At 72.4% G+C, this 57,041-nt stretch carries 49 protein-coding genes and 1 pseudogene (1 of these 50 only partly in view); 29 read left to right on the top strand and 21 right to left on the bottom strand.

Annotation, left to right across the window (positions count from 1 at the left end; genetic code table 11):
- The first annotated feature begins 121 nt into the window (after positions 1 to 121).
- From DDW44_RS29275 to DDW44_RS33095, 4 genes and pseudogenes are all read left to right on the top strand, one after another.
- Positions 122 to 1,495 carry a GAF domain-containing protein gene (locus DDW44_RS29275; protein ID WP_244224145.1) on the top strand — a complete coding sequence of 458 codons (1,374 nt, stop codon included), beginning with the start codon at positions 122 to 124 and terminating at the stop codon, positions 1,493 to 1,495.
- Positions 1,496 to 2,010: 515 nt separating this feature from the next.
- The gene (locus tag DDW44_RS29270) at positions 2,011 to 3,795 is read left to right on the top strand and encodes a VanW family protein (protein ID WP_108908364.1); all 1,785 of its coding nucleotides are present in this window, start codon (positions 2,011 to 2,013) and stop codon (positions 3,793 to 3,795) included.
- Positions 3,796 to 4,026: 231 nt separating this feature from the next.
- Positions 4,027 to 5,550, top strand: a complete 1,524-nt coding sequence (gene exaC / locus DDW44_RS29265) for an acetaldehyde dehydrogenase ExaC (protein ID WP_108908363.1) — start codon at positions 4,027 to 4,029, stop codon at positions 5,548 to 5,550.
- A 107-nt stretch (positions 5,551 to 5,657) separates the two neighbouring features.
- Positions 5,658 to 5,950, top strand: a pseudogene (locus tag DDW44_RS33095) (IS630 family transposase); the annotation flags it as partial.
- Between the two features lie 18 nt (positions 5,951 to 5,968).
- Here the strand turns inward: DDW44_RS33095 and DDW44_RS32265 are convergent.
- The 11 genes from DDW44_RS32265 to DDW44_RS29205 form a co-directional block, all read right to left on the bottom strand.
- The gene (locus tag DDW44_RS32265) at positions 5,969 to 6,223 is read right to left on the bottom strand and encodes a hypothetical protein (protein WP_134406969.1); all 255 of its coding nucleotides are present in this window, start codon (positions 6,221 to 6,223) and stop codon (positions 5,969 to 5,971) included.
- Positions 6,224 to 6,553: 330 nt separating this feature from the next.
- Positions 6,554 to 7,369 (bottom strand): ABC transporter ATP-binding protein, encoded by an 816-nt coding sequence (locus DDW44_RS29250; RefSeq protein WP_108908361.1) that lies wholly within the window; start codon positions 7,367 to 7,369, stop codon positions 6,554 to 6,556.
- On the bottom strand, positions 7,369 to 8,397 hold the full coding sequence (locus tag DDW44_RS29245; protein WP_017948650.1) for a FecCD family ABC transporter permease: 1,029 nt from the start codon (positions 8,395 to 8,397) through the stop codon (positions 7,369 to 7,371). Before DDW44_RS29245 ends, DDW44_RS29250 begins: the two co-directional genes overlap by 1 nt.
- An 80-nt stretch (positions 8,398 to 8,477) precedes the next feature.
- Positions 8,478 to 9,497 (bottom strand): ABC transporter substrate-binding protein, encoded by a 1,020-nt coding sequence (locus DDW44_RS29240; protein ID WP_108908360.1) that lies wholly within the window; start codon positions 9,495 to 9,497, stop codon positions 8,478 to 8,480.
- A 138-nt stretch (positions 9,498 to 9,635) separates the two neighbouring features.
- Positions 9,636 to 10,619 (bottom strand): PLP-dependent cysteine synthase family protein, encoded by a 984-nt coding sequence (locus tag DDW44_RS29235; protein ID WP_108908359.1) that lies wholly within the window; start codon positions 10,617 to 10,619, stop codon positions 9,636 to 9,638.
- On the bottom strand, positions 10,616 to 11,758 hold the full coding sequence (hisC, locus tag DDW44_RS29230) for a histidinol-phosphate transaminase (RefSeq protein ID WP_108908358.1): 1,143 nt from the start codon (positions 11,756 to 11,758) through the stop codon (positions 10,616 to 10,618). Before hisC ends, DDW44_RS29235 begins: the two co-directional genes overlap by 4 nt.
- Positions 11,755 to 13,200, bottom strand: a complete 1,446-nt coding sequence (locus DDW44_RS29225; RefSeq protein WP_108908357.1) for an MATE family efflux transporter — start codon at positions 13,198 to 13,200, stop codon at positions 11,755 to 11,757. The genes hisC and DDW44_RS29225 overlap by 4 nt, the downstream gene beginning before the upstream one ends.
- Positions 13,197 to 14,177, bottom strand: a complete 981-nt coding sequence (locus DDW44_RS29220) for an ornithine cyclodeaminase (RefSeq protein WP_027732691.1) — start codon at positions 14,175 to 14,177, stop codon at positions 13,197 to 13,199. The genes DDW44_RS29225 and DDW44_RS29220 overlap by 4 nt, the downstream gene beginning before the upstream one ends.
- Positions 14,178 to 14,362: 185 nt before the next feature.
- Positions 14,363 to 15,760, bottom strand: a complete 1,398-nt coding sequence (locus DDW44_RS29215; RefSeq protein ID WP_244224144.1) for an alanine racemase — start codon at positions 15,758 to 15,760, stop codon at positions 14,363 to 14,365.
- A 547-nt stretch (positions 15,761 to 16,307) separates the two neighbouring features.
- Positions 16,308 to 17,246 (bottom strand): haloalkane dehalogenase, encoded by a 939-nt coding sequence (locus DDW44_RS29210; protein ID WP_108908355.1) that lies wholly within the window; start codon positions 17,244 to 17,246, stop codon positions 16,308 to 16,310.
- A 284-nt stretch (positions 17,247 to 17,530) separates the two neighbouring features.
- Positions 17,531 to 18,472 (bottom strand): AraC family transcriptional regulator, encoded by a 942-nt coding sequence (locus tag DDW44_RS29205; RefSeq protein ID WP_018890523.1) that lies wholly within the window; start codon positions 18,470 to 18,472, stop codon positions 17,531 to 17,533.
- Positions 18,473 to 18,772: 300 nt separating this feature from the next.
- Between DDW44_RS29205 and DDW44_RS29200 the strand changes: the two genes are divergently transcribed.
- The 5 genes from DDW44_RS29200 to DDW44_RS29180 are packed head-to-tail and all read left to right on the top strand — an operon-like array spanning position 18,773 to position 22,910.
- Positions 18,773 to 20,188, top strand: coding sequence for an ATP-binding protein (locus tag DDW44_RS29200; RefSeq protein WP_108908354.1), 1,416 nt, complete (start codon positions 18,773 to 18,775; stop codon positions 20,186 to 20,188).
- Positions 20,185 to 20,598 (top strand): roadblock/LC7 domain-containing protein, encoded by a 414-nt coding sequence (locus DDW44_RS29195; RefSeq protein WP_017948640.1) that lies wholly within the window; start codon positions 20,185 to 20,187, stop codon positions 20,596 to 20,598. Before DDW44_RS29200 ends, DDW44_RS29195 begins: the two co-directional genes overlap by 4 nt.
- The gene (locus DDW44_RS29190; RefSeq protein WP_027732697.1) at positions 20,595 to 20,957 is read left to right on the top strand and encodes a DUF742 domain-containing protein; all 363 of its coding nucleotides are present in this window, start codon (positions 20,595 to 20,597) and stop codon (positions 20,955 to 20,957) included. The genes DDW44_RS29195 and DDW44_RS29190 overlap by 4 nt, the downstream gene beginning before the upstream one ends.
- On the top strand, positions 20,935 to 21,537 hold the full coding sequence (locus tag DDW44_RS29185) for a GTP-binding protein (protein WP_017948638.1): 603 nt from the start codon (positions 20,935 to 20,937) through the stop codon (positions 21,535 to 21,537). Before DDW44_RS29190 ends, DDW44_RS29185 begins: the two co-directional genes overlap by 23 nt.
- Positions 21,534 to 22,910 carry a cytochrome P450 gene (locus DDW44_RS29180; RefSeq protein WP_108908353.1) on the top strand — a complete coding sequence of 459 codons (1,377 nt, stop codon included), beginning with the start codon at positions 21,534 to 21,536 and terminating at the stop codon, positions 22,908 to 22,910. The genes DDW44_RS29185 and DDW44_RS29180 overlap by 4 nt, the downstream gene beginning before the upstream one ends.
- Here the strand turns inward: DDW44_RS29180 and DDW44_RS29175 are convergent, their stop codons facing one another.
- Positions 22,911 to 24,089 carry a cytochrome P450 family protein gene (locus tag DDW44_RS29175; RefSeq protein WP_425275677.1) on the bottom strand — a complete coding sequence of 393 codons (1,179 nt, stop codon included), beginning with the start codon at positions 24,087 to 24,089 and terminating at the stop codon, positions 22,911 to 22,913. It lies immediately after the preceding gene.
- A 410-nt stretch (positions 24,090 to 24,499) separates the two neighbouring features.
- Positions 24,500 to 25,945 carry a glyceraldehyde-3-phosphate dehydrogenase gene (locus tag DDW44_RS29170; RefSeq protein ID WP_026281764.1) on the bottom strand — a complete coding sequence of 482 codons (1,446 nt, stop codon included), beginning with the start codon at positions 25,943 to 25,945 and terminating at the stop codon, positions 24,500 to 24,502.
- Between the two features lie 537 nt (positions 25,946 to 26,482).
- On the opposite strand from DDW44_RS29170, the gene DDW44_RS29165 reads away from it, so the two are divergent.
- From DDW44_RS29165 to ppk2, 3 genes are all read left to right on the top strand, one after another.
- Positions 26,483 to 26,968 (top strand): DUF5709 domain-containing protein, encoded by a 486-nt coding sequence (locus DDW44_RS29165; protein ID WP_425275676.1) that lies wholly within the window; start codon positions 26,483 to 26,485, stop codon positions 26,966 to 26,968.
- 163 nt (positions 26,969 to 27,131) lie between these two features.
- Positions 27,132 to 27,479 (top strand): ribosome maturation factor RimM, encoded by a 348-nt coding sequence (locus tag DDW44_RS29160; RefSeq protein WP_017948633.1) that lies wholly within the window; start codon positions 27,132 to 27,134, stop codon positions 27,477 to 27,479.
- A 117-nt stretch (positions 27,480 to 27,596) separates the two neighbouring features.
- Positions 27,597 to 28,718, top strand: a complete 1,122-nt coding sequence (ppk2, locus tag DDW44_RS29155; RefSeq protein ID WP_108908351.1) for a polyphosphate kinase 2 — start codon at positions 27,597 to 27,599, stop codon at positions 28,716 to 28,718.
- A 109-nt stretch (positions 28,719 to 28,827) separates the two neighbouring features.
- On the opposite strand, the gene DDW44_RS29150 is transcribed toward ppk2, so the two are convergent.
- Positions 28,828 to 29,964 (bottom strand): phospholipase D-like domain-containing protein, encoded by a 1,137-nt coding sequence (locus DDW44_RS29150; RefSeq protein WP_108908977.1) that lies wholly within the window; start codon positions 29,962 to 29,964, stop codon positions 28,828 to 28,830.
- A 745-nt stretch (positions 29,965 to 30,709) separates the two neighbouring features.
- Between DDW44_RS29150 and DDW44_RS29145 the strand changes: the two genes are divergently transcribed.
- Positions 30,710 to 31,807, top strand: a complete 1,098-nt coding sequence (locus DDW44_RS29145; RefSeq protein WP_108908350.1) for a glutamate--cysteine ligase 2 — start codon at positions 30,710 to 30,712, stop codon at positions 31,805 to 31,807.
- Between the two features lie 19 nt (positions 31,808 to 31,826).
- Here the strand turns inward: DDW44_RS29145 and DDW44_RS29140 are convergent, their stop codons facing one another.
- On the bottom strand, positions 31,827 to 32,018 hold the full coding sequence (locus DDW44_RS29140; protein ID WP_018890513.1) for a hypothetical protein: 192 nt from the start codon (positions 32,016 to 32,018) through the stop codon (positions 31,827 to 31,829).
- 458 nt (positions 32,019 to 32,476) lie between these two features.
- Between DDW44_RS29140 and DDW44_RS29135 the strand changes: the two genes are divergently transcribed.
- The 5 genes from DDW44_RS29135 (at position 32,477) to DDW44_RS29115 (ending at position 38,698) form a co-directional block, all read left to right on the top strand.
- Entirely contained in the window at positions 32,477 to 34,534 is a 2,058-nt protein-coding gene (locus DDW44_RS29135) for a galactose-binding domain-containing protein (RefSeq protein WP_425275708.1), read from the top strand.
- 104 nt (positions 34,535 to 34,638) lie between these two features.
- Complete coding sequence (locus tag DDW44_RS29130; RefSeq protein ID WP_017948627.1) at positions 34,639 to 35,262, top strand: TetR/AcrR family transcriptional regulator; 624 nt, start codon at positions 34,639 to 34,641, stop codon at positions 35,260 to 35,262.
- 143 nt (positions 35,263 to 35,405) lie between these two features.
- Positions 35,406 to 36,551, top strand: coding sequence for a sugar ABC transporter substrate-binding protein (locus DDW44_RS29125; protein WP_108908349.1), 1,146 nt, complete (start codon positions 35,406 to 35,408; stop codon positions 36,549 to 36,551).
- Positions 36,552 to 36,617: 66 nt separating this feature from the next.
- Positions 36,618 to 37,412 (top strand): ATP-binding cassette domain-containing protein, encoded by a 795-nt coding sequence (locus DDW44_RS29120; protein WP_037788385.1) that lies wholly within the window; start codon positions 36,618 to 36,620, stop codon positions 37,410 to 37,412.
- Complete coding sequence (locus tag DDW44_RS29115) at positions 37,409 to 38,698, top strand: sugar ABC transporter permease (protein WP_108908348.1); 1,290 nt, start codon at positions 37,409 to 37,411, stop codon at positions 38,696 to 38,698. Before DDW44_RS29120 ends, DDW44_RS29115 begins: the two co-directional genes overlap by 4 nt.
- 226 nt (positions 38,699 to 38,924) lie before the next feature.
- Here DDW44_RS29115 and DDW44_RS29110 read toward each other — a convergent pair whose 3' ends face one another.
- Positions 38,925 to 39,545: an L-threonylcarbamoyladenylate synthase gene (locus DDW44_RS29110; RefSeq protein WP_108908976.1), complete on the bottom strand. Its 621-nt coding sequence runs from the start codon at positions 39,543 to 39,545 to the stop codon at positions 38,925 to 38,927.
- A gap of 256 nt (positions 39,546 to 39,801) precedes the next feature.
- Between DDW44_RS29110 and pgm the strand changes: the two genes are divergently transcribed.
- The 10 genes from pgm (at position 39,802) to DDW44_RS29060 (ending at position 50,012) form a co-directional block, all read left to right on the top strand.
- On the top strand, positions 39,802 to 41,442 hold the full coding sequence (pgm, locus tag DDW44_RS29105) for a phosphoglucomutase (alpha-D-glucose-1,6-bisphosphate-dependent) (RefSeq protein ID WP_018890507.1): 1,641 nt from the start codon (positions 39,802 to 39,804) through the stop codon (positions 41,440 to 41,442).
- An 848-nt stretch (positions 41,443 to 42,290) separates the two neighbouring features.
- Entirely contained in the window at positions 42,291 to 42,629 is a 339-nt protein-coding gene (locus tag DDW44_RS29100; protein WP_017948621.1) for an antibiotic biosynthesis monooxygenase family protein, read from the top strand.
- Positions 42,626 to 43,513: an NAD(P)-dependent oxidoreductase gene (locus DDW44_RS29095; RefSeq protein ID WP_017948620.1), complete on the top strand. Its 888-nt coding sequence runs from the start codon at positions 42,626 to 42,628 to the stop codon at positions 43,511 to 43,513. Before DDW44_RS29100 ends, DDW44_RS29095 begins: the two co-directional genes overlap by 4 nt.
- Positions 43,510 to 44,547 carry an amidohydrolase family protein gene (locus DDW44_RS29090; protein ID WP_108908347.1) on the top strand — a complete coding sequence of 346 codons (1,038 nt, stop codon included), beginning with the start codon at positions 43,510 to 43,512 and terminating at the stop codon, positions 44,545 to 44,547. The genes DDW44_RS29095 and DDW44_RS29090 overlap by 4 nt, the downstream gene beginning before the upstream one ends.
- Entirely contained in the window at positions 44,544 to 45,782 is a 1,239-nt protein-coding gene (locus tag DDW44_RS29085; protein ID WP_108908346.1) for a cytochrome P450 family protein, read from the top strand. Before DDW44_RS29090 ends, DDW44_RS29085 begins: the two co-directional genes overlap by 4 nt.
- 110 nt (positions 45,783 to 45,892) lie before the next feature.
- Complete coding sequence (locus DDW44_RS29080; RefSeq protein WP_108908345.1) at positions 45,893 to 46,804, top strand: HAD-IIA family hydrolase; 912 nt, start codon at positions 45,893 to 45,895, stop codon at positions 46,802 to 46,804.
- Between the two features lie 176 nt (positions 46,805 to 46,980).
- Positions 46,981 to 48,000, top strand: coding sequence for an NAD-dependent epimerase/dehydratase family protein (locus DDW44_RS29075; protein WP_108908344.1), 1,020 nt, complete (start codon positions 46,981 to 46,983; stop codon positions 47,998 to 48,000).
- A gap of 34 nt (positions 48,001 to 48,034) precedes the next feature.
- Positions 48,035 to 48,526, top strand: a complete 492-nt coding sequence (locus DDW44_RS29070) for a hypothetical protein (RefSeq protein ID WP_108908343.1) — start codon at positions 48,035 to 48,037, stop codon at positions 48,524 to 48,526.
- A 121-nt stretch (positions 48,527 to 48,647) separates the two neighbouring features.
- The gene (locus DDW44_RS29065; RefSeq protein ID WP_026165400.1) at positions 48,648 to 49,016 is read left to right on the top strand and encodes a DUF779 domain-containing protein; all 369 of its coding nucleotides are present in this window, start codon (positions 48,648 to 48,650) and stop codon (positions 49,014 to 49,016) included.
- 207 nt (positions 49,017 to 49,223) lie between these two features.
- The gene (locus tag DDW44_RS29060; protein ID WP_108908342.1) at positions 49,224 to 50,012 is read left to right on the top strand and encodes a VOC family protein; all 789 of its coding nucleotides are present in this window, start codon (positions 49,224 to 49,226) and stop codon (positions 50,010 to 50,012) included.
- A 158-nt stretch (positions 50,013 to 50,170) separates the two neighbouring features.
- Here DDW44_RS29060 and DDW44_RS29055 read toward each other — a convergent pair whose 3' ends face one another.
- From DDW44_RS29055 to DDW44_RS29035, 5 genes are all read right to left on the bottom strand, one after another.
- Entirely contained in the window at positions 50,171 to 51,883 is a 1,713-nt protein-coding gene (locus DDW44_RS29055; protein ID WP_108908341.1) for a serine hydrolase, read from the bottom strand.
- A gap of 175 nt (positions 51,884 to 52,058) precedes the next feature.
- Entirely contained in the window at positions 52,059 to 52,253 is a 195-nt protein-coding gene (locus DDW44_RS29050; protein ID WP_017948612.1) for a hypothetical protein, read from the bottom strand.
- A 363-nt stretch (positions 52,254 to 52,616) separates the two neighbouring features.
- Complete coding sequence (locus tag DDW44_RS29045) at positions 52,617 to 53,702, bottom strand: acyl-CoA dehydrogenase family protein (RefSeq protein ID WP_108908340.1); 1,086 nt, start codon at positions 53,700 to 53,702, stop codon at positions 52,617 to 52,619.
- Positions 53,699 to 54,886 carry an acyl-CoA dehydrogenase family protein gene (locus tag DDW44_RS29040; RefSeq protein WP_017948610.1) on the bottom strand — a complete coding sequence of 396 codons (1,188 nt, stop codon included), beginning with the start codon at positions 54,884 to 54,886 and terminating at the stop codon, positions 53,699 to 53,701. The genes DDW44_RS29045 and DDW44_RS29040 overlap by 4 nt, the downstream gene beginning before the upstream one ends.
- A complete protein-coding gene (locus DDW44_RS29035; RefSeq protein WP_167455545.1) occupies positions 54,883 to 55,851 on the bottom strand; it encodes an NADPH:quinone oxidoreductase family protein in 969 nt (322 codons plus the stop codon). The genes DDW44_RS29040 and DDW44_RS29035 overlap by 4 nt, the downstream gene beginning before the upstream one ends.
- 373 nt (positions 55,852 to 56,224) lie before the next feature.
- Between DDW44_RS29035 and DDW44_RS29030 the strand changes: the two genes are divergently transcribed.
- Positions 56,225 to 57,041 carry the 5' portion of a hypothetical protein gene (locus DDW44_RS29030; protein WP_108908338.1) on the top strand. The gene runs 35 nt beyond the window's last position, so 817 of the gene's 852 nt are visible here — the first part of the coding sequence; it begins with the start codon at positions 56,225 to 56,227; its stop codon lies off the right edge, out of view.

Raw genomic sequence — 57,041 nt, 5'->3', positions numbered from 1 at the left:
GCGGCGGGCGGTCCGCAAAGGCTCGGGGCGTGACAGTGCGTATCCGCGCTGTGACCCTTGTCGAGGGCGCCCAGCCGCACGACGATGGGCACGGACGCGGACCGGGGACCGGGAGGCCGAGTTGACGGACCCATGGGTGGCACTGGAGCCCGGGGGCGATGCCGGGCGGCGTGCCGGTGCGCTGCGCCGGGCGCACGAGCGGTTCACCACGGCGGGCCGGGTGGAGGCGGATGTACGGCCCGTGGTGGCCGAGTCGTGGCGGCGCTGCGCGCGGGCCCGGGTCGCCCCGGAGGGCCGGGCGAGCGTGGAGCTCCGTGACGACGAACTGGCGGTGTACCGGGACGGGCATCCGCTGTCCCGGGTGATGCCCGTGATCCGGGAGCTGACCGGCGCGTACGCCGTCGACGGCGAGCACCTGGTCGCGGTGTGCGACGCGCAGGCGCGGCTGCTCTGGGTCGAGGGCCACCGCGGGACGCGGGAGCTGGCCGGGCGGATGAACTTCGTGGAGGGGGCCCGCTGGGCCGAGGCGGTGGCGGGGACGAACGCGCCGGGCACGGCCCTCACCGTCGACCGTCCGGTGCAGGTGTTCGCGGCGGAGCACTTCCAGCGCCCGGTACAGGACTGGACGTGCGCCGCGGCCCCGGTCCACGACCCGCACAGCGGCCGGCTGCTGGGCGCGGTCGACATCACCGGCGGGAACCGGCTGGCGCATCCCCACAGTCTGGCGTTCGTCGGCGCGGTGGCGCGGGCCGCCGAGTCGCAGCTGGCACTGCTGTCGCCCCGGCCCCCCGGAGGCACGGCGCGGCTGACGGCGCTGGGCCGGGACGAGGCACTGCTGGTCCTGGAGGGCCGCAGGGTGCGGCTGAGCCGGCGGCACAGCGAGATCGTCGTGGTGCTCGCCCACCGCCCCGAGGGGCTGAGCGGCGACGAGCTGCTGCTCGAGCTGTACGAGGACGAGCGCATCACCCCGGTCACGTTGCGGGCCGAGCTGTCCCGGCTGCGCGCAGTGCTCGGCCCCCGGCTGCTGGAGTCCCGTCCCTACCGGCTGGGCGCCTCCGTCGACGCCGACTTCGACACCGTGGGGCGCCGGCTCGCCTCGGGTGCCGTCGCTGCTGCCCTCGGCGAGTACACCGGGCCGCTGCTGCCCGCTTCCCGGGCGCCCGGCGTGGCGCGACTGCGCGAGCGGCTGCGGGACCAGCTGCGCACCGCGGTGATCGCCCGCGGCGACCCGGGCCTGCTGGCGGACTGGGCGTACAGCCCGTGGGGCGAGGACGACCTCGCCGTCTGGCGGGCCCTGGCCGCCGCCCTGCCCGAGCACCGCCGCCCCGCCGCGCAGGCACGGGCCCGGGCCCTGGACCGGGAGTACGGGAGGGCGGACGGGGCCGCCGCCCTCGGCCGGGAGTACGGGAACGGGGACGCGACCCTCGGCCGGGAGTACGGGAACGGGGGCGAGGGCGAGGGCGGGGCCCGAGCGCCCTTCGGGAACCCGTGGTGACGGGCCGGCGGCCGCTGCTGCGGGGGCTCCTTTGACCCTGACCGGCCGTGCGGGACACACCGCTCGGCCGCGTCCCGCTCGGCGGTGATCAGGCGGCCGGGGCGAGCGGGTACCGGGGTGCCCAGGGGATACGCCCGGCCCACCGAGCCGGATGACGTGACGCCCGGGGACCCGGCCCACCGAGCCGGATGACGTGGTGCCCGGGGGCCCGGCTCACCGAGCCGGATGACGTGGTGCCCGGGGACCTCGCGCCAGGCCGGGGGCCGGGGGCCGGCACGTCGTCCGGAGCGAAGGCGTCGCGATCGGCACGCCCCGCCGAACCCGCGGCCTGACCTGCGGTTTCCGCCCGTCTGCGGAGGTCCCGGAGCAGCCGGCGCCCGGTTCGTGAAAGCAGTCACATTTGGGTTACTTTTAGCCCGTTCTGGTGGATGGTGGAGATTCCGAAAACGTTCACCGGGCTGTACCGGCGGCCCGCCGGGGCGTCGTCACGGCCCGACCGACGCCGAGGGAGTCTCATGGCACGCGGAACCCGCGCATCCGGCAACCGGCGGTCCGTTCTGACCGTCGCGGGCGGAGCGGCCGTCCTTGCCGCAGGCGGTCTGTACGCGGCGGGACTGGCGGCCGGGGACGTCCCCGACGGCACCCGGGTGCGGGGGGTGGAGATCGGCGGCATGAGCCGGCCGGAAGCCCAGCGGACCCTGGACCGGGAACTGCCCGGTACGTTCGCCGCTCCGCTCACCCTCCGGATCGGCGACCGGGTCGAGGAGGCGGAGCCGGCCGCGCTCGGCCTGTCCGTCGACACGGCGGCGACCGCGGGCAGCGCCGTCAGCGACTCGCTCGACCCCGTCAGCGTCGTCGGGAGGCTCTTCAGCGCGGAGAATCGGGAGATCGAGCCCGTGATACGCGTCGACGAGCAGAAGAACCGGGCCGCGATCGCACGCCTGGCCGCGGCCGCCGAGCGGAAGGTGCGCGACGGCGCCATATCGTTCGAGAACGGCAGGGCGGCGGCCGTCACGCCGGTCACCGGCACGTCCCTGGTGAAGGACCGCGCCGAGGACGTTCTCCGGGACGGCTATGGGCGCGCGGACCGTTCGCCGGTCGTGATGCCGGTGAAGCAGACGGCTCCGCGCACGGACCGCGCCGAGACCGAGCGGGCCATGAACGACTTCGCCGTGCCCGCGATGTCCGGACCCGTCACGCTCACCCTCGACGGCAGGGCCGTGACCATCGGCCCGTCGGCCCTCGGCCGCCATCTGGCCATGACGCCGGGCGCCGGCGGACGGCTCGCCCCGTCCCTCGACGCCAAGGGGCTGCTCAACGACCCCGAGGTCTCGGCCCAGATGCGCGAAGTCGCGCAGAGCCCGCGCGACGCGGAACTCGGGCTCGACGGCGACCGGGTCGTCGTGACCCGGCAGGCCCGCGTCGGCCACCAGGTCGACGCGCGGGACTTCGGCAAGGCGGTGCTCCCCCTGCTGACCCGCGAGGGCGCGGCGCGCACCGGCGGGATCCCGGCGAAGGTCGTCCAGCCGGAGTTCACGGGCGAGTCCGCCCGGAGCCTCGGGATCAAGGAGAAGGTCTCCTCGTTCACCGTCGAGTTCCCCACCGCGCCCTACCGGGTCACCAACATCGCCCGGGCCGTGGAGCGCATCGACGGCTCCGTCGTCCTGCCGGGCAAGGAGTGGAGCTTCGACCGGACGGTCGGCGAGCGCACCAAGGAGAACGGCTTCGTCGACGGCATCATGATCAACGACGGCCAGTATGTGAAGTCCCCCGGCGGCGGCGTCTCGGCCGTCGCGACGACCATGTTCAACGCCGTGTTCTTCGCGGGCGTCAAGCCGGTGGAGTACGGGGCCCACTCGTTCTACATCGAGCGCTACCCGGAGGGCCGCGAGGCCACCGTGGCGTGGGGCACCCTCGATCTGCGATGGCTCAACGACTCCGGCAACGCCGTCTATGTGAAGGCCGAGTCCACGGACACCTCGGTCACCATCTCCTTCCTCGGCACGAAGAAGTACGACGAGGTACGCGCGACCAAGGGACCGCGCACCCACGTCAAGGAGCCGGGCACCCGCAAGGGCAGCGGCCCCGAGTGCGAGGCCCAGACGCCGCTCGAGGGCTTCGACGTCACCGTCGGACGGCACTTCGTCAAGGACGGCCGCGAGGTCGGCCGGGAGAACTTCACGACCCACTACACGCCTCGCGACGAGGTCGTCTGCGCCCCGGAGAAGCCCGCCCCGGGCAAGGGCGCCGATGAGCCGAAGGCCGCGGCCGAGGACGCGGACGCCACCGAGCCGCAGTGACGCGCGGGCGGCGGCCCGCCGCGGACACGGGCGTGCCGGGCCGGTACCCGCCGTCCGGCGGCACGGAGCCCGTACCGCCCTCCGCCCCGCGTCGTGCCGGTACCGCCCCGCGCCGGTACCAGGCCGCTCCCGGGGCGCCGGGTGCAACGGAGTTGCAACGTCCGCCTTCCTAGGCTCAGCGCCGTAACGCCGTCCGACGGCGGACGGCGGCGAGCCCGGGAGGCCTCCGAGATGACCCGCTACGCCGCGCCCGGCACCGAGGGTGCGATCGTCACGTACGCGTCCCGCTACGACCACTGGATCGGCGGCGAGTTCGTGGCGCCCGCCCGCGGCCAGTACTTCGAGAACCCGAGCCCCGTCAACGGGAAGGCGTTCACCGAGATCGCCCGCGGCACGGCCGAGGACGTCGAGCGGGCCCTGGACGCGGCGCACGCGGCGGCCCCCGGCTGGGGCAGCACCGCCCCGGACGCCAGGGCCAACACCCTGCTGAGGATCGCCGACCGGATGGAGGCGCATCTGGAGGAGCTCGCGGTCGCGGAGACCTGGGAGAACGGCAAGCCGGTCCGGGAGACGCTGGCGGCCGACATCCCGCTGGCCATCGACCACTTCCGGTACTTCGCCGGTGTGCTGCGCGCCCAGGAGGGGTCGCTCAGCGAGATCGACGACGACACCGTCGCCTACCACTTCCACGAACCGCTCGGCGTGGTCGCTCAGATCATCCCGTGGAACTTCCCCATCCTGATGGCCGTCTGGAAGCTGGCCCCTGCCCTGGCCGCAGGCAACGCGGTGGTGCTCAAGCCCGCCGAGCAGACGCCCGCGTCCGTCCACTACTGGATGAGCCTCGTCGCCGACCTGCTGCCGCCGGGAGTGGTGAACATCGTCAACGGTTTCGGTGCGGAGGCGGGCAAACCCCTGGCGTCGAGCCCGCGGGTGGCGAAGGTCGCGTTCACCGGCGAGACCACGACGGGGCGGCTGATCATGCAGTACGCCGCGGAGAACATCAAGCCCGTCACACTGGAGCTGGGCGGCAAGTCGCCGAACATCTTCTTCGACGACATCTGGTCGGCCGACGACGAGCTGAGGGACAAGGCGCTGGAGGGCTTCACCATGTTCGCCCTCAACCAGGGCGAGGTGTGCACGTGTCCGTCGCGGGCGCTGATCCAGCGCGGCCACTACGGCGACTTCCTGGACGCCGGTATCGCGCGTACCGAGGCGATCGTCCCGGGCCACCCCCTCGACACGGACACGATGATCGGGGCGCAGGCCTCCAACGACCAGCTGCAGAAGATCCTTTCGTATCTGGACATCGGACAGCAGGAGGGCGCGAAGATCCTCACGGGTGGTCAGCGCATCGAGTACGGCGGTGAGCTGGCCGGTGGCTACTACGTCCAGCCGACGATCTTCGAGGGCGACAACCGGATGCGGGTCTTCCAGGAGGAGATCTTCGGGCCGGTCGTCGCGGTCACCTCGTTCGCCGACTTCGACGACGCGATCAGGACGGCGAACGACACCCTCTACGGCCTCGGTGCCGGTGTCTGGACGCGCGACGTCAACCAGGCCTACCGCGCCGGCCGAGCGATCCAGGCGGGCCGGGTCTGGACCAACTGCTACCACGCCTACCCCGCCCACGCCGCCTTCGGCGGCTACAAGCAGTCCGGCATCGGCCGTGAGACGCACAAGATGATGCTGGACCACTACCAGCAGACGAAGAACCTGCTGGTGTCGTACTCGCCGAAGAAGCTGGGCTTTTTCTAGGGCGTGTGTCGCAAGCGGATTTTGGAGTGGCTCGGCATCTGGGGCGAGGGTGTTCGCTTCGCAAGATCAGCGGCCAGCACTTCACCCGCTGGTCGCTGCGCAAACTTGTCAACATCCGCCGCTGGGCGAAGAAGGACAAGGTCGAGTTGTGCTTCACCCCGACCTACGCCTCGTGGGCACCCGATCGGGGCGCGCTTCGGACCACTGGGCAGTTCGCCATCGCCAACTCCAGCCACCCCAACCACACCGTGCAGACCCGGACCCTGCACGCGTACCTGCGCTGGCGCAACGCCAACGCCCGCCACCGCGACGTCCTGGCCGCCGAACGTAAGGACCGCGCCCGCATCCGCAGCGAGAAGGCATCCGCTGGGGCGGACGCCCCCTCATGGCGGCAGCCTGACCAAAACGCTCCAGGAGATCAGACCACCAGCGCCGTGTGCAGTGCGCTGAAGGTCTCACGAAGCTCCAACGTAGCGATCGGATCGATCTCCATCTGCAGATGGCACACGTCGTCGTCGCCGTTGGGAGTCAGGCGCACGAAAAAGGCGAAACCGTCCCCGACTGGCTCCCCCTTCAACGTCAGCGGATTGTTCCGACCGGGAGTCACCACCGCCGAAAAGCGTCCACCCGACGGCGCGCGCAGGTGAGAGAGCATGCGCGCGACGAAGTCCACGACCTCCGTAGCGCTGAGATCCGCGGAGAAGTCAGCTGTAAGACAGGACGACCACTCTGCGGTGATCTGCCAGCTGTCTGTACGAGTCCGAGCCAGTTCCAGCCACACATCATCGTTACCGAGGCGAATCCGCGGCTCTTCCATCGTCGCCCTCCGACATCCATGTTCTGGATTCAAGATCGTATGGGTCGGACCCCCGTCATCGGAAGTCGTCACCTGCCATCCACCCACACGCGAACCCGGCCGACCTTCCCGGTCAGAGCACTAGAGGCATGCGAAAGGCGCCTGACCCGGGTTCTCACCCGTCAGGCGCCCTTCGCCCGGTCAGCCCTACCGGGGGTCGAGCTGCCTCTCCTTCGCGGCGGTCGCCCGGCTCGCCGCGGCGCCCAGGTAGGTGATGCGGAGGGTGCCGGTGGCGGGCTCGCGGTCGACGAGCACGCTGACGCCGTAGACCGACGCGATCAGGTCCGGGGTCAGCACGGTCTCCGGGACGCCCGCGGCGGCCACCCCTCCGCCGTCCAGGACGACGACGTGGTCGCAGTACCGGGCGGCGAGGTTGAGGTCGTGCAGGGCGACGACGCAGGTGACGTCCAGTGAGGTCAGCAGGTCGAGGAGTTCGAGCTGGTGGCGGATGTCGAGGTGGTTGGTGGGTTCGTCGAGCAGGATCTCCCGGGGCTCCTGGGCGAGGGCGCGGGCGAGTTGGGTGCGCTGCTTCTCCCCTCCGGAGAGGGTGTGCCAACTCCGGTGCTGCTTGTCGGTGATGTCGGTCCGCTCCAGCGCCGCGTCGACGATCCGCCGATCGTACTGGGTCAGCGCGTCGAACCGGCCGCGGAACGGTGTGCGGCCGAGTTCCACGATCTGGCGGACGTTGACGCGGTTGTGGGCGGACACGTCCTGTTCGACGACGGCGAGCCGCCGGGCCCGCACCCGGCGGCCGAGATCGTCCAGGCTGGTGTCGTCGTAGCGGATGGTTCCGGTGTCGGGGCGGCGCAGCCCGGCGAGCAGGCGCAGCAGTGTCGACTTGCCCGAGCCGTTGGGGCCGAGGAGGCCGACGACCTTCCCGTCGCCGGCCGCCATCTCGATGTCGTCCAGCAACCGGTGGCCCTTGACCGACCAGGAGAGTCGGGTGGTGGTGATACGGCCCATCAGGACTCCAGACGCTTCAGGACCAGCGCGAAGGCGGGCGCGCCGAGCAGCGCGGTGATGACGCCGGCGGGCAGTTCGTGGGGTGAGAACGCCGTCCGCGCGAACACGTCCACCCAGATGAGGAAGATGGCGCCGACGATCGCGGACAGCGGAAGCAGACAGCGGTGCGTCGGACCCGCCAGGATGCGGACGGCATGCGGGACGAGCAGCCCGATGAAGCCGATCGCGCCGGAGGCCGCCACGGCGGCCGCCGTCATGACCGAGGTCAGCACCATCAGCCAGACGCGGGCCGCGGTGACGTTGATCCCCAGGGCCTCGGCGGAGTCCCACCCGAAGGTGAAGGCGTCGAGAGCCGGCGCGAAGAACTGGACGGCGGCCACCCCGATCAGGATGATCACCACGGTGACGGTCACCGCCTCCCACCGGGCGCCCGCGAGGGTGCCGAGCAGCCAGTAGGTGAAGCCGCGGGTGGAGTTGGCGTCCCCGCTGACCATGAGGATGACCGAGGTGACCGCGGCGAAGAACTGGGACACGAGCACGCCGGTCAGCACCACGCGGGCAGGGCTGGCCACGCGGCCCCCGCCGAGCAGGACCAGCAGTACGCCGAAGGAGACCAGGCCGCCGGCGAAGGCTCCGGTGGACAGGGAGATGCTTCCGCCGATGCCCAGCAGGAGTACCGCGACCGCGCCGGTGGAGGCGCCGGAGGACACTCCCAGCAGGTAGGGGTCGGCCAGGGGATTGCGGGTGACCGCCTGCAGGACCGCCCCGGAGACCGCCAGGGCCATGCCGATGACGGCGGCCAGCAGCACGCGCGGGAAGCGGGACTGCCAGATCAGGGCGTCATGGAGACCCGGCAGCGGTGGTGTGGGGGCGATGGCTTCCAGACCGATGTGCCGCAGGATCGTCGAGACGACATCCAGTGGCTGGATGTCCGCGCTCCCGAACAGTGTCGCGGTGACGACCGACACCAGCAGCCCGGCCGCGGTCAGCAGGAAGAGCGCCGCCGTCGAGGCGCGCCGCCGGCGCACCGGAGCCTTCCCACTGTCTGTGGTCGGGCTGCCGGTGCGCGCGGCGGTGGTAGGTGGGCTCGTTGTCATCGTGGCGGAGTTCAGCCGAGCTTCCGCAGTCCGTCGACGAGCGCGGGGACCACGGAGGCGCTGCCGTAGGCCGGATCCATGTGGGAGCCGGGGATGGTGATGAACCGGTCATCCTGCACCGCGGCGAGCTTGCTGGTGAGAGGGTCCTTCTTGAGGAGCTCGATCTTCTCCTTGGCCGTGTCGTTGGGTTCGCCGCGGGTCAGGTCGGCCAGGATGACGACGTCGGGGTTCCGGGCGGCTACCTCGTCCCAGCTCACCTCCGCCCACTTGGACTTGGCGTCGGCGAAGATGTTCTCGACCCCGACGAGCTCCGAGATGTGCTGCGGCAGTCCACCGGGGCCGGCGGCCCACGGGGTGCCCTCGAAGGTGGAGTAGAACCACATCACCTTCAACGGCTTGTCCCGCTTCTCGACCTCGCCGACGGCCTTGTCCACCACGGCCTTCTGCTCGGTCGCCAGCTTCTCCCCCGCGTCGGGGCGGCCCATGATCCTGCCGAGTCGGCGGTACTCCTCGAACAGCATGTCGAAGTCCGCGTCGGCCACGGCCTCGTGGTACGAGCAGTCGAACTCGGTCAGATAGGTCGGCACGCCCAGGTCGTGCAGCTCCTTGCGGTCGCCGGCCTCCTCCTTGGTGAGGAAGCTCGCGAACGAGCTGTAGACGAAGTCCGGCTGCGCTTCGAGCAGCTTCTCGTGCTTGACCGTGTCCCCCTTCGCGGAGAGCTGGGGGATCTTCGCGTACTCCTCGGCGATCGCGGCCGGGGCCTTCTCGATCTCGTAGCCCGTTCCGGCGATGCGGTCGCCGACCCCGAGGTGGATGAGGATCTCGGCGGCGGTCTGGTTGAGGGCGACGACCTTCTGCGGCGCGGCCTTGTACGTCACCTTGGTGCCGCAGTTGTCGAGGGTGAACGGGTAGGCCGTCGCGTTCTTCCCCTTGGCCGTGTCCTTCCCGGCGGCATCGGAGGACCTGTCGCCGGCGCAGCCCGCGACCGTGAACGCCATGAGGGCGGTGAGTGTTGCGGTGATCTTCTTCATGGTCCTTGCTCGCAGAGTGTCGGTTCGGACGTCGGGTAGCGGAATCGAGTGGTACGGGAGGGGGGAGCCGGTCAGGCCGTGTGCAGGCGCGGCCGGAATCCGTACCTGAGGGCGGTGCGGGGATCGGGCCGGGCGTCGCTACCGCAGCATCGCGGCCAGCCGGTGGACGACCTGCTCGTCGAACAGGCCGTTGGCCGCCATCCAGTCGTCGTTGAACACGGTGTCCAGGTACTTGTCGCCACCGTCGCAGACCAGCACGACGATGGTGGTTTCGGGACCCGCGCCCTGCGCCTGCTCCAGGGCCTTGTAGACCACGCCGCCCGCCGAACCGCCGATCAGCACGCCGAAGTTCCTGGCCAGGTAGCGGCAGGTCTCGAAGGCCTCCGCGTCACTGGCCTTGAGCCCCTGGTCGATCAGTGCGTAGTCGACGACGCCGCCGATCTCCGAGCCCTCGGGCGTACCGGTGCCGGACTGGTGGTAGGGCGCGCCCTCCCCGCCGAACACGACGGACCCCACCGGCTCGACACCGACGATCTTCAGGTCCGGGATGCGTTCCCGCAGGACGCGGCCGGTACCGCAGAGCGATCCGCCGGTGCCGACGGCCCCGTACAGGTAGTGGATGCCGTCACCCAGGTCGTCGTGGAGCTCGCGGGCGAGCGGCCGGTAGCCGTTGGGGTTGCCCGGATTGCGGTGTTGCGCGGTCCAGTACGCGCCGTGCTCGGCCGCGAGCCGCTCGGCCACGGTGTCGCGTTCGGCGGTGGCCAGGCCCTCCTCGTCCCCGGCGACATTGAGTATGTCGGCCCCGTAGGCGAGCATGCCGCGCAGTTTGTCCGTACTGGAGTGGTTGTCCACCACGGCGGTGAACTTGTATCCGCGTTCGGCGGCGATGAGCGCCAGGCCGAGGCCGGTGTTGCCGGAGGTGGACTCCACCAGCCAGCCGCCGGGGGTGAGCAGTCCCGCCTCCTCCGCCTCGTCCACCATGTTCCTGGCCATCCGGATCTTGGCGGTGCCGGTGGGGTTGTACTGCTCCATCTTCAGCACGACGGTCGCCGAACCGTCCGCGACCGGCAGCTTGAGCAGGGGCGTTCGCCCTATCAGATCGGAGATCCTGGTCTTGATCACGGCTTGTCCTTCGCGCAGATCTCCGTCAGGCACCGCACGAAGACGTCGTTGTCCTCGGGGGTCGACAGGGAGGCTCGGATGTAGTTCTCGTATCCCGGCTCGCGCCACGCCTTGACGATGATTCCGGCGCGGTGCAGCTCCCGGGCGACCCCGTCGGAGCGGCGGCCGGTGTCGATGAACAGGAAGTTGGTCGAGGACGGGACCACACGCAGTCCCGCGCCGCGCAGCCGGTCGGTGACCCTGGCGATCTCGAGGCGGGTCCGGCGGACCGTGTCCGCCAGGTGCTCGTGGTCGCCCAGCGCGGCGATGGCGGCGTCCTGGGCCGGCCGGTTGACGTTGTACGGGGTGCGGACCCGGTCCAGTGCCTGGATCAGGGCGGTGTCGGAGGCGATGCCGTACCCCACCCGGACGCCCGCCAGGCCGTAGGCCTTGGAGAAGGTGCGCAGCACGATCCACGGCCGGTCCAGCGCGCGCAGCGCCTCCAGCCCGTCGGGGTACTCCGGGTCGGTTCGGGCGAACTCGCCGTACGCCTCGTCGAGCACCAGCAGGGCCGACCGCGGGGTCGCGGCCACGATTTGCTCCAGTTGACCGGCGTCGAGCATCGCTCCGGTGGGGTTGCACGGGTTGGCGAGGAAGACGAGTTTCGGGCCCGCGGCCAGCGCCTCGCGCCAGGCGTCCGCGTCGAACCCGAAGCCGGCGGTGACCGGGACCTTCTCGACCCGGGCGCCCATGACCCGGGGGAAGGTCTCGTGCAGGCTGAATCCGGGCGCCTGGGTGACCACCAGTTCACCGGGGTCGAGTACGGCCTGGCACAGCAGCTCCAGGATGTTCTCCGAACCGTTCCCGAGCACGACGCGCCCGGCGGGTACGTCCAGGCTCTTTCCGATGGCCTCGGCCAGCCGTCTGCCGGTGGGGTCGGGGTAGCGGGAGACGCCGTCGGCGAGGCCCAGCCGTACGGCTTCGGCGACCGCCGGGGAGACACCGAACGGGCTCTCGTTGTTGGAGAGTTTGATCACGCGGCGGGCGCCGCTGAGGGCGGCCACCTCGTCCGGGTCGGCACCGGGATCGTAGCCGGGCAGGCCCGCCACCTCCCTGCGTATCAGGGAGGCCGAGTCGGCGGGAGCGAGGACGTGGTTCATGAGGACTCCGGTTCCGGGACGGGTGCGCCGGCCGCCGCCCGGTGGAGCCGGTCGACGCGGCGCAGGAACGCGACCAGCAGGATGGCGGCGGTGGCCGCGAGGCCGATGGTCTGGCCGATCCAAACGCCCTCGACGCCCCAGTCGGCGCTCACCCCGAGCAGGTAGCCCGCGGGCAGCCCGATCAGCCAGTAGCCGACGAGGGAGATCCGGAACGGCCCGGCGGTGTCGCCGATGCCGCGCAGGATGCCGTTGCCGATGTTCTGCGTGGCGTCGAAGACCTGCATGAGGGCGGCGATCAGCAGTCCGGTCACGGTCAGCGCGACGACGTCGGCGTTGCCGGCGTGCTCGGCCGAGATGAACAGGGACACGATCGGGTTCGGGATCGCCAGGTACAGGACGGCGATCACCAGCGTCGCGACCACGCCCCAGGCCGTGCCGAGGAGCCCCATTCTGCGGGCGGTCGTGTAGTCGTCGAGGCCGTCGGCCTCGCTGATGTGGATGGACGCCGCGTGCGACAGGCCGGCGGAGATCATGAAGACGATGTAGACGATCTGGTTCAGCACCGTCTGCGCGGCCAGGGCGTCGACGCCCAGCGAGCCGATGATCAGGGTGAGCACGCTGAAGAACCCCGCCTCCGAGGCGTAGGTGCCCGAGATCGGCAGTCCGAGGCGCCAGACGGACCGGACCGCGTCCCCGTTCCAGCGCCGCGCGTCGGGCGAGGTGAGGTACGGGCGCAGCACGCCGTCGCGCAGGATCACCGCGATGAACGCCAGGAAGGACAGCAGGAACACCGTGACGGTGGCGATCGCGACGCCGACGAAGCCGAATGCGGGCAGGCCGAACTTGCCGTAGATCAGCACGTAGTTCAGGCCGATGGTCGCGCCGACCGAGGCCAGGGTGATGGCCAGCAGCGGGCCGGGGCGCTTGAGGCCGGTGGTGAAGTGCCGCAGGTTCTGGAACCACAGGCAGGGCAGCATGCCCGGCGCCATGACCATCAGGAACTCGCCGGCCTTGTCGACGACCGCCGGGTCCTGCCCCAGCAGCACGAGCAGCGGACCGATCAGCAGGAGTGCCGCGCAGAACAGCACGCCGCACACGGTCGCCCAGAAGAACCCGGCGAACAGCAGCGCGCCGATGCGTTCCCGGTCGTCCCGCACCCGCGCTTCGGCCACCAGGTTGCTGACTCCGGTGACCAGGCCGGTGCCGGTGGTGCGCAACTGGTTGAACAGCGCGATGGCCAGACCGGCGGCGGCGATCTCGAGAGCGCCGAGCCTGCCCAGCATCACGATGTCCACGGTGGTCAGCGCGACATAGGCGAAGTTGGTCAGAATCAGCGGGAACGCGAGCCTGAGCAGCGCCCGCGAGTTCCCGGCCCACCAGCCGAGGCCGGTCTGCGTCGTTCCGGTCGTTCCGGTCGTTCCGGTCGTTCGGGTACTGCTCACCAGAAGTTGACCTTTTCCCCGCGCCCGTCCGCCTGCGCGAGGTCGGCTATGTACCGGCCCAGCGCGGCGTCGGTGACCGCCATGCCGCTGTTGTAGGCGAAGACCACGTCGTCCGGATGACGCCGGGCAGGTGCCCGGCCGAGCAGGATGTCCGGCAGCTGGGCGTCGATCGACGGCAGGCTGCCGTCCTCGCCTCGCAGGTCGTCGCAGGTCGCGTGCATCTGGGCGGTGTCCGTGGCGATCCGGTAGTCCGCGCCGTGGCACACGTCGGCGTGTACGCCGTACCCGAGCAGTACGGCGACCGAGCCCGGCTTCATCCAGTCGCGCCGTACCTCCTCCGTGACGGAGAGGCCTGCGGCGCCGATCACGATGTCCGCCTCGCCGGCGGCCTTCCGGAGGTCCTCGACGATCTCGACCTCGCGGCCGTCGACGCTCTCCCGGACGGCGCGCAGACCGTCGGGGTAGGTGCCGAACACCTGCAGGCGCTCCAGCTTCGGCAGTGCCGCGAGCAGCATCGGCAGGGCCGCCTGCCCCTGGACGCCGGTGCCGACGACCAGGGCGGTCCGTGCGTCCGGGCAGGCGGCGCGGGCGAACAGCGCGGTGGTGGCCGAGGACCGCAGCGGTCCGAGCTTCACCACGTCCATCAGCGCGATGGGTGCCCCGGTGGTGTCGTCGACGAGGAAGACGAACGAGTGGAACCGGTAGGCGTCCCGGGTGCGGCGGGGGTCGAACTCGTAGACGGCCTTGAAGCAGACGGTGCCGCTGCCGGCGTCCCTGGCCACCATCGAGTAGCTGAGCGAGCGGTGGCCGGGATCGTCGATGATCGTCTTGACCGGGTTGTTCGAGCCTCCTTCGCGCAGCGCGCGGTAGGCCTGCTCGACGACCGCGATCACCTGCCGGTGGTCGAGATCCAGCCCTTCCTGCTGCGATTGCGGCAACAGCCACAACTGCCCGGGCGGGGCGTAGCTCGGTGACATGCGGGACTTCTCCTTCGTGGGCGGTCGCATCGGATGCGTTCGGGGTGTCATCGGATGCGCGGGTTCGTCACGGGTCTCATGGGATGCGTGCGGGCTCGTCAGGGATGTCATGGGATACGCGCGGGTTCGTCAGGGGCTCGTCGGATGCGCGCCGGCTCGTCGGATGCGCGGATCGGTGCGGGGTCTCATCGGATTCCGTCCAGGCGCCAGCGCGGCGGGCCCCCGTCGTCACCGAGCCGCAGAACGGCCTTCAACGGCAGGGCGGCGTCGTGGAACGGCGACTCGTTGGAGTCCATCTGGTAGCCGGCGGTGTTGAGGTAGACCAGGTGGTCACCGCGCCGCACGGGCCGCGGGAAGCCGATCTTCCGCCAGGTCACCAGGTCGCTCTCCAGGCAGGTCGAGCCCGCGACGCAGGCCGGGAACAGCTCGTCGGCGGTGGGCCGTGCGGAGATCAGCAGCGGGTCGGGGAGGTAGTCGCTGTTGAACCACTGCTCGGAGAGGCTGAAGCTGCTGCCCGCGACGGTGACGATGGCGTACCCCTCGCCGTCCCGCCGGTCGTCGACCTGCTGTACGCGGTAGAGGGTGAATCCGGCCTGGTCCAGCAGGGCCCGGCCGGGCTCGACCACGAACCGGACGCCGTTGCGCCCCGCCTTCGCCGACAGGCTCTCGCCACCGCCGGCGGGGTGCGCCATGATCGCGCGCACCGCCTGCGCGGCGGGCTGCCCCCCGTACGGATAGAAGTCCTTGAAGTCCCTGGCCGCGTGGTAGTGGGCCGGCTCGTTGCGCTCGAGGAACTCGTCCCAGAGCCGCGGCTCGACATAGCGAACCGGCAATCCGCCGCCGATGTCGACCAGTTCCGCGGAGGGCGAGCCCCGCCGTCTGGCGTCGAGGCAGTGCTCGATCATCTCGTTCGCCGCCGTCGCGCGCTCCGCCGTGGAGTAGCCGTTCAGGTGGAAGGAGAACCCGCGGAGGCGGATGTGGCCGGCGAGTTCCGCGCACAGACCGACGGCGGCCTCGCGCTCGGCGGCCGACAGCCCGAAGCGGCTTGCCGGTTGGCCGGCCGTCCGGGACCGCAGCAGCACATCGGCCCGCCGCCGCGCGAGCCGCGCGGTCGCGGCCAGCCGACGGAGTTCGCTGATCGAGTCCACGGCCACCAGGCAGCCGTGCTGAACGGCGAGGGCGTGCAGTGTGTCGTCCTTCTCCGGGCCGGATATGCCGATCCGGTGCCCCGGCACTCCGCCGGCCAGCGCGTTGACCAGTTCGGGGGTGCTGGCGACGTCGACCCCCACGCCCAGGGCGGCGGCCGACTCGACGTAACAGCCGGCCTTGTTGGCCTTCTTGGCGAACAGGATGTCGGCGGTGGCACCCGCCTCGGCGAACGCCTGCCGGAGTCCGGCGACGTTCTCCTCGAAGATCTCGGGCAGCACGATGTGCAGCGGTGACCCCAGGCCGTCCAGGAGGTCGGCCAGCAGGGCGCGGTGATCCGCCAGGAGCGTGGAGACGGTGGGATGCCGGAGTGCGGTGAGCGCCAAGGGCCGGACTCCGGCCATCGGGCGCTCCGGCAGCTGTTGTGAGGTGAGCACCCAGTACTTCTATACGATGATGACACTCATTTTCAATAGCGCGCCCTGAAGGGCGCCTTCCGAGGGGTGCGAAGGGGTGTGTACGTCGCAAGTCGGACACCTGGTCCGGTGAATCCGTCACATCGGAACGGCGATGCGGGCAGGACGGTGTGGGCGCCGAGGGCGAGACGCACCCCGAGGCGGCCGGCGGCGGGCGAGCTCGGCCGCGGGCGGGGCACCGGCGGTCACGCCGTTCGTGAGGGCCGAGGTGAGGGCCGAGGTGAGGGTGCCCGCCGTCCCGGCGGGCACGTCGAGGTCACGCGGCAACGCCGGCCGGCGGCTCACCGGGCACCGCCGTCCCGGCGGGCGCGCCGAAGTCACGCGGCTTCATCACGAACACGTTCGCCGGGAGCCGCCGTCCCGGCGGGCGCGTCGCGGTCGCGGGCGGAGTCCGGCAGGGGACGGGCCGCGGGCCGGGGGGCACGGATCCCGGGGTGGCCGACCGTCTCACCCGCGCCGCATCCCACGGCAACGGGGCGCCCCGGCCCCGGAGACGTCCCGGGCCGCCTCAGAGACCTCCGTCCGGACCGGTCCCGGAGCCGATGAAGCGGTTCACCGTCGCCGCGAGTTCGCGGCCCCGGTCCTCCTGGAGGAAGTGCCCACCGCCGGTGACCGTGACGTGGTCCTGCCCCCTGGTCCCGGGCACGCGTTCCCGGAAGATCCGGTCGAGCCCCCGGGTGATCGGGTCTTCGTCGCCGAACGCGCAGAGGAAGGGCTTGTCGAATCGCCCCAGCACCCGCCAGGCCTCGCGGTTCGGCCCTCCGGCCGGGTCGTCGGAGGAGACCGGTACGAGCATCGGGAACTGGCGGGCACCGGCCTTGAACGAGTCGTCGGGGAAGGGCGCGTCGTACGCCGCCTTCACCTCCCGGGACAGGTCGCTGCGGCAGCCGAGGTCCACGATGTCCCCCACCCGCAGGTCGGGGGCGGTCTGGCTGAACTCCCGCCAGTCCAGGAACGCCTTGCCGGGCTCCTCGTCCCCGGTGGGCAGGAAGGTGTTGGCCACGACGACCCGGGCGAAGCGATCGGGGTGTTCCGCCACCAGGCGCAGGCCGATGAGCCCTCCCCAGTCCTGGCAGACGAGGGTGATCCGGCTCAGATCGAGCCGGTCGAACAGGGCCTCCCGCATCCAGTCCACATGGCGCTGGTAGGTGTAGTCCGAGCGGGCCGCCGGCTTGTCGGAGCGGCCGAAGCCGATGAGGTCGGGGGCGACGCACCGATGGCCCGCCCCGGCGAGCACCGGGATCATATGGCGGTAGAGGTAGGACCATGACGGCTCGCCGTGCATCAGCAGCACGGTCTCCCCCGAACCGCCGTCGCCTTCGTCCACGTAGTGCGCCCGCAGGGTGCCGTCGCTCCCGTCACCCGCTGCCACCTCCACATAGGAGGGCTCGAAGGGGTAGTCGGGGAGATCCCGGAAACGCTCGTCGGGTGTGCGCAGGATCTGCATGGGACTGTCCGTCTCCTCGGAAGCGGGTACGGCGGCTGCACGCCACACGGCTGCCAGGTGGCCCCTGCGCGGAGTTCGGCCCGTCGCCAAACCGTTCCCCCGCTTGAGAGTCCGTCCCCGTCCCCGTGTGCGGGAGCAGCCGGCGGCCACCGCGGTGGTCGCTCCGGCAGGTGTCGCGATCCCCACCCTTCCACAGATGTGGAACCCGTTCTACCTCTCCGCCCGGGTGCCGGCGCGGTCGCCCCGGCCGGAGGGTCCTGCCGCTGGCCGGCGCGGCCGGGTCGTCAGGCCTGCTGGTACCTGCGGCGCAGCTCCCGGGGGCTGGTCCCGAAGCGCCGCCGGAAGGCCGTGCTCAGGGCGCTCGCCGAGGAGAACCCGAGGGCGCAGGCCAGTTCACTGATCGTCATATGGGTGTACTCGGGGCGCTGGAGGCGGTCGCGCACCACGCGAAGCCGTTCCTCCCGGATCAGTTCGCGCGGTGTGGTCCCCGACCGCTGGAGGGCGAGCTGGACCTGGCGGAGCGACCAGCCGAGCGCGCGCGCCATGGACGCACCGGTGAGATCCGGCTCGGTCGCGTGGTCGCGCGCGTAGCGGCGGATGGCGGCCTCGACCTGTGCCAGGTGGTCCGGAGCGTCCGGGCGGTCGTCACCGGCGGCGACCATGCACAGCAGCTCGACCACGCGGTCCGTGACCGCGTTGAACTGCGCGGCGTCCAGGCGGTTGCGCTCGGCGTGCAGGCTGAGCAGCATGCCGTGCAGAACCCGCCCCAGCCCCGTGGTCAGGTCCAGTGCGGCGTCCAGGGGGGCCTTGCGGTTGAGCGGTCCGTCGATCCCGCGGGCGGGTATCGACAGGATGACCCCCCTCAGCATCGAGTCGTGGAGCAGCTCGAACGGGGTGTCCAGCGTCATCAGCCTGCCGAACCCCGGGGCGAGCCGTGCCTCCTGGCCGTCTTGGCGCAGCGTCAGCTCCCCTTCGACCGGGAACAGGAAGCGGTAGTCCGGTGCGGGGTCCTGGCGTACCAGCCCGGGCGTCCGGACGTACTCGATCCGGTCACTGCGCCAGCCGATGAGCTCGTAGTCGTCACTGCGCTGGCTGGTCAGCTCACCTCGGAAGCCGTCCCGGCGGGCGTATCTGAAGTCCAGCCGGGTGTGGCGGGAGTCGACCTGCTGACTCCAGAAGTCGGCCCGCTCCCGCGGCTCGACATGCGCCGTCGAGTGTGTGACCACGCTGTACGTTCCCCCACGCAAGAGCGCCCCTCCGCCGTCCCGCGTCCCTGTCCGTGGCGCAGGCCGCTGCGTCAATTCCCGGCGGCGGCCCGCGCGGGCATCGTAGTGCAGACCGACGGGCCCGCCTACCCGACGTGACCGCGCCTGCACGTGCCGCGCGGACCCGCCGTCCGGATCTCCTCATCTCCTGGAGAACCTCTGCGCCCGGCGGCAAGACCTCTGCGCGTGAGAAGTAGTGGGTACGGCCGGCCGGGGCTAACGTCGGCGGCTCCCGCAGGCTCGAGCCGTCTTGAGGACTTCATGACTGAACAGATACCGGAGGCGGTGGTGTGGTGCCTGGCCGTCGGCCTGCCGGTCGTCACCGTGCTCCTGGCGCGCCAGCGCGGGATCAGCGCGCGCAGGCGGAAGCGGAACGAGGAGCTCGCCGAGGGCCTGCGCAGCCGCGAGGAGGAACTGCGCCACCTGGTCACCGTCCGGCTGCCGGCCCTTCAGGAGTCGGCTCACCGGCCCGTGCCCGGTGCCGGACTGCTCGACCCGCGGCTCGCGGACACGGACTTCGCGAAGTGCCTGGACGGTGTGCTCGAGCGGTTCGCGGAGGCCGTGGAGAGCTCGCAGGCCCGGGCCGACCGGTCGGCGAAGGCGGCGCTGAAGTCCTCGATGCGCTCCATCCAGGCCCTGGCCAGTGAGCAGCAGGTGGCGATCTCGGAGATGCAGGACCGCCACGACCACCCCGACGTCCTGCGGGATCTGCTGGAGATCGACCACGCGAACGCCCAGTTCGGCCGTCGCGCCCAGGCGATCGCCGTACTGTGCGGATCCTGGCCGGGGCGGCAGCGGGCGGCGTCCGCGCTGACCGACGTGGTGCGCGGATCCACCTCCCGGATCCGCGACTACCGGCGGATCCGGGTTCACGGCGAGGTCGACGTCGCCGTCGAGAGCCGTGCGGTGGAGCCCGTGGTCCTGGCCGTCGCGGAACTGCTGGACAACGCCGCACGCCATTCGCAGCCCAGCACCCAGGTCGAGGTGGGCATCCGATCGGTGCACAACGGTGCCTGCATCGTGATCGACGACGCGGGCGTCGGCATGGACGGGCAGGCGCTGGAGAAGGCCGCGCTGCTGCTGTCCGGCCGGCGCACGGTGGACGTCACCCGGCTCGACGACCCTCCGCAGTTCGGCTTCGCAGTGGTCGGGGTGCTCGCCCACCGGTACAGGTTCAGCGTCTCCGTGGACACCCACTCCCCGTACGGCGGTGTCCGGGCCGTCGTGTTCCTCCCGGGGGCCCTGCTCACGCACCAGGACGCCGCGGGGGATCCCGCCGCGGCGGCCCTCGTTGCGGAGTCCCCCGCGTCCCTGACCCCGTCCGGACCGGCGTCCGGACCGGCTGCCCGACCGGCACCTCGACCGGCGCCGGGGTCCGCGGCGCCGACGACCGCGGGAGGGCTGCCGAAGCGCCGCCGTCGTGCCGCGCGGACTCCGGCCACCGCGCGGCCGGCGCCGGTGCCCGCCGACGACGCCGGCGCCCGATCGGCCGAGGAGACCGCACGGAGGATCGGCGCGTTCGCGCGCGGCACCCTCAGCGGGCGCGCCGCCCAGGAGACCGCCTACGAGGCGGCCCAGGACTCCGCTCACGAAGCCGCCCACGAGGCCGCCCAGGACGCGGCCCACGAAGCCGCCCATGCCACCGCCCATGAAGACGAAGGGAACAACCGAGGATGATCGAGCCCACGAACAACGAGTTGGGCTGGATGCTCGATGAGGTCCTGAAGGTGCCCGGGGCGCTGCACGCGATCCTGCTCTCCGCGGACGGCATGCTCCGGGCCCACTCGGAGCACATCGGCAGGGACGACGCGGAGCGGCTGGCGGCCGGGCTCTCCGGCGTCCAGTCCATCAGCCGCAGCACGGCCGAGTTCTGCGACCGCGTCGACACCCCGTGGCGGCAGACGCTGATCGAGTTCGCCCACGGCTACGTGTTCCTCGTCGCCGCCGGAGAGGGCGCCTACCTCGCGGTGTCCACCACGGAGAGCGTGGACATGGAGGCGGTCACGTACCGCATGCACAAACTGGTCGACCGGCTCGGCAGGGAGCTGACCAGTCCGGCACGGCAGGGAACCGGCACCCTGGCATGAGTCCCCCCAGACCCCGCCCATCGGGGCGTCTGGTGCGGCCCTACGTGGTCACGGAGGGCCGCGCCCACCCGAGCCGCAGCACCCTCGACCTCGTCACGCTCCTCATCTCCGCCGACGGGCCGTCCCCCAGCGGCCTGGGGCCCGAGAAGAGACGGCTCACGGAGCTCTGCCGCCCGGGCGCGCTGTCGGTGGCGGAGGTGGCCGGGCATCTGTCGCTGCCGGTCAGCGTCACCAAGGTGCTGGTGGCCGATCTCCTGGACAGCGGGCACATCGTCACCCTCGCACCGGTCCCGGCAGCCGTGCCGTCCGATGCCCGAATCCTGCAGGAGGTGCTCGATGGGCTCCGCGCCCGCCTCTGACGACGTCTATCTCCGGCCGGGTGTGCGCACCGCGGTCAAGATCCTGGTCGTCGGCCATTTCGCGGTCGGCAAGACCACCTTCGTCGGCACGCTGTCCGAGATCCGTCCCCTGCACACCGAGGAGGTGATGACCGAGGCCGGCGCTCTGGTGGACGACCTGGAGGGCGCCCGGGGCAAGACGACCACCACGGTCGCCCTCGACTTCGGGCGGCTCACCCTCAGCGACCACGTGGTGCTGTACCTCTTCGGCACCCCCGGGCAGCAGCGCTTCACCGAGCTCTGGCGGGACATGACCCGCGGTGCGCTCGGTGCACTGGTCCTGGCCGACACCCGCCGCCTCGGGCAGTCGTTCGACGTCATGGGCGTCCTGGAGGAGCTGGGCCTGCCCTACGCCGTAGCCCTGAACGAGTTCGACGGTGCCCCGCAGCACACTCTGGACGAGGTCCGGGAGGCCCTCGACCTGCTCCCGGACACCCCGCTCGTCCGCTGTGACGCCCGCGACCGGCACTCGTCGACCCGGGCGCTGATCTCCCTCGTCGAGTACCTCCTGACCCGCACCAGCGAACTGGAGCACGCGTGACCCCCGAAACCACCCCCGTGCCCGAGTCCGGCCGCCGCTGCCCCGAGCCGCTGTACGGGCCGGAGTTCGCGGCGGATCCCGCCGCCGCCTACCGGCGTATGCGGCGGACCGGGCCGACGGCGCCCGTCGAGCTGTCGCCCGGGGTGCGGGCGACACTCGTCACCGGCTACGACGCCGCCCTCCATGTGCTGCGCAGCCCCGAGACGTTCTCGAAGGACTCCCGCCGCTGGCGCGACATGGCCGACGGCACCGTGCCCGCCGACTGCCCGGTCGCCCCGATGATGGCCTACCGCCCCAACGCCCTGCTGACCGACGGGCCGGAGCACCGCCGCCTGCGCGAGGCGATCACGGACAGCCTGGGCGGCGTGGAGCCCCACGCGCTGCGCAACTACGTCGAGCAGAGCGCCGATGCGCTCATCGACCGGTTCGCCGCCGCCGGCGAGGCCGACCTGCTCGCCGGGTACGCCCGGCCGCTGCCCCTGCTGGTGCTCAACCGGATGTTCGGCTGCCCGCCCGAGTACGGTGAGCGGCTGGTCGAGGGCATGGCCGGCATCTTCGAACTCGTCGACGCCGAGAAGGCGAACGAACTCCTCACCACGACCGTCGGCGCGCTGATCGCGCTGAAGCGCCGGACGCCGGGGCGGGACGTGACCTCCCGGCTCATCGCCCATCCCGCGCGGCTGACGGACGAGGAGCTCGTCCACACCCTGGTCCTCCTGATAGGCGCCGGAACCGAGCCCGAGCAGAACCTGATCGCGAACAGCCTGCGCCTGCTGCTGTCCGACGACCGCTTCGCGGGCAGTCTGTCGGGCGGCAGCCTGCCCGTGGAGGACGCCCTCGACGAAGTGCTGTGGAGCGACCCGCCCATGGCCAACTACGCCGTGCACTTTCCGGTGCACGACGTCCTGTACGAGGGGACGCTCCTCCGGGAGGGGCATCCCCTCGTCATCAGTTTCGCCGCGGCGAACACCGACCCCGCCCTGGTGGCGGAGCAGCACCCGGGCAACCGCGCCCATCTGGCGTGGAGCGCCGGCCCGCACTCCTGTCCCGCGCAGGGCGCGGCGCGGCTGATCGCGGCCGTGGCCGTCGAGAAGCTGCTGGACCGCCTCCCCGACATGGAACTCGCGGTCCCGGTGCGGGACCTCGAGTGGCGGCCCGGGCCGTTCCACCGCGCGCTCGCCGCCCTGCCCGTGTCCTTCCGGCCCGCCGCCGTCACCCGGGCCGCGGAGGGCGAACGGCCCGCGGGGGACGAGGCGTCCGCGGCCGCGGACCGGCGCGACTCCGCGCCGCCCGGGGGACGGCGGAGTGCGCCGGAGGCCGCGGCGCCGGCGAGCGGCTGGGCCCGGCTGCTCGCCTGGTGGCGGGGGGAGTGATCAGAACAGCCGGACGGGCAGGGACCGGTGCCCGTGGGAGATGAACGACTCCACGGGCAGCAGTTCCTCCGGCGGCCCGGCGAGCGTGAGCCCGGGGAAGCGGTCGAAGAGCGCGGGGATCGCGACACGGGCCTCCAGCCGGCCCAGGGGGGCGCCGAGGCAGTGGTGCACTCCGTAGCCGAAGGCCAGGTGCTCCTTGTCGACCCGGGTGACGTCGAAGCGGTCGGCGTCCTTGCCGTACCGCTCGGCATCGCGCCCCGCGGCGGCGTAGGCGGCGAGGATGGCCTCCCCCGCGGGGATCACCGTGCCCTGCGGACCGCCGAGTTCACCGAGGTCGATGTCCTCCACGGCGTACCGCAGGGGCAGATTGGCCACGGGCGCGTCCGCCCGCAGGCTCTCCTCGATCGCGTCGTCCCAGGTGGCACGGCCCTCGCGGATGTGCGCGAGTTGCTCGGGGTGGGTGAGCAGGGCGTGTGCCGCGTTGTCGATGAGGTTGACGGTGGTCTCGTGACCGGCCCCGATCATGAGTACCAGGGTGTCGAGCAGTTCCTGCTCGCTCAGCCGGGCGGTGCCCTCGTCGTCCCGCGCGGCGATGAGGCCGGTGGTCAGGTCGTCTCCGGGCGACTCCCGCTTGGCCGCGACGAGTTCCCCCAGCACCTCGTAGAGGCGTGCGTAGGTGGCGGTGACCTCGTCGGGCCCCGCGGAGGTGTGGAAGAGCCCGTCCACGACCTCGCGCAGGTCCACCGCCTTGTCACTCGGCAGGCCGAACAACTCGCTGATCACCTGGATCGGCAGCGGGTAGCAGAACTCCTCGCGCAGATCGACCACCTCGCCGCGGCGCCCGACCTCGGCGACCCGGTCGAGCAGTTGCTCCGTGATCTCCTCGATGCGGGGGCGCAGCGCAGCGGTGCGCCGCGCCGTGAAGGCCCGCGACACCAGGTTGCGCAACCGCCTGTGCTCCCCGCCGTAGGCGGTGAACATGTTCTGCACGGCGACCCAGGCGAACAGCGGCCAGTCCGGGGAGACCTCCCCGTTGATCCAGACCGGCCAGTGCCGGCGCGGGTCCTTGGACACCCGTGCGTCGGTGAGCAGCCGTTTGAGCAGAGCGGGGCTGGTGACCGCGAACGCCCCGACGGCGCCCGGGAGTTCGACACGCGCCACCGGGCCTCTCTCACGCATCCGGTCGCCCTCGCCATGGATGTCCCGGCCTGCCGGGTCTATCGCCAACGGGCACTGGTCTCGCATCGGACGCCTCCCATACTCGGCCTTCAGCACGTTCGGTGACGCTACTCCCCCGTAGGGCAGTCGGCCGAGGATACTGCGCAGCGCTTGCGCACCGGGACAAGGCCCCTGCGCCTGGCGGCAATTCGCCCGCGCGGGCGGTCCGCTTCGGCGCCGCCGGCACCGGGTCCCGCGGGCCGCTGTCCCCCGGTGCCGGGCCGGGTGTCCCGGTGGGCGAGGCTGCCCACCGGGACACCCGGCCGAAACGCATGTTCGGGACGCACGCCCGGGACACACGTCCGGGAGTACGTCCGGACACGGGACGATCAGGCCGGCGGTGCCGGGACCGCCGGGGCCGGACCGTGGGGTCAGGCCACCGGCGCCGGGTAGGTCGGGTACTCCACCCCGGAGACGTGCTGGACGACGCGGATCACCTGGCACGAGTAGCCGAACTCGTTGTCGTACCAGAGGTAGAGGATCGCGCTGTCGCCGTCGACCTTCGTGGCCCCGGCGTCGACGATCGACGCGTGGCGCGAGCCGATGAAGTCGTTGGAGACCGCGTCGGGGGCGGTGATGAAGTCGATCTGGCGCTTGAGCGGCGAGGTCAGCGACACGTTGCGGAGGTAGTCCAGCACTTCCTCGCGGGTGGTCTCACGGCCGAGCCGCAGGCTGAGGATCGCGATCGAGACGTCCGGGACGGGGACGCGGATCGAGCTGCCGGTGATCGGCGCCTTGAGGTCGGGCAGCGCCTTGGCCACGGCGGAGGCGGCGCCGGTCTCGGTGATGACCATGTTGAGCGGCGCGGAACGGCCGCGGCGGTCGGCCTTGTGGTAGTTGTCCAGCAGGTTCTGGTCGTTGGTGAACGAGTGGACGGTCTCCACGTGACCGCGCAGCACCCCGTACTCGTCCGCCATGGCCTTCAGCGGCGGGACGATGGCGTTGGTGGTGCAGGACGCGCAGGACAGGATCTGCTCGTCCGGCTTGATCGTGTCGTGGTTGACGCCGTGCACGATGTTCGGGACGTCGCCCTTGCCCGGGGCGGTGAGGACGACCTTCTCGATGCCGGGGCGCAGGTGCGTGGACAGGCCCTCGCGGTCCCGCCACTTGCCCGTGTTGTCGATGAGGATGGCGTCCCTGATGCCGTAGGCCGTGTAGTCGACCTCCGACGGGTCGCCGGCGTAGATGACCTTGATCTCGTTGCCGTTGGCGACGATCGTGCTGTTCGCCTCGTCGACGGTGATCGTGCCCTGGAACTGGCCGTGGATCGAGTCCCGGCGCAGCAGCGACGCCCGCTTGACGATGTCCTGGTCACCACCCCGGCGGACGACGATGGCGCGCAGCCGCAGGCCGTTGCCGGAGCCGGCCTTCTCGATGAGCAGCCGGGCCACGAGCCGGCCGATGCGGCCGAAGCCGTAGAGCACGACGTCGCGCGGCTCACGGCGCTCGATCTTGTTGGCGCCGGTGGCACCGGCGACGGCCTCCGCGGTGAACTCCTCCACCGAGAGGCCGCGGTCGTCGGTCCGGTAGGTGGCGGCGAGCATGCCGATGTCGATCTGGGAGGGCCCGAGATCGAGCGCGGCGAGGGCCTTCAGGAACGGCATCGTCTCGGTGACCGAGAGTTCCTCGCCGGCGATCTGGCGGGCGAACCGATGGGTCTTGAGGATGCTGACCACCGACTTGTTCACCAGGGAGCGGCTGTGCAGCAGGACGGTGACGTCCCGCTCACGGTGCAGCTTCCCGATGATCGGGATCATCGACTCCGCGATCTCCTCGCGATGCTTCCAGTTTGTGAACGAGTCCTCATTGACAGTCACAGATTTATCTTTCGAGCTAGGCGGTGCTCATATGCTAACCCGCCCTTCATTCGGTCCTTCAGAGGGGCCCGGCCGGGCGCCCGCGGCGGCGGGACCGGCGCCGTGGAACGGAACCTGAAGGACGTCGGCACGGGACCGGCGCCGACGAACGGGACCGGCGACCTGGACACGGGACCGGAGGGACCGGCGGCACCGGGCGGTTCAGACGGGGCGGGTGGGAGGAGTGGGACGGGTGCGGCAGGCCGCACCGCCGGGGATCGCCCCGCTACGGGCACACCCGGGTGATGCGGCAGCACACCGAGGTGACCTGCGGGTCCCCGCGAGCCGGTGAACCCTTCCGGTCACGGCACTACGCTTGCGCATAGGGGGCACGGGGTTCCACGGGAACCGGATCAGCCCGGCAGGACGAGCCGTGCCCGCCGGGACCGGCATCGCCATCGGCCCGGGCAGGCCGCCGGGCCGCGAACGACGAGAGGCGCTCCGGCCGGAGTGCGACGCCCTCCGCAGGTCGGAGCTCCGCGGAGCGAGAAGACGATCATGAGCGACAGCATGGCGGACGAGGTCTACCAGCCGACCGGCTCCAACGAGGAGCAGGGCGACGCGGCCCACCTGGACCTCGAGGACGCACTGGACGAGCCGGACTACGACGAGATCCTCGACCAGGGCTACTCCCCGCCGGAGCGGCCGCTCGGCGTGGACCGGGTGGGGACGACGGTGGCGGAGCAGCGCGAGGGCGAGAGCCTCGACCAGCGGCTGGCGGTGGAGCTCCCCGACGTCGCGGCGGACGACTCGGACGGCATCGGCGACCTGCCGGGCGGCGAGGGGGAGCCGATCGACGACGAGGTCGGCAGCGTACGGGCGGGGCGGCTGGTGGCCCCCGACGAGGGGACCCGCCCGACCACGGACAAGCAGCTCTTCGCCGGCGATGTGGGCATCGACGCCGGTGCGGCCGGAGCCGAGGAGGCGGCGATGCACGTCGTGGTCGAGGAGGACCGCGGCGAACCGCCCTTCGGCGGGCCGTGACACGGCTGTCTCACTCCGGGACGATCCCCCGGGCGGGCTGACGGGTGTGCCGTCCGCGAAGCGGGGCAAGCGGACGACCGGTGGCGGGAAGCGCGGGTTTCGTACCGGAGTTCCCGTACGCCCAGAGGATGCCCGTAGCAACATGCCGAGGTGAGGAGCACCCGTGAGCGAGCACATGTGGGCCTACGTACCGACCAGCGGGCACAACCGCGACGACGACCTGACGGGTTATCGGGTGGAGGCGACCGACGGGAACATCGGCAAGGTCGACAAGCACTCCAACGAGGTCGGTTCCCAGTACATCGTCGTCGACACCGGTACGTGGATCTTCGGCAAGGAGGTGCTGCTGCCCGCCGGCACCATCACGGTCGTCGACCACGACGAGCGGCGGATCATCGTGTCCCGCACGAAGGACGAGATCAAGGCCGCGCCGGAGTTCGACAAGGACAAGCATCTCGGCGACCCGGCCTACCGCGACCAGCTCGGCGGCTACTACAGCTCCGGCCACTGAGCCGCCGGCCGGTGCCGGCGGCCGGGGCACGTCCCGTACCGCGGGGCGTGCCCCGGCGCGCTGTGCGCGAACCGGTCCACGCACAGATCCCGGACGCACGAGAGAGGAGAACGCGCCATGGACCGGCAGCGTCACGGCGCGAGCCCACGAGCCGAGGAGGCGGGCGGGCCGGGGAGCCGGCAGGGCCCGCCCGCGCCGAGGAGACCCGGCACCCCGGACACGGCGACGACCGCGACCACACCCACGGCTACGGCTACGGATACGGCTGCGACTGCCGCCACGGCCACGACCGGAGCGGACACCGCGCTGCTCAGGGGCCTGCGGATCGACGACGCCCGCCCCGAGCAGCCGATCCTGCTCGACGGCGACGGCACGCCCATCGACACCTGGCGCGAGAACCACCCGTACGACCGGAAGCTGAGCCGCAAGCGCTACGAGCGCGAGAAGCGGGTGCTGCAGATCGAGCTGCTGAAGCTGCAGAAGTGGGTGCGGGAGAACGGTGTGCGCATGGTCGTCGTGTGCGAGGGACGCGACGCCGCGGGCAAGGGTGGCACGATCAAGCGCTTCACCGAGCGCCTCAACCCGCGGGGCGCCCGTGTCGTGGCCCTGGACAAGCCCACCGAACGGGAGTCCGGCCAGTGGTACTTCCAGCGGTATGTGTCCCATCTCCCCGCCGCCGGTGAGATCGTCTTCTTCGACCGCTCCTGGTACAACCGGGCGGGCGTGGAGCGGGTGATGGGCTTCTGCACCTCCGAGCAGTACCGGCACTTCCTCGCCCAGGCGCCCGTCTTCGAGAGGCTGCTGACGGACGACGGCGTCATGCTGGTGAAGTTCTGGTTCTCGGTGTCCCGCAGCGAGCAGCGCACCCGGTTCGCGATCCGCCAGGTCGACCCCGTGCGCCGCTGGAAGCTCTCCCCCACCGACCTCGCGTCGCTGGACCGCTGGGACGACTACACCCGGGCCAAGGTCGAGATGTTCCGGGAGACCGACACGCCCCACGCACCGTGGACCGTGGTGAAGAACAACGACAAACGGCGCGGCCGGCTGGAGGCCATCCGCCATCTGCTGCTCCGCGCCGACTACGCGGACAAGGACCCGGAGGCCGTCGGGCAGGCGGACCCGCTGATCATCGGCGCCGCGGACACCCTGCTGGAGCGCGGCGAGGAGCCCGCCGACCTGACCCCCACTCCCCTGGCGCCGCACGACGACGGGCCCGGCAAGCATCCCGGGCGGCGGTGAGCCGGGGTGGCACCGGTGGGTGCCGGGGTGCGGCCCCGGCGGCCCCGCCGCGGGAGGGCGGCGCCCGGCGGGGCCGCGCCCGTGAGCGGGCCCGCGGCGTGGCCCCGCGCTACAGGAACCGCCGGATCGGGGCGACCGACGCCTCCTTGACGCGCTGGACGGCCGCACGCCGCTTCCAGCGGGCGGGATCGATGTCCACACTGCGCTCGGCGTCCTCGTCGAAGTGCTTGTCGAGGACCGCGGTGAAGGACTCGTCGAGGACGGCGAGCATCACCTCCTCGTCGTGGTCCATCGAGCGCCGGTTGAAGTTGGTCGACCCGATCAGGGACGCCACCGAGTCCACCGTGATGATCTTGGCGTGCATCATGGTGGGCTGGTACTGCCGGATGCTCACACCCGCGTCGAGCAGCGTCGTGTAGTGGTGCTGGCCCGCGAGCTGGCAGGCGCGCTGGTCGGTGTGCGGGCCGGGGAGCAGGATCTCCACCCGCACACCGCGGCGCGCGGCGCGGCACAGCAGGTCGACGAAGAACGCGTCGGGCGCGAAGTACGCGGTCGCCAGCCGGAAGCGCTTCTCGGCGGAGGTGAGCATGACCCGGATCAGCGTCTGCATGTCCTGCCATCCGATGCTCGCCGAGCCGCGGACCACCTGCACCACCGAGTCGCCGCACTGGGGCTGCTCGGCGAACCGGTCGTGCTCGTCGTACAGCTCGTCGTGGCACTCGGCCCAGTTCTGGGCGAACGCCGCCGCTATGCCGTCCACCGCGGGGCCCCGGACCTGGACATGGGTGTCGCGCCACTCCCCCGGGTTGCGGGCGTCTCCGCACCACTCCTCGGCGATGCCCACCCCGCCGGTGAAGGCGGTGTGCTCGTCCACGATCAGGGCCTTGCGGTGGCAGCGGTGGTTCTGCTTGAACGGCGACAGCCACACGGGCTTGCGGAACCAGGCGATCTGCACACCGGCGTCGTCCATGCCGTCCAGCAGGTCCTGTTCGATCTCCTTCGCCCCGAAGCCGTCGAGCAGCAGCCGCACACGCACCCCGGCCCGCGCCCGGTCGGCGAGCTCGCCGGCGAAGTCGCGCGCGATCTGCCCCCGCCAGTAGACGAAGGTCATCATGTCGACGGTGTGCTCGGCGGACCGGATCGCGTCCAGCATGGTGGGGAATATCTCGCGCCCGTTGCGCAGTGGTACGAGGTGGTTGCCCTCGGTGGCCGCCACGCCGATCAACCGCTCGAGCCTGCGGCGCAGCCGCTGCGCCGCGGCGGAGGCAGGGGCTGGGGCGGAGGTGGAGGAAGGCGCTGGGGCAGAGGCGGGGGCTGGGGCGGGGCGTATGGCGTCGTCGGAAGTCACGGCGTCTCCTGGCGGCGGGGTTCGGCGGAACGGCGTCGTCTCCGGCGTGGCGGGGGCGACGGCCGACGGGGCTGGTCCGCAGCGGGATCGGCGGCGCGGTGCGGTACGGCTTCGAGCGCACTGTAGCGAAGGGGAGCGGGGCCCGCGAGGGCGGGACCTGCACACATCACCGCCGGTGGCGGCGCCGGCCGTGGCCTCGCCGGGCCGCGCCGCGATGCCGGCGCGTGAGGCGCGTGAGGCCCGTGAGGCGCGTGAGGGCACCGGAGGCACGCGGGCGCGGCGCGCGGCGCCCGAGAGGAGGCCTCCGGGGAGCCTCTCCCCTGCCCACGCATGGCCGGGCGGCCCGCCCCGGCCCGGGAGCCCCCGGACTGCCGCCGCGGCGGTCCGGGGAGAAGCACGGGGAGAGCTGCGGGGAGAAGTCCGGAGCGAGCCGCGGGGAGAAGTCCGGCCCGCCACTCCGGCGGGCGAACCCGGCCGCCGACCGGCGAGGACGCACCGGCCCGGTGAGGTGTCGCCGACCGATCGCGGGGCATCCGTCCGCCACCGGACGCGACCCGCCGCCCGGAGCCGGGCGCTCCGGACGGCTGGAGCGCCCGGGTACACAGGAAGCAGGAGCGGCCGGACCGCAAGAAGGGCAGTAGTCGTGCGCAGTGTGGGTGTCGAGGAAGAGATGCTGCTGGTGGACGCCGAGAGCGGTGAGCCCCGGGCCCTGTCGACGGCCGTGCTGGCCGCCGCGTCCCGGGAGGCCGTCCGTCGCGACGAGGACGAGGTCTTCGAGGAGGAGCTGCACCGGGAGCAGCTGGAGTTCGCCACCCGGCCGCATGTCGCCATGGAGGACATCGCCGAGGAGATCCGGGGGTGGCGGGCCGAGGCCGCCCGTCACGCGGAGAGGATGGGCGGGGCGGTCGCCGCGCTGGCCACGTCCCCGCTGCCCGTCAGCCCTTCGATGGGCTTCGGCGAGCGGCACCGCTGGCTGGGCGAGAGGTTCGGCCTGACCGCGCAGGAACAGCTCACCAGCGGCTGCCATGTGCATGTCTCGGTGGACTCCGACGAGGAAGGCGTGGCGGTCCTGGACCGTGTCCGGCCGTGGCTCGCCGTGCTCATGGCGATGAGCGCCAACTCCCCGTTCTGGCAGGGCAAGGACACGCAGTACGCCGGGTACCGCAGCCAGGTCTGGGGCCGGTGGCCGTCCGCCGGTCCCGTGGAGGTCTTCGGCTCGGCTCAGCGCTACCACGAGCAGGTGCGGGACCTGCTGGGCACCGGTGTGCTGCGCGACGAGGGCATGATCTACTTCGACGCCCGGCTCTCCCACCGCTATCCCACGGTCGAGATCAGGGTCGCGGACGTCTGCCTGTCCCCCGCCACGACGGTGCTGCTCGCCACCCTGTCCCGGGGGCTGGTGGAGACGGCCGCCCGCGAGTGGCACAAGGGCGAGCCGCCGGCCCGGCACGGGACGGCGCTGCTGCGGCTGGCCGCCTGGCAGGCGGGACGGTACGGGCTGGAGCACGAACTGGTCCATCCCCTGACGATGCGGCCGGCGCCGGCGGAGGCCGTGGTGCGTGCGCTCTTCGACCACGTACGGGACGCCCTCGAGGCCACCGGGGATCTGGCGGCCGCCCGGCAGGGGCTCGACACCCTCCTTTCGGAGGGCAACGGCGCGCGGGTGCAGCGGGAACTGCTGGCGCGCACGGGCAACCTCCGCGAGGTCGTCGCCGAGTGCGTGCGGCGCACCCAGGGCTGAGCCGGCCGGGCCGCCGCGGTCAGGCGGCCTCGGGAAGGGGCTGCTCGATCTCGTCCGGCCCGGGCCGGCGGCGCGGCAGGAGCCGCGGACGGCGTCGCCGCCGGGCGGGCCGGGGGCTTTCCGGGACCGCGAACAACCGGTCCTCCAGGTGGTCCATGGCGATGATCAGGAGCAGCAGCGCGGGAGGTATGAGCACGGCGGTGAGAATCATGGGCGTCCCCTCGTGGTGTGGTGCTCGCATTGCCGCCGGAGCGCGCGGCGAACGTCCGCTTCGGTGACGTTTCCGTAACCGCCACGGGGTGGTGCGTCGCCCCGGTCACCCCGGTCGCCCCCGTCACCCTGTGCCGCGGGACCGGGGCGGCACGCCGAGCCGAGCGGACGCCGCGGGACCGGGGCGGCGCGCCGCGCGGATGCCCGGGACCGGGGCGGTGCGATCCGGTGACGCCGCGATGCCCGTACACGGCCCAACCCCCCCTGTTCACCGCGGTCGTCGACCGGCCGCCGAGGCCATCAGGTCGCTTGTCCCGGACTATTGACTGTTTGTGTGACAGTCGCGATCCTCGTCGCACCGCTTGCACGGGTCATGACAGGGGATCTCGGCGGAAGGTCCCGGCTCCGGACGGACTCGGCCCCGGCCCCGTCCGCTCAGCGAAGGCTTGGGTGATGACGATGAAACGGCTCTCGCGTCGCCGCCGTGGACCCCTCGCGGTGGTGATCCTGCTCCTCACCGCGCTGGCCCTGGTGCTCGGCACGGCTCCGGGGTCCTCGGCGGAGTCCGGCTGGTGGGTCCCGGACGCCCGGCCCGTGCCCGACTCCCGGATCGACGTCTCCGGCGAGCCCTTCAAGGGCACCGGCCCGGACGGAAAGGTGCGCGGCTTCGTCGACGCGCACAACCACATCATGTCGAACGAGGCGTTCGGCGGTCGGCTCATCTGCGGCAAGGCCTTCTCCGACCAGGGCATCGCGGACGCCCTCAAGGACTGCCCGGAGCACTACCCCGACGGTTCGCTCGCGGTGTTCGACTTCATCACCAAGGGCGGCGACGGGCGCCACGACCCCGACGGCTGGCCGACGTTCAAGGACTGGCCGGCCCACGACTCGCTCACCCACCAGCAGAACTACTACGCCTGGATCGAGCGGGCGTGGCGCGGCGGGCAGCGCGTCCTCGTCAACGACCTGGTCACCAACGGCGTGATCTGCTCGGTGTACTTCTTCAAGGACCGCAGCTGCGACGAGATGACCTCGATCCGCCTGCAGGCGCGGAAGACGTACGAGATGCAGGCGTACATCGACGGGATCTACGGCGGGCCGGGCAAGGGCTTCTTCCGGATCGTCACCGACTCCGCGCAGGCCCGGCAGGTGATCGAGCAGGGCAAACTGGCCGTGGTGCTCGGGGTGGAGACCTCCGAGCCGTTCGGGTGCAAGCAGATCCTCGACGTGGCCCAGTGCGACAGGGACGACATCGACCGCGGTCTCGACGAGCTCCACGGGCTCGGCGTGCGGAGCATGTTCCTCTGCCACAAGTTCGACAACGCGCTGTGCGGAGTGCGGTTCGACTCGGGCACCCAGGGCACCGCCATCAACGTCGGCCAGTTCCTCTCGACGGGCACCTTCTGGAAGACGGAGAAGTGCACCGGGCCGCAGCGCGACAACCCCATCGGCCTCGCGTCGGCCCCCGGCGCCGAGAAGGAACTCCCGCCGGGCGTGAAGGTCCCGTCGTACGCCGCGGACGCGCAGTGCAACACCCGCGGGCTCACCGAACTCGGCGAGTACGCCCTGCGCGGCATGGTGAAGCGCAAGATGATGCTGGAGATCGACCATATGAGCGTCAAGGCCGCGGGCCGGGCGTTCGACATCCTCGAGGCCGAGTCGTACCCCGGCGTGATCTCGTCGCACAGCTGGATGGACATGGACTGGACCGAGCGGGTGTACCGGCTCGGCGGGTTCATCGCCCAGTACATGCACGGCTCCGAGCACTTCAGCGCCGAGGCCGAGCGCACGGACGCGCTGCGCGACAAGTACGGCGTCGGATACGGCTACGGCAGCGACATGAACGGCGTCGGCGGCTGGCCTGGCCCGCGGGGCGCCGACACCGCCAACCCGGTGCGCTACCCCTTCCGCAGCGCCGACGGCGGTTCCGTCCTCGACCGGCAGACCACCGGCGAGCGCACCTGGGACATCAACACCGACGGCGCAGCGCACTACGGCCTGATCCCGGACTGGCTGGAGGACGTACGGATCGTCGGCGGACAGGGCGTCGTGGACGACCTCTTCAAGGGAGCGGAGTCCTACCTCGGCACCTGGGGCGCCTCCGAGCGGCACAAGTCCGGGGTGAACCTCGCCGCGGGCGCGCCGGCCTCCGCCAGTTCGTCGGAGTGGAGCCTCTTCACGAGCTACGCCCCCGGCCGGGCCGTCGACGGGAAGGCGGGTACCCGCTGGGCGAGCGACTGGAGCGACGGGCAGTGGCTCCGGATCGATCTCGGCGCACCGGCCCTGGTCGCACGGGTCACCCTCGACTGGGAACGCGCCTACGGGAAGGCCTACCGCGTGGAGGTGTCCTCGGACGGCACGAACTGGCGGCCGGTGTGGTCCACGACGGCCGGTGACGGCGGCCTGGACACGGCCCGGTTCGCCGGGACGACCGCCCGCCATGTGCGCATCCAGGGACTGGAGCGCGGCACCAAGTGGGGCTACTCCCTGTACGAGGTCGGCGTCTACGGCAGCTGAGCCGCCGCCCGAGCGAGCCGCCGGCCGGGGCCGGCCGGATCCAGCCGATCCGGCCGGCCCCCGGCCACTGCGCAGCACAGCACAGCACGGGAAGAGAGAACCGCATGGCACGGATGCCGTCGGCCGAACGGCGCCGGCAGCTCGTCGAGGCAGCGATCCGGGCGATGACCCGTGACGGTGTACCCAGGACGACGACACGGTCGATCGCCGCCGAGGCGGACGTGTCGCTGAGCGTCTTCCACTACTGCTTCGGCTCCAAGCAGGAACTGCTGGAATCCGTCATCGAGGCGATCACCGAGCACTACATCGCCGTGGTGCGGGAGGCGATCCGGCCCCGGGCCACCCTGCGGGAGACCGTCCGCGCGGGATTCCAGGCCTACTGGGACCATGTGTGCGCCCACCCCGGTGAGCACATGCTCACCTACGAACTCACCCAGTACGCGCTGCGCCAACCCGGGTTCGAGCATCTGGCGCGCCGTCAGTACGAGTTGTACACGGACACGTTCATCGAGCTCATCACCCAGCTGCGGCACGACATGGGACTGCGGCTGCGGGTCCCGGTGCCGGTCCTGGCGCACTATCTGGCCGTCATGACCGACGGGCTCACGCTGAACTTCCTGGTCCTAGGCGACGAGACGGCCGCGTCGGACGTCCTCGACACGATCGCCGACCAGGTCGTGCACCTCGTCCACGACGAGACCCTGCCGGTCGCGCCCCGGGCCGTCTGACGGCCACGCGACGCGCCCGCCCCGCGACCCCGCGCGGCGGGGCCGCCGGCCCGCACCGGAGCGGCCGCCCACGGCCTTCGCCCGGCAGCTCGTTTTTCCCATTTTCCCATACATTGGGGACTATGCCGGTTCCCTTTCACCGCGTGCGGGGACGCAGCGGGCTCGGCGCAGGCGCACCCTGGACGCGGGGCCGTACCGCCCGCGCCCTGGCCGCCACGACCGCTGCCGCCTCGCTCGCCGCGCTCACGGCCTGCGGAGCGGCCGGCGAGGCGGGCGGGGGCACCGGGGACGCCTCGGGCGAGGGCGGCTTCACGATCGGGCTGCTGCTCCCCGACGTCCACACCGCCCGCTGGGCGACCGCCGACAAACCCCTCATTCAGGCGAAGGTCAAGGAGCTCTGCCCCGGCTGCACGCTGCTGCACGCCTACGCCTCCGCCGATGTGGCCACCCAGCAGCAGCAGATCGAGTCCATGATCGCGAAAGGGGCCAAGGTCCTGATCCTCGACCCCGTCGACGACAAGGCGCTGCGCTCCTCGGTCGCGCGGGCGCGGGACGCGAACGTGCCGGTGGTCTCGTACGACCGCCTGGCCGACGGGCCCGTCTCGGCGTACTCCAGCTACGACTCGGAGGAGATCGGCAGGATCCAGGCGCAGGAGCTCCTCAAGGCGATGGGCCCCAAGGCCCGCGGCGGCGAGATCGTGATGATGAACGGTGACCCCACCGACCCCAACACCCGGGATCTGCGCAAGGGCGCGCTCTCCGTCCTGGAGGGCAAGGTGAAGATCGCCAAGTCCTACTACACCGGCGGATGGATACCGGAGAACGCCTTCCGGAACATGTCCGCGGCCATCGCCGAGCTGGGGCCGGACCGCATCGACGGGGTGCTGTCGGCGAACGACGGGCTGGCGGGCGGCATCGTCACCGCGCTGAAGGCGGCCGGGGTCAAGCCGCTGCCGCCCGTCACCGGGCAGGATGCCGACCTGTCCGCCGTCCGCAGGGTCGTCAAGGGCGAGCAGTACGTGACCGTCTACAAGTCCTTCGAGGCGGAGGCCGAGGCCGCCGCCAGGATGGCGGTCGCCCTGGGCCGCGGCGAGAAGCTCGACGACATCGCCAAGGACCGCGTCAGCAACGGCACCAACGACGACATCCCCGCGGTCCTCGGGCCCCTCGTGGCCGTGACCGCGGCCAACGTCAAGGACACCGTGGTCAAGAGCGGCCTCTACAGCGTCGGCCAGATCTGCACCCCGGCGCTGGAGGCCGCCTGCCGGAAGGCGGGACTCACCGGGTAGCCGCTGGGCCCGCACCCACCCCTCGTGCGGTGCACCCGGGCCGGAAGCACGGGACGGGCGAAGGAGATGGTTCATGTGCCGAACGCACCACTCCTGGCGATGCGGGGCATCTGCAAACGGTTCGGCGCCGTCTGGGCACTGTCCGACGTCGAGCTGGACATCCACGCCGGGGAGGTCGTCGCCCTGGTCGGCGACAACGGGGCGGGCAAGTCCACGCTGGTCAAGGTGATCACCGGGGTCGGTCCCGCCGACGAGGGCGTGGTCGAGTGGAACGGCCGCCCTGTGCGGATCGCCCGCCCCCGCGACGCCCAGGCCCTGGGCATCGCCAGCGTCTACCAGGACCTCGCCCTGTGCGAGACGCTCGACGTCGTCGGCAACATCTTCCTCGGGCACGAACTCGGCGGAAGAGCCGTCCTCGACGAGGTGGCCATGGAACGACGGGCCCAGGAGCTGGACGTACTGGAGTCGCTGTCGACCCGCCTGCCCAACTTCCGGGTGCCGGTCGCCACCCTGTCCGCCGGCCAGCGGCAGACGGTCGCCATCGCCCGCGCGCTGCTCGGCGAACCCAGGCTGCTGATCCTGGACGAACCCACCGCCGCGCTGGGCGTCCGGCAGACCGCCCAGTTCCTCGACCTGATCGAGCGGCTGCGGGACCGCGGTCTCGGCGTGCTCCTGGTGAGCCACAACCTGGGGGACGTGAAGGCCGTGGCGGACCAGGTCGCGGTGCTGCACCTCGGCCGCAACAACGGCTTCTTCAGCGTGCCGACCACCTCACAGGAGCAGATCGTCTCCTCCATGACCGGCGCCACCAACAACGCGGTGGCCCATCGCCGGGACCGGTGGGGGGAGGTGCTGCGGTGAGGCGGACCGAGGCGTCGGGAAGCACCGGGGGAACGAGGGCCGCTGACGGCCGCGCGGGGAGCGGGGCCGCGCCCGGCGGCCAGCGCCGCGCGGACACCGGCGGGGGTCTCGGCGGCCTTGCCCGCGGCTTCGCCGCCCGGATGCGCGGCGGCGAGTTCGAGCCGCTCCCCGGAGCCGTCGCCGTCGCGCTGCTGTGGATCGTCTTCCAGAGCCTGGACCAGCAGTTCCTCTCGCCGCGCAATCTGTCCAACCTGAGCATCGACATCGTCGGCACGGGCATGATCGCGCTCGGTCTGGTCTTCGTCCTGCTCCTCGGCGACGTCGACCTGTCCGTCGGCTCCGCCAGCGGGCTCACCGCGGCGGTGTTCGCGGTCCTCAACGTGAACAAGGGCATGCCGGAGTGGGCCGCCGTCCTCGCCGCCCTGGTGGTGGGTGCGGCGATCGGGGCGACTCAGGGGTTCTTCGCGGCCCGGCTCGGCGTGCCGGCGTTCGTGGTCACCCTGGCGGGGCTGCTGGCCTGGAACGGTCTCATGCTGTACGTGCTGGGCGTCAGCGGCACCATCAACCTGCCCGAGGAGGGCTTTGTCAACGCGCTGACCAGCTACTACTTCAGGGATGTCGCGGTCGCCTACGGGCTGGCCGCGCTGAGCGTGGCCGTGTTCCTCCTGGCGTCGTACCGGGACTCCCGCAGACGCCGTGCGGTCGGAGTGGTGTACCGGCCGTTCGGCGTCATCGCCGTGCGCACGGCGGCGGTGGCGGTGGTCGCGTTCGGCGCCGCCTGGATCCTGAACCGGTTCCAGGGCCTGCCGCTCGCCCTGCTGGTCTTCCTGGTCTTCGTCGTCGGCCTGGACTTCGTCCTGCGGCGCACCTACTACGGTCGCAGGATCGTCTCCGTCGGCGGCGGCGGCGAGGCGGCCCGGCGAGCCGGTATCAACGTGGTGTGGCTGCGGATCTCGGCGTTCATGGTGTCCGGGACGCTGGCCGCCGTCGGCGGCCTCTTCCTGGCCTCCCGGGTGGCCGCGGTCGGCCAGACGTCCGGCTCCAGCATCCTGCTGATCAACGCGATCGCCGCGGCCGTGATCGGCGGTGTCAGCCTGTTCGGCGGGCGCGGGACGACGTGGTCGGTGCTGCTGGGCATGCTCGTCATCCAGTCGATCGCGTCGGGCATGGTCCTGCTGGGCATCCCGACGCCGATGCAGTCGGTGATCACCGGAGGTGTGCTGCTGGCCGCGGTGGTCCTCGACTCCCTGTCCCGCCGCGCGCAGCGGGCGCACGGGAGAGCGTGACCCAACCCGGGGCAGGGCCGGGCGGGACCGGCGCGGAGGGCGCGACCAGCGCAAGGGCGGGCCCTGCAACTGCGCTGAGGACGCGACCGGCTGAGGGCGGGGCCCGCTACTCGAAGCGCGCGGACGGCGGGACCGGCGCGGAGGGCGCGACCAGCGCGGGCGCGACCAGCGCAAGGGCGGGCCCTGCAACTGCGCTGAGGACGCGACCGGCTGGGGGCGGGGCCCGCTACTCGAAGCGCGCGGTGTCGCCGGCGCCCCGGCGCACGATCTCCGGTTCACCGCCGGAGAAGTCGATGACGGTGGTGGGTTCGGTGCCGCAGTCGCCCGAGTCGAGCACGGCGTCCACCACGTGGTCGAGCCGTTCCTTGATCTCCCAGCCCTGGGTCATCGGCTCGTCCTCGCCGGGCAGGAGAAGGGTGCTGGAGAGCAGCGGTTCGCCGAGTTCCTCGACCAGCGCCTGTGCGACGACATGGCCGGGGATGCGGACGCCCACCGTCTTCTTCCTGGGGTGCAGCAGCCGGCGCGGCACCTCCTTGGTCGCCGGCAGGATGAACGTGTAGCTGCCGGGGGTGGCCGCCTTGACCGCGCGGAAGACGTCCTTGTCGACGTGCACGAACTGGCCGAGCTGGGCGAAGTCCCGGCACACGAGGGTGAAGTGGTGCCGGTCGTCGAGGTCGCGGATCGAGCGGATCCGGTCGATGCCGTCCCGGCTGCCGAGGCGGCAGCCGAGGGCGAAACAGGAGTCCGTCGGGTACACGACCAGCCCGTCGGACCGGAGGGTGTCGGCCACGGTACCGATGGTGCGGCGCTGCGGGTTGTCGGGATGGATGTCGAAGTACTTCGCCATCCGGCGAGTGTAGGTGATCGGGGTGATCCCGCCCCCGGGCGGGCGACGCCGTTCCGGGCCGGGGCGGCCGTCGCGGGCGGCGGGCCGGATTCCGGGGAATCGGGTGCGGGCACGCGTGCCCGCACCCACGCTGGGCATGCCCGGTTCGGGACGCCCCCCGGCACGTCTGTGCGGAGGGGCAACCGGACGAACCGCGACTGACGAGCGATCATGACACCTGCCCTGATCGCACCCACCGATACGGAGGAGTGGACGGATGCCGAACGAGCGCGCGGGACAGCCGGCGCGGCCGGAGGACCTCATCGACGTGCCCCGGCTGGTGACGGCGTACTACGCCCTGCACCCCGATCCGGCGGACCCCGCCCAGCGGGTCGCCTTCGGCACCTCGGGACACCGAGGGTCGTCCCTGGCCACCGCCTTCAACGAGGACCACATCGCCGCGACCAGCCAGGCGATCTGCGAGTACCGGAGCCGGCAGGGCATCGACGGGCCGCTGTTCCTCGGGGCCGACACCCACGCGCTGTCCGAACCCGCGAAGGTGACGGCGGTCGAGGTGCTCGCCGCCAACGGGGTCACCGTGCTGATCGACGAGGCCGACGGCTACACCCCCACCCCGGCCGTCTCGCACGCCGTCCTCGGCCACAACCGCGGCCGCGACTCCGGTTTGGCCGACGGCGTGGTGGTCACGCCCTCGCACAATCCGCCGTCGGACGGGGGTTTCAAGTACAACCCGCCGAACGGCGGCCCCGCCGGCTCCGAGGCGACCGGCTGGATCCAGGAACGCGCCAACGAGATCATCACCGGCGGGCTGAAGGACGTCCGGCGGATCCCCTGGTCCCGGGCGCTCGCCGCCGGGACGACCGGCCGGTACGACTTCCTGGGCTCCTATGTGTCCGACCTGCCGTCGGTGCTCGACCTCGACGCGGTGCGCGCCGCGGGCGTGCGCATCGGGGCCGATCCGCTCGGCGGGGCGTCCGTCGCCTACTGGGGCCGGATCGCCGAGCAGCACCGCCTCGATCTGACCGTCGTCAACCCGCTCACCGACCCGGCATGGCGGTTCATGACGCTGGACTGGGACGGCAGGATCCGGATGGACTGCTCCTCCCCCCACGCGATGGCGTCGCTGATCGAGCAGCGCGACCGGTTCCAGGTCGCCACGGGCAACGACGCGGACGCCGACCGGCACGGGATCGTCACCCCGGACGGCGGGCTCATGAACCCCAACCACTACCTGTCCGCCGCGATCTCGTACCTCTACCGCCACCGCGACCAGTGGCCGGCCGGAGCGGCGGTCGGCAAGACGCTGGTGTCCTCCGGCATGATCGACCGGGTGGCGGCCGATCTCGGCCGGGAGCTCCGCGAAGTGCCGGTCGGCTTCAAGTGGTTCGTGGACGGGCTGCTCGACGGATCGCTCGGTTTCGGCGGGGAGGAGTCCGCCGGTGCCTCGTTCCTGCGCCGGGACGGCTCGGTGTGGACGACCGACAAGGACGGCATCGTGCTGGCCCTGCTCGCGTCCGAGATGCTGGCCGTGACGGGGGTGTCGCCGAGCCGCCACTACGCCTCGCTCACCGAGCGGTTCGGCGAACCGGCCTACGCCCGGGTCGACGCTCCCGCCACCCGTGAGGAGAAGGCCGTGCTCAGCCGGCTCTCCCCCGGGCAGGTGACCGCGGACACCCTGGCCGGGGAGCCGATCACCGCCGTGCTCACCCACGCTCCGGGCAACGGCGCGCCCATCGGCGGCATCAAGGTGACCACCGCCAGCGCCTGGTTCGCGGCGCGCCCCTCGGGCACGGAGGACGTCTACAAGGTGTACGCCGAGTCGTTCCTCGGGTCCGGCCATCTGGCCCGGGTGCAGGAGGAGGCGCGGTCCGTGGTGGCGGCGGCGCTGCACGGCTGAGCCCGCCGCTCCCGATCCCACCGGCCGCGGGGCGGGCAGCGGGTGTCCGGCGCCGCCCCGTGCGGCCCGCGGCGCCGAACCGCACGGAACCGGTGCGTCGCGGACGGGGCGCCCGGGCCGCGCGCTCTTACCGCGCGGGCCCGCGTGGTGCGCCGGGGCTCCCCGCTACCGGGCGGCCCCGGCGGCCCCGGCCGCGGGTGGCCATCGCGGCCTGAGTCCTCGCGGCCGTCCCGCTCCGCCGCTTCACGGCCCCGCTCGCCCGGCCGGCGGCGGCCGTGGTGCCGTGCGCTGAGAGCCGGTGCACGACGTGCACGGCGTGATGGCGAGCGGGCCGGACGACGCGAACGGCACGCACGGACGGACGGGCCCAAGAGCGCGAACGGCGCGAACGGACGGACGGGCCGAACGGCGCGAACGGAGTGACCAGCAGAACGGGGCGACCGGCGCGACCGGAGTGCACGGCCGGACGGCACCCGCGAAGGACTCCGGGCCGGAGTGCCGGAGGGCGGCGGCGGAACCGGCCCGCCTGCCCCGGCCCGGCCGCAAGGCGCCCGGTCGGCCGCCCGGGCGTTGGGCCATCGGGCGGCTTTCGTACAGCCGAACGGCGGGCAGGCCGCCCGGCCGTGTGGTGACCGGTGCCCGAAGGGGGAACACAACCCGGTTCACGGGGTCCCGGAACGCCCTCGCCCCGCATGTCCGGCACCCTTTGGTCACTCACCCGCATGGACTAATCACGGAGCGGTACCCCCTGCGCCCATTGGGGTGTCCGCCATTCGGAGTTGCAGCCCCCCAGGGGCCATGAGTCCTTAGAAAGCGTGTCCCGCCGGTTCTCACCATCAGGAGGAGACATGGGCACTGTGCAGAACGGCCGACAGAACGACAGGCTGTCCGTGGTTTTCGCGGTCCGGGTCATCGAGGGCGGCGAAGAGGGGTTCCTGGAAATGTACGACAAGCTCCGGAAGTCCGTCGCCGGCACTCCCGGCCACATCGTCGAGCGGCTCGGTGAGCCCGTCGACGACTCCCGTCAGTGGGTGATCACCAGCGAGTGGGAGACTCCCGAGCACTTCTTCGCCTGGCAGCAGAGCGACGACCACCGCGCCCTGGTGGCCCCGCTCCGCGAATGGGTCGACTCGACGCAGTCCCTGAGGTTCCGAGTCGTCATGGAGACCGTGAAGGAGACGTCATGACCTACACCACGAACGGCCCCGTCGCCGTCCTCGGTCTCGGCACCATGGGCGGCGGCCTGGCCTCACGCCTCCTCGGTCAAGGCATACAGGTCCGGGTGTGGAACCGCACCCCGGAGCGTGCCGAGCCGTTCGCCAGGGCGGGCGCCTTCGCGGCGTCCCGCCCGAGCGAGGCGGTCGAGGGCACGAGTGCCGCCATCTGCACCGTCGCCGACGGCGAGGCCCTGCGGACGGTGCTGCGCGGCCCGGACGGGATCCTGGCCCGGGGCGGCTACCCCGGCGCCCTGATCTGCGCCAGCACCGTCGCGCCCGACGAGGTCGTCCGCCTCGCCGGGGACGCGCCCGCCGTCCTGGACGTCGGCATGCTCGGCAACCGCGACCACGCCCGCGACGGCGAACTGCGCCTGTTCGTGGGCGGCGAGGAGCGGGTCTTCGCCGCAGGCCGGCCGCTGCTGGAGATGCTGGCCAAGGAGGTCGTCCATCTGGGCGCACTCGGTTCCGGCATGCGGATGAAGCTGCTCCTCAACCTGCTGATGGGCATAGAGGTGCAGGCGATGGCCGAGGCCGCCGAGCTGGCGGCCGCCTCCGGGCTCGACCGGAAGCAGGTCCTGCGCACCATAGCGGGCAGCGGCTTCGCGTCACCGGTCATGTCGTTCAAGTCCCGGCGCCTCGCCTCGGGGCGCTTCGAGGAGCCGGACTTCCGGCTGCGGCTGATGGCCAAGGACCTCATGCTCGCAACGGAGCAGGCCGAAGCCTCCGGCCTGAGCCTGCCGCTCACCGCGGCGGCCGCGGAGACCCATGTCCGCGCCACCGAGCACGGGTTCGGTGACGAGGACTGCGCCGCGGTCACCCGCGCCCTCACACGGAAACCGGGAACCGACAAATGATCATCGACATCCACGGACACCTGTCCCCGCCGGAGGCGGCCAAACGCTTCCCCATGCCCCCCAGCCTGACCGACGTGGACGGCATGCTCGCCGCCCGCGCCCAGGCCGGAATCGACCTCACCATCATCGGCAGCCCCGTCGGCGCCGGGGCGATGGCGCGGGTTCCGGGCGTGGACAACTACAAGCAACCGCGCGACCGGCTGCGTGGCTTCCACGCGTGGATGTCGGGCTTGATCACCGAGTTCCCGGACCAGTTGCGCGGGTACGTGTACGCGAACCCGTTCGGGGACGACGACCATCTGGAAGGGGTACGGGAGACGCTGGCGGACCCCGCCTTCGTCGGCCTGATCACCACTTCCAGCGTGCACGGTGAGCTGCTCGGCTCGCCGCGGGCGGACTCCTTCTTCGCGCTGGCCGCCGAGGTGGGAGTGCCCGTCATGGTGCACGCGCCGGCCGAACCGATCGGCACGGAGCGGGTGGAGAACATCGCCTTCGTCGAGCAGATCGGCCGTTTCGGCGACGTCACCATGGGCATGGCCATGATCGCTTTCGCGGGGTGGCTGGACAAGTACCCCGGTCTGCGGCTGATCGGCGCGACCGGCGGCGGGGCCATGGCCCTGCTGCCGGAGCGCCTCCAGATGGCGGCACGCCCCCGGCACTGGGGCGGGGGCGCGCCGCCCTCCGCCCCGCCGGAGGCCGGCCGGCAGGGGGCCGGCGGGACCCGGTCCGGACGGCCTCCGTCCGGCCGGCCCCCGGGGGCCGCGGAGCCGACCGTCCAGGCGTCGCCCGACCCGGGCGCCGCACTGCGCCGCATGTACGTCGACACCAGCCCGTTCAGCCCCGCCCATCTGAGCCTCAACGCGGAGGTGCTCGGGCCCGAGCGGATGCTGTTCGGCACCGACTCGCCGCCGCTGTCGGTGCCCCTCGAGGACCTCATCCGCATGATCGAGAAGCTGCCCCTCGACAGGGCGGCCCAGCAGCGCATCCTCGGCGGCAACGCCGAGGCCCTCTTCGACCTCAGGAGCCGTCCGTGACCACGACGCACGACCCCGTCGCCGCAGCCGAGCGGTGCACCGCGGAGTTCCGCCGGAACCCGCACCCGGTGTACGCGCACCTGCGGGACACCAGTCCCGTCTGCCCGATGACACCGCCGCACGGCATCGAGACGTACCTGATCACCCGGTACGAGGACGCCCGCGCGGCGCTGTCGGACCCCCGGCTGAGCAAGGACATGTACGGGGCCATGGACGCGTACCGGAGGATCTTCGGCGACTCGTCGGTGGCGCTGGACGACAACATGCTCAACTCCGACGCGCCCAAGCACACCCGGTTGCGCAAGCTCGTCAACTCCGAGTTCACCCCGCGCCGGGTCGAGGCCCTGCGGCCGAAGATCCAGGACATCGTGGACCGGCTCCTGGACGCGTGCCCGACCGGGGAGCCGTTCGACCTGCTGCCGGCGTTCGCCTTCCCGGTGCCGATCACGGTGATCTGCGAGCTGCTCGGCGTACCGCCCGAGGAGCGGTCGCTGATGCAGGAACTGTCCACCACGGTGGCGCAGACGGGCTTCGGCGAGGAGTTCAAGCGGGCCCAGCAGCAGGCGGAGGAGAACCTCCACGCCTACTTCACCGAACTCGTCGCCCGCAAGCGCCGCCGGCCGGGTGACGACCTGCTCAGCGCGCTCGCCGCCACCCAGGACCAGGAGGGCGGGCTGACCGGGAACGAACTGGTCTCCACGGCCTTCCTGCTGATGTTCGCGGGGCACAAGACGACCGCGTACCTCATCGGCAACGCCGTGCACCACTTCCTGGCCGACCCGGCGCAGCTCCGCGCCGTGCGGGAGGACCCGGAGCTGATCGGCCCGGCGGTGGAGGAACTGGTCCGCTTCGACGGCTCGGTCGAGAGCGCCACCTTCCGGTACGCCACCGAGGACATGGAGATCGGCGGCACCCGGATCCCCAAGGGCGCACTGGTGCAGATCTCGCTCCTCGCCGCCAACCGCGACCCGCTGAAGTTCGAAAACCCGGACGTGTTCGACGTGCGCCGCCAGGGCACCGCCGCCCACATCGGCTTCGGGCACGGCGGTCACTACTGCCTGGGGGCACCGCTGGCCCGGATGGAGACCCAGCTGGCGCTGAGCGGCCTGTTCGGGCGGTTCCCGAGGATCGCGCCGGCCGACCCGCAGGCGGAGCCGGCGTGGATGGAGGTGCCGTTCCCGGCCTTCCGCGGCCTCACCGAGCTGCCGGTCGTGCTGGAACCCGCAGCCGCCTGAGCGGCGGCATCCCGAACGCCGCGGTGCGAGCCCGTACCCCCGAGCCGGTCTCGCACCGCGGCCCCGTGCCCGCACTGCCCCGTCCCCCGCCCACGGGTACGGTCGGTTCCATGCGACGGGTCGGCGCGGTACTGATCGACATCGACGGTGTGCTCACCGTCTCCTTCCAGCCGCTGCCGGGAGCGGTCGCGGCGATGGAGCGCCTGCGGGAACGGGGGGTGCCGCTGGCCCTGGTCACCAACACCACGTCGCGCACCCGCGCGTCCGTCGCCGACGCGCTGGCCGGCGCCGGCTTCCCGGTGACCGCCGGCGACATCCTCACGGCGCCCGCGGCGACCGCCGTGTATCTCGCCGCGCACTTCCCGGGAGCGCGCTGCCTGCTGCTCAACAGCGGTGACATCGCTGGCGACCTCGAAGGCATCACCGTCGTGGGCCCCGAGGACGGCGCGCCCGCGGACGTGGTCGTCGTCGGCGGCGCGGGCCCCGAGTTCGGCTACCCGGCACTGAACCGGGCGTTCGCCCATCTCCAGCGCGGCGCACGGCTGGTGGCCATGCACCGCAACCTGTACTGGCGGACCGAGGCGGGGCTCCAGCTCGACTCGGGCGCGTTCCTGGCGGGTCTCGAGGCGGCGGCCGGCACCGAGGCGGTGGTGCTCGGCAAGCCGTCGCCGGCGTTCTTCGCCGCGGCCCTGGACCGCCTGGGCGCCGACCCCGCCGGGACGCTCATGGTGGGTGACGACATCGAGTCCGACGTCCTGGCGGCCCAGCGCCAGGGGCTCACCGGGGTCCTGGTCAGGACGGGCAAGTACCGGCCCGGGACGCACCGGGACGCGTCGGGGACGCCGGACCACGTCCTGGACTCCTTCGCCGATCTCCCGGCTCTGCTGGAGCGGCTGGAGCCGCCGGGACCACCGGCGGGACCGGAACCACCGGCGGGACCGAAACCACCGGCGGGACCGAAACCACCGGGGGGATGGGAACCACCCGAAGGACCGGGACCACCGGAGGGACTGGAGGGCTGACCGTCCGGGGCCTCCCGCGCGGAGGGGTTCCCGGGGCGACGCGGAACCGTCGGGCAGACCCCGGTGGGGCGCTCGCACCGCCCGGGCGAGCCCGCCGGTGCGAGCGCCCGGATCCCCGGCTCCGCTCTGCGCGAACCCGCAGGTTGCGCGGGCGGTACGGGTGCTTGGGTGGCCGCATGGAGATTCTGGTGCTGGGTGGAACTGCCTGGGTGGGCCGCGAGCTGTCGACGCAGGCGGTCGGGCGCGGCCATCGGGTGACCTGCCTCGCCCGGGGCGAGAGCGGGCCTGTGGCGGACGGGGCCCGGCTGGTCGCCGCCGACCGGCGTGACCCCTCGGCGTACGAGCCGCTGCGCGACCGCGGGTGGGACGCGGTCTTCGAGGTGTCGTGGCAGCCGGGTTTCGTGCGCGGGGCCCTGAGCGCCCTGGCCGCCGGGGCCCGGCACTGGACGTATGTGTCCTCCGTGAGCGCCTACGCCTCGCACGGTGAGGTCGGCGCGGACGAATCGGCGGCGCTGCTCCCCCCGACGGAGCGGGACGAGGTGGACCGCGCGCTCTACGGCGAGGCGAAGGTCGCCTGCGAGCAGGCCTCGGCGGCCGCCGTGGGCGACCGCCTGCTGATCGCGCGCGCAGGTCTCATCGGCGGCCCCGGTGACCACACCGGACGCTCGGGATACTGGGTGGCCCGGGCGGCACGCGGGCCCCGGGAGCCGATGCTGGTACCCGACGGCATGAGCGTTCCCACCCAGACCGTCGACGTCCGCGATTTCGCCGGCTGGCTCCTCGACACCGCCGAGCGGGGGACGACCGGCACGTACGACGCGGTGGGGCCGGTGGTCCCGTTCGGGGAGTGGATCGCGCTGTCCCGGGCCGCCGGCGGGCACACCGGGCCGGTGGTCACCGCCGAGGCGGCCTGGCTGCGCGCCCATGACGTGGCCGGGTTCATGGGTCCCCGGTCCCTGCCGATGTGGCTGGACGAGCCGGTCTCGGCGCGCAGCGGGGCCGCGGCAGGTGCCGCGGGGCTGCGCCACCGGCCGCGACGGGAACTGCTGGCCGATCTGCTGGTGTGGGAGCGCGAGCAGGGTCTCGGCCGGGAGCGCCGTGCCGGACTGGACGCCGCGAGCGAACGGGAGCTGCTCGCCGCCCTGCGCACGGACCGGGCGCCGGGGGAGCCGCGGGGCGGACGCGGCTCCGCGTGACCACGGTGGGCGGACGCGGCGCGGACGGCGCCGCGTGATCACACAGGGCGCACGGATCACGGGGCTCTGTCCGGAGTGCCGCGCCACGCTGGTGTACGAGGTGGGGCAGTGGATCGAGCGCGGCGTCCTGTGGTGGGGCAGCGAAGGCGGGTGCGGACGCTGCGCCCACGGATGGTGCGAGCGCAACCAGGGGCCGGTGGTGACACCGGAGTGGGTCAGGCAGGCGCTGCTGACCGCGCACGGAGCGGCGAGGCTCTCGCTCGCGGACGCCCGGACCGGCCTGGTCCCCGTGCTGCGGGCGCTCCGCGCGGCGGAGGACCTGACGATCGCGGCGGCCCGCGCGCGGGCCGCCGAACTGGCCGGGACCGGTCTCGTCGGCACGCTGGTGGAGATGGAGTCGCTGGCGCGCGCCCTGCGCGACCGGGGCGTGGCGGTGGCCGTCGGGCCCGCCGCGGGGACACCCCGGAGGGGCCGGCTCCGCCCGCCGGACGCGGTGCAACGCGGTCGCAACGTCGAGGGAGGTTGACTGGACCGCCATCGGCGGCGCCGCGCGGACGAGCTGCGGCGGGGAAGGGGCGGGACGTGCATCTGCGTCATACGGAGCACCGGGTGCGCGGGCGGTCCGCGCGGACCCCGGACTCCACGTCATGAGCGCCGGGACGGGTGCTGCCGCGCCCGTGGAGCTCACCCCGGCGGCGGCCGGCCTGCTGCGGAGGCTGACCGCGGCCCACGGGCCCTTGATGTTCCATCAGTCGGGAGGCTGCTGCGACGGCAGCGCCCCCATGTGCTACCCGGCGGGCGAGTTCCGCACCGGCGGCTCGGACGTGCTGCTGGCGGAGCTCGCCGTCGAGGGCGTCGACGCACCGGTGCCGTTCTGGATGTCGGTGAGCCAGTACGAGGCGTGGCGCCACACGCGTCTGATCGTCGACGTGGTCGAGGGCCGCGGCAGCGGGTTCTCGCTGGAGGCCCCCGAGGGGGTGCGGTTCCTGATCCGCTCCCGGGTGCTCGGTACCTGAGCCCGTACCGGGACGCCCCGGTGCGCGGGACGGGGCGGTCGGCACGGGACGCTTCGCGGACTCCGGGGCCGGGGCCCCGGCGTGCGTGCGCCGGCGGGGCCGTCCAGGGCGGGGGCGGCGTCGCCGCGCGGGACCGCCCGGCGATGGCTAGCGTGGCTGGGAGGGGGTCTCCGAGCCACGCAGTCCGCACGGAAGAGGGGCACCGTCATGGCAGACGCACCCGAAGGCACACCGATCTGGGCCGACGCGATGTTCTCCGACCTGGAGGGGGCCAAGGCCTTCTACGGCGAGGTCCTCGGCTGGACGTTCGGCGAGTCGTCGCCGGAGTACGGCGACTACACCCAGGCGCACGCGGACGGCAAGGCCGTGGCCGCGGTGGTTCCGCCGATGCCGGGGCAGGAGGGGCCCTCCCAGTGGTGCCTCTATCTGGCGTCCCCGGACGCCACCGCCACCGCCGGGAGGATCCGGGAGAACGGCGGCACGCTGCTCATGGGGCCCATGCAGGTGGGCGAGTTCGGCACGATGTGCCTCGCGCAGGACCCGAGCGGTGTCGTCTTCGGCGTCTGGCAGGCGGGCACGCACAAGGGCTTCGAGACGACGAACACCCCCGGTTCCTTCTGCTGGGCGGAGGTCTTCACGCGTGAGCCCGGGAAGTCGGACGCGTTCTTCCCCGCGGTCTTCGGCTACGGCGTGAAGACCATGGCGCACCAGGAGGCCGACTTCAAGGTGTTCGACCTGGGCCGGGATCCCGTCCTCGGCCGGATGGAGATGACGGACGAGTTCCCGCCCGAGGTGCCGTCCTACGTCCAGGTGTACTGGACCGTCGCGGACTGCGACGCCGCGGTCGCGTCGGCCCAGAAGCTGGGCGGCAGACTGGTGTTCGGGCCGATGACGACGCCCTTCGGCCGGTTCGCGGCCGTGGTCGACCCGCAGGGTGCGCCGTTCGCCGTCATCGACACCACCACGACCGAGGGCGAGATGCCGACCTTCACCTGACGACGGGCGCACGCACGCACGACACCCGGGCGCCGCCTCCGGCGGGCCCGGGGGCAGCGGACGTCGACCGCAGGCCGCAGGCCGCAGGCCGCAGGCACGTCGGTGCCGTTTCGTTCGCGCCGTCCGGCCTCGGTGCCCACACTGTCCGGCCGCGGTGCTCAGCGGCGGGTGAAGGTGCCGAGGCCCGTCTCGTCGAGGTACTCGACGCGCAGTTTCCGTGCCGTGTCGCCCTGGCCGAACGTGAAGGTGACGCCGGTCAGCCCGACGGCGTTCTCGCCGGTCGTCTCGAAGCTGAAGGTGTCGCCGTCGTAGTGGCGCAGCGGGAACCGCTTCGGCTCCGGGCCGAGTTCGAGCACCAGACCGTCCGGGCCGATGGTGACGGTGGCCTTCCCGTAGTAGGCGCTGTCGTACGTTCCCGTGTAAGCGCCGCCGGGCCGGGCGGCCTTCGCGGACGCGGGCGGATCGGCGTAGTCCGTGGGGGACACACCGGCCTCGTCCAGCTGCGCGTAGAGCGCGGCGAACAGCGCGAGCCAGTCACGGGTGGGCTTGCCGTACTGGGCGATGTCGAAGAAGTCCTCGGCGACGGCGTCGGCCAGTCCGACGGGCTTGCCGTTGGTGAGGACGACGATGCCGAGCTGTTCGCCGGGCAGCATCGTCACATTGGTGTTGGCGCCGAGCTCGAAGGCGCCGGAGTGGCTGAGCCGCAGCCGGGCCTTGTTGTCGTAGTTGACGTTCCAGCCCAGCCCGTAGAAGCCGGTACGCCCCGCGGGGGCCGTCGGCGGCTGGGAGACGATCTCGGGCAGATGGGTGTGCCGCAGGCTCTCGGCGTCGATGATCTGCCTGCCGTCGAGCTTCCCTCCGGCGAGCTGGAGCCGCAGCCAGCGCATCATGTCGGCGGCGGTGGAGCTGGCTCCTCCGGCGGGCGCCTGGGCATCCGCGTCGCGCACGTACTTCGCCTGCCAGGTGCCGTCGGGACCGGGCACATGGGTCACCGCCCTGTTCGCGGCCTTCTCGTAGTCGGCGAAGGTGGTGCTCGTGGAGTCCATCCCGGCGGGCCGGAACAGGGTGTCCTCGGAGAGCTTCTGCCAGCTGACGCCCTTCGTGCGGGCGACGGCCTCCGCGCCGGCGGTGAAGCCGAAGTTGGTGTAGGCGTAACTCGCCCGGAAGGGGGCGAGCGGCTCGTCGCGGAGGTGGCTCAGGATGTAGGCCTGGTCGTAGCCGAGGTCCTCCAGCAGGTCTCCCGCGTGGTCGGGCAGTCCGCTGCGGTGGGACATGAGGTCGGTGACGGTGACATGGCCGCTCACCCAGGGGTCCTTGAGGGCGAAGCCGGGCAGGTGCCGGGTGACCGGTTCGTCCCAGCCGGCGTCCCGTCCGTCCGCGCCCTCCGCCCCCGTACCGTCCGGACCGTCCGCCCCCTTCCCCGCGACGGCCCCCGCGACGACGGTCGAGCCGATCGGCTTCGAGAGCGAGGCGAGCTGGAAGACGGTGTCGGGGTCGACAGCGGCGGGCTCGCCGACATGCCGCTTGCCGAACCCCTTCAGGTACAGCACGCGGTCCTGGTGCACGACGCCCACCGCGACGCCGGGGACGCCCGTCTTCTTCATCATGTCCTGGACGACGCCGTCGAGGCGGGATACGGCCCGGTCCACATCGGCCCGTGTGAGCAGCGGCGGCGGCTGGTCCGACGGCGGCTTCGGCGCGGGCTCGGACGGCGAGGGCGCGGGCTCGGAGGGCGAGGGCGCGGTGCCGGGCGCGGAGCCCGGAGCGGCGGCACCCGGCGTCAGGGCCGTCGCCGCGAGGAGCAGCGCGGCCAGGCCCGATACGGCGAGCGGGCGGCGACGGCGCTGCCGCAGGCTCTTCCCCGGGTGCATGCACCCATTGAACGCCCGAATCCGGGCCCTGTCGCCCGGAGGCCGGGGCGCCCCGCCGGGCGGCGGGCAACCGGTCGCAGGCCTCGGCGGTCAGGAGCCTGGACCGGTCGGCGGCCTCGGCGGCCGGGAGCCGGACCCCGATCGCGGTCGCGGTCGCGGTCGCCGAGCTCGGAGGTCAGGGGCTGAGCTTGCCGACGACCTCGGCGGTCGCGGAGACGCCGTCGTGGATGGTGGGCGCCATGCTGGTGCCCGCGAGGAAGAACCCCAGCAGGGCGCACACGAGTGCGTGTGAGAGCTTCAGCCCGCCGTTGCGGAGGAAGATCACCGCAAGGACGAGTAGCAGCAGCACCACCGAAACCGAAACGGCCATGGCCGGCCTCCCTCCGCCGCACCGGGGTTGTGCGGCATTCGGGCGCCAGTGTGGCCCAGTGGGCGCGCCGGACGGCCGACTGGCGTGTCCGCCGATCGGGTGCTCGTCAAATCCGTTGTTGACCCGGGATGTTGCCGTGGGCCGGCGGTCACGGGCGAGGAGGAAGCGCCGCGGTCCGGCGGGTGCGTCGGTGTCGGTGCGGTCGGCGCGCGCCGCCGGACCACCGCCCCGCGCCGGACCGCAGCCCCATCCCGGACTACTGCGGCCCCGCGCCGGACCGCAGCCTCATCCCGGACTACCGCGGCCCCGCGCCGGGCCGGGGTCCGCCGGGCCCGGGCCTACCCGGCGCGGGGTCCCGCCTCGTCACAGCGGGCCGGGCAGTGAGACCAGTTCCGCCAGCACCTCCTTGTGGCGGCCCGGGGTGCCGAGGGCGATCTCGTCCGCCTTGGCCCGCTTGAGGTAGAGGTGTGCCGGGTGCTCCCAGGTCATGCCGATGCCGCCGTGGAGCTGGACGCACTCCTCGGCGGCACGCACCGCCACCCGGGAGCAGTGCGCCTGGGCGACGGAGACCGCGAGCGGCACCTCGGCGCTTCCGGTCGCGAGGGCGTCCGCGGCGTTCCGCGCCGCGGCGCGCGCTCCCGCAACGTCGAGCCAGAGCTGCGCCATCCGGTGCTTCAGCGCCTGGAAGGACCCCACGGGGCGGTTGAACTGGTACCGGTCGCGGGTGTAGCGGACCGTCTCCTCCAGGCACCACTCGGCGACGCCCAGTTGCTCGGAGGCGAGCAGCCCGGCGCCGGCGAGCAGTCCGCGGCGCACCGCGGCGCGGGCCCGGTCCGCGTCCGCGAGCCGGGTGCCGGAGTCGTCCGCCGTGGTGACGGCGGCGAGGGGCCGGGTGAGGTCGAGCGGAGTGAGCGGTTCGACCGTCGCTTCGTCGCGCCGCACCGCGTACAGGCCGTCCGCCCGGAGTACCAGCAGGACGTCGGCGGCGGCCGCGTCGGCGACACCCGTCACGGTCGCCCCGGTGGGGAGTACGGCGCCCGCGGAGGCGGAGAGCGGCAGAGCGAGGACGGCGACCGTCCGGCCGCCGGCCAGTTCCTTCAGCAGCCCCGTGGCCTCGCCGTCCGCTTCGCCGAGGGCGAGCAGCGTCTCGGTGGCGATCACCGAACCGGTGAGGTACGGCGCGGGGGTGACCGCCCGGCCGAGTTCCTCGAGGACGACGGCGGCCTCGCGGTGACCGGCACCCTGGCCGCCGAGCTCCTCGGGGACGAGCAGTCCCGCGGCGCCGATCCCGGCGGCGAGCGACTGCCACAGCCCGTCGTCGTAGGGCGTTCCCGACTCGGCGCGTGAGAGGACGGCGGTGTGGTCGGACCGGCCGGTGACCAGGGAGCGCACGGCGGCCCGCAGGTCGTCCTCGGCCTCGGAGTAGAGAAGGTCGGGCTGAGTGCTCATCGCGCGAGGTCCTTCCAGGGGACGTCCTTGTCGTTGCGTGGTTCGGGGGGCAGGGCGAGCACCCGTTCGGCGACGATGTTGAGCAGCACCTCGCTGGTGCCGCCCTCGATGGAGTTGCCCTTGGAACGCAGATAGCGGTAGCCGGCGTCGCGGCCGGTGAAGTCGACCAGCTCGGGGCGCCGCATGGTCCAGTCGTCGTACAACAGGCCCTCACCACCGCGCAGTTCCACCTCGAGGCCGCTGATCTCCTGGTTGAGCCGGGCGAAGCCGAGCTTCATGCCCGATCCCTCGGGGCCCGGCTGGCCCGCGGCGAGCTGCTGGCGCAGCCGTTCGCCGGTGAGCCGGGCGACCTCGGCCTCCACCCAGAGGGTGAGCAGGCGCTGGTGGAGCTCGTGGGTGCGCAGCTCCGGGCGGTCGCGCCAGGTGCGGGCGACGGGGCCGATCATTCCGCCTTCGCGCGGCAGCCGCATGCCGCCGATGGAGACGCGTTCGTTCATGAGGGTGGTCTGGGCGACCTTCCAGCCCTCGCCGACGGGGCCGAGACGCCGGTCGTCCGGGATCCGCACATCGGTGAGGAAGACCTCGTTGAACTCGGCCTCGCCGGTGATCTGGCGCAGCGGCCGGACCTCCACCCCGGGGTCGGTCATGTCGCACAGGAAGTAGGTGATGCCGCGGTGCTTGGGGGCGTCCGGGTCGGTGCGGGCGATGAGGATGGCCCAGCGGGCGACGTGCGCGCTGGAGGTCCACACCTTCTGGCCGTTGACGATCCAGTCGCCGTCGGCGCCGTCCCGGACGGCACGGGTGCCGAGGGCGGCGAGGTCGGAGCCCGCGCCGGGTTCGCTGAACAGCTGGCACCAGACCTCCTCACCGGCCCAGAGCGGGCGCAGGAAACGCCTCTTCTGCTCTTCGGTGCCGTACGCGAGGATCGTGGGCGCGGCCATCCCGAGGCCGATGCCGATGCGGCGGGGGTCGTTGTCGGGGGCGCCGGCGGCCTCCAGTTCCGCGTCGACGACGGCCTGCAGGGAGCGGGCCGCGCCGAGTCCGCCGAGTCCGGCCGGGTAGTGCACCCAGGCGAGGCCGGCGTCGAAGCGGGCGCCCAGGAAGTCGCTCCGCGCGGTGGTGGCGGGCGGGTGCGCGGCGAGGAACTCGCGGGTGCGCAGGCGCAGTTCGGCGGCGTCGGTCATGCCCTCACTCCTCCCGGGAGGACGACGAGGCGCCCGGTGGTGGTGCCGTCGGCGACGCGCTGGACGGCCTCGGCGGCGCTCTCGAGCGCAACCCGGTCGCTGACCAGCGGCTTGATCAGTCCCTTGGCGGCCAGGCCGGTGAGGGTCTCGTGGCAGCGGAGCACGGCCTGGGGGTCCTTCCGGTTGTAGAGGCCCCAGTGCAGTCCGACGATCGAGTAGTTCTTCACCAGCGCGTGGTTGAGCGCCGGGCTGGGGATGGTACCGCTCGCGAAGCCCACGACGACGATGCGGCCCTCGAAGGCGACGCACTTGGCGGACTTGTCGTAGGCGTCACCGCCGACGGGGTCGTAGACAACGTCGGCGCCGCGGCCTCCGGTGGCGTCCTTCACGGCGGCGACGATGTCGTCCGCGCGCCGGTCGATGACGACGTCGCAGCCGACTTCGCGGGCCGCGGCGGCCTTCTCCGGGCCGCCGACGACGCCGATGACACGGGCGCCCGCGGCCTTGCCGAGCTGTACGGCCGCGCTGCCGACGCCGCCGGAGGCCGCGTGCACGAGCAGCGTCTCGCCCTCCCGGAGGTCCGCCCGGCGGTGCAGTCCGAACCAGCCGGTCTGGTAGCCGATGTGCAGGGCGGCCGCCTCGGCGTCGTCGAGGGAGTCCGGCGCGGGCAGCACGGCGGCCTCGTCGGCGACGGCGTACTCGGCGAACCCGCCGTACGGCAGGGCGGCGGTGGCGATGACGCGGCGGCCGTCCTCGGTCTCGCCGCACAGCTCCACGCCCGGTGTGAAGGGCAGCGGCGGCGTCACCTGGTAGTGGCCGCGGCAGAGCAGCGCGTCGGGGAAGTTGACGTTGGCGGCCCGCACCCTGAGCAGGACCTGCCCTTCGCCGGGCTCGGGGCGGACGGTCTCCTCGAGGCGCATCACCTCGCCCGGCTCGCCGTTCCGGTGCACTCGCCATGCCTGCATTGGGGGCCTCCGCGGTGTGTAGGACGTCGTGGCACTGCTCCGCCGCATACTAAGCGGTCGCTTGCCTCCGGGGGAACAGTCTCTCCCGGCCGATGTGCGGCCGGTCCCCGACCGCACCCCCGTCCCCGTCCGGACCCCGTCCCCGTCCGGCCGCCGTCTTCCCGGACGGGCCTGCGGGGACCGCGGTCCCGCGACGCGGCCGCGGGCGGGGCCGCGTCGCGGGACGGCGGGTCGGGGAGCACGCTGGACAGTAGGCCGTCTCCGGGGGCCCGTGTCCGTGAGTGGAGGCCGTGCCCGTGAACGGGGGCCGTGCCCGTGAACGGGGGCCGGACGTCCGTGAACATCAGCAGGCCGACTCCGGGAGGGCGTGTCCATGAACGCGATCGCCGGCACCGAGGCGGCCCGCCGCCTCACCGGATTCCTCGACAGCCCCGTGGTCGGGATGCTCCCGTGGATCGTGTTCTCGGTGCTGGCCGGGCCCGGCCGCTTCGAGTTCGCCGTGGGAATCTCGCTGGCGATCGCCGCGTTCGTCCTCGTCGCGGGCCGGCTGAGGCGGCCCGGTACCTCGTTCAAGATCCTCGAGGTCTCGGACGTGGTCTTCTTCGCCGCTCTCGCGATCGTCGGCCTCGTCGCCTCCGCGGGCACACTGCGCTGGCTGGAGACGTACTCCGGAGAGCTGTCCAACTTCGCGCTGGTGGCCATCGCCTTCGGCTCGATCGCATTCCGGGAGCCCTTCACCGTGCAGTACGCGCGGGAGCGGGTGCCCCGGTCGCAGTGGGACACCCGCGGCTTCATGCACACCAACTACGTGATCACCGCCGTGTGGGCGCTCGCCTTCCTCGTGGCGGCGGTGGCCGGGCTCGTCGGCGACCTCGTGCTGCGCCAGCCGGACAACATCTGGACGAACTGGGTCATCCAGATCGGAGCGATCATCGTCGCGGTGCGGTTCACCGAGTGGTATCCCCCTGTCGTACGGGAGCGTATCCACGGCGGCGCGCCGTCCCGCGGCAGCCCGACGTCGGTGGGCGCCCTGTTCATTCCCTTCTCCGCCTACCTGGTGCCCGTGGGCATCGTCGTGCTCGCCATCGGCTCCGGGCCCACCTGGCTGGGCATCGCCCTGATCGTCCTCGGCTCGCTGCTCGTACGCGCGTTCAAGCTGGACGCGGACGGCGAGCGAACCAAGCAGACCG

Origin of the sequence: Streptomyces tirandamycinicus (assembly GCF_003097515.1) — a bacterium.
Taxonomy (GTDB): Bacteria; Actinomycetota; Actinomycetes; order Streptomycetales; family Streptomycetaceae; genus Streptomyces; species Streptomyces tirandamycinicus.
This window is presented reverse-complemented; position numbering and strand designations above follow the sequence as displayed.

Excerpts from the sequence above, each read along its gene's own strand:
- DDW44_RS29270 (WP_108908364.1), top strand. The coding sequence starts at position 2,011 with ATGGCACGCGGAACCCGCGCATCCGGCAACCGGCGGTCCGTTCTGACC.
- exaC (WP_108908363.1), top strand. The coding sequence starts at position 4,027 with ATGACCCGCTACGCCGCGCCCGGCACCGAGGGTGCGATCGTCACGTAC.
- DDW44_RS29250 (WP_108908361.1), bottom strand. The coding sequence starts at position 7,369 with ATGGGCCGTATCACCACCACCCGACTCTCCTGGTCGGTCAAGGGCCAC.
- DDW44_RS29240 (WP_108908360.1), bottom strand. The coding sequence starts at position 9,497 with ATGAAGAAGATCACCGCAACACTCACCGCCCTCATGGCGTTCACGGTC.
- hisC (WP_108908358.1), bottom strand. The coding sequence starts at position 11,758 with ATGAACCACGTCCTCGCTCCCGCCGACTCGGCCTCCCTGATACGCAGG.
- DDW44_RS29220 (WP_027732691.1), bottom strand. The coding sequence starts at position 14,177 with ATGTCACCGAGCTACGCCCCGCCCGGGCAGTTGTGGCTGTTGCCGCAA.
- DDW44_RS29210 (WP_108908355.1), bottom strand. The coding sequence starts at position 17,246 with ATGCAGATCCTGCGCACACCCGACGAGCGTTTCCGGGATCTCCCCGAC.
- DDW44_RS29200 (WP_108908354.1), top strand. The coding sequence starts at position 18,773 with ATGACTGAACAGATACCGGAGGCGGTGGTGTGGTGCCTGGCCGTCGGC.
- DDW44_RS29195 (WP_017948640.1), top strand. The coding sequence starts at position 20,185 with ATGATCGAGCCCACGAACAACGAGTTGGGCTGGATGCTCGATGAGGTC.
- DDW44_RS29190 (WP_027732697.1), top strand. The coding sequence starts at position 20,595 with ATGAGTCCCCCCAGACCCCGCCCATCGGGGCGTCTGGTGCGGCCCTAC.
- DDW44_RS29185 (WP_017948638.1), top strand. The coding sequence starts at position 20,935 with ATGGGCTCCGCGCCCGCCTCTGACGACGTCTATCTCCGGCCGGGTGTG.
- DDW44_RS29175 (WP_425275677.1), bottom strand. The coding sequence starts at position 24,089 with ATGCGTGAGAGAGGCCCGGTGGCGCGTGTCGAACTCCCGGGCGCCGTC.
- DDW44_RS29165 (WP_425275676.1), top strand. The coding sequence starts at position 26,483 with ATGAGCGACAGCATGGCGGACGAGGTCTACCAGCCGACCGGCTCCAAC.
- ppk2 (WP_108908351.1), top strand. The coding sequence starts at position 27,597 with ATGGACCGGCAGCGTCACGGCGCGAGCCCACGAGCCGAGGAGGCGGGC.
- DDW44_RS29140 (WP_018890513.1), bottom strand. The coding sequence starts at position 32,018 with ATGATTCTCACCGCCGTGCTCATACCTCCCGCGCTGCTGCTCCTGATC.
- DDW44_RS29135 (WP_425275708.1), top strand. The coding sequence starts at position 32,477 with ATGAAACGGCTCTCGCGTCGCCGCCGTGGACCCCTCGCGGTGGTGATC.
- DDW44_RS29130 (WP_017948627.1), top strand. The coding sequence starts at position 34,639 with ATGGCACGGATGCCGTCGGCCGAACGGCGCCGGCAGCTCGTCGAGGCA.
- DDW44_RS29120 (WP_037788385.1), top strand. The coding sequence starts at position 36,618 with ATGGTTCATGTGCCGAACGCACCACTCCTGGCGATGCGGGGCATCTGC.
- DDW44_RS29110 (WP_108908976.1), bottom strand. The coding sequence starts at position 39,545 with ATGGCGAAGTACTTCGACATCCATCCCGACAACCCGCAGCGCCGCACC.
- pgm (WP_018890507.1), top strand. The coding sequence starts at position 39,802 with ATGCCGAACGAGCGCGCGGGACAGCCGGCGCGGCCGGAGGACCTCATC.
- DDW44_RS29100 (WP_017948621.1), top strand. The coding sequence starts at position 42,291 with ATGGGCACTGTGCAGAACGGCCGACAGAACGACAGGCTGTCCGTGGTT.
- DDW44_RS29095 (WP_017948620.1), top strand. The coding sequence starts at position 42,626 with ATGACCTACACCACGAACGGCCCCGTCGCCGTCCTCGGTCTCGGCACC.
- DDW44_RS29090 (WP_108908347.1), top strand. The coding sequence starts at position 43,510 with ATGATCATCGACATCCACGGACACCTGTCCCCGCCGGAGGCGGCCAAA.
- DDW44_RS29080 (WP_108908345.1), top strand. The coding sequence starts at position 45,893 with ATGCGACGGGTCGGCGCGGTACTGATCGACATCGACGGTGTGCTCACC.
- DDW44_RS29075 (WP_108908344.1), top strand. The coding sequence starts at position 46,981 with ATGGAGATTCTGGTGCTGGGTGGAACTGCCTGGGTGGGCCGCGAGCTG.
- DDW44_RS29065 (WP_026165400.1), top strand. The coding sequence starts at position 48,648 with ATGAGCGCCGGGACGGGTGCTGCCGCGCCCGTGGAGCTCACCCCGGCG.
- DDW44_RS29060 (WP_108908342.1), top strand. The coding sequence starts at position 49,224 with ATGGCAGACGCACCCGAAGGCACACCGATCTGGGCCGACGCGATGTTC.
- DDW44_RS29055 (WP_108908341.1), bottom strand. The coding sequence starts at position 51,883 with ATGCACCCGGGGAAGAGCCTGCGGCAGCGCCGTCGCCGCCCGCTCGCC.
- DDW44_RS29050 (WP_017948612.1), bottom strand. The coding sequence starts at position 52,253 with ATGGCCGTTTCGGTTTCGGTGGTGCTGCTGCTACTCGTCCTTGCGGTG.
- DDW44_RS29045 (WP_108908340.1), bottom strand. The coding sequence starts at position 53,702 with ATGAGCACTCAGCCCGACCTTCTCTACTCCGAGGCCGAGGACGACCTG.
- DDW44_RS29040 (WP_017948610.1), bottom strand. The coding sequence starts at position 54,886 with ATGACCGACGCCGCCGAACTGCGCCTGCGCACCCGCGAGTTCCTCGCC.
- DDW44_RS29035 (WP_167455545.1), bottom strand. The coding sequence starts at position 55,851 with ATGCAGGCATGGCGAGTGCACCGGAACGGCGAGCCGGGCGAGGTGATG.